Annotated in this window: 38 protein-coding genes (1 of these 38 running past the window's edge); 26 read left to right on the top strand and 12 right to left on the bottom strand. The window is 43.5% G+C overall.

The genetic code is table 11. The features are described from left to right. Positions 1-148: 148 nt before the first annotated feature. Positions 149-1,444, bottom strand: coding sequence for an acyltransferase family protein (locus tag GTH32_RS09655; RefSeq protein WP_163085137.1), 1,296 nt, complete (start codon positions 1,442-1,444; stop codon positions 149-151). 107 nt (positions 1,445-1,551) lie between these two features. Here GTH32_RS09655 and GTH32_RS19725 point away from each other — a divergent pair, with 107 nt between their 5' ends. Next, complete coding sequence (locus tag GTH32_RS19725) at positions 1,552-2,460, top strand: LytTR family transcriptional regulator DNA-binding domain-containing protein (protein ID WP_163085135.1); 909 nt, start codon at positions 1,552-1,554, stop codon at positions 2,458-2,460. A gap of 64 nt (positions 2,461-2,524) precedes the next feature. On the opposite strand, the gene secF is transcribed toward GTH32_RS19725, so the two are convergent. From secF to GTH32_RS09620, 6 genes are all read right to left on the bottom strand, one after another. Continuing rightward, positions 2,525-3,466 carry a protein translocase subunit SecF gene (secF, locus tag GTH32_RS09645; RefSeq protein ID WP_163085133.1) on the bottom strand — a complete coding sequence of 314 codons (942 nt, stop codon included), beginning with the start codon at positions 3,464-3,466 and terminating at the stop codon, positions 2,525-2,527. 10 nt (positions 3,467-3,476) lie between these two features. Continuing rightward, positions 3,477-5,321, bottom strand: a complete 1,845-nt coding sequence (secD, locus tag GTH32_RS09640; RefSeq protein ID WP_163085131.1) for a protein translocase subunit SecD — start codon at positions 5,319-5,321, stop codon at positions 3,477-3,479. Positions 5,322-5,375: 54 nt separating this feature from the next. Beyond that, the gene (yajC, locus tag GTH32_RS09635) at positions 5,376-5,711 is read right to left on the bottom strand and encodes a preprotein translocase subunit YajC (protein WP_163085129.1); all 336 of its coding nucleotides are present in this window, start codon (positions 5,709-5,711) and stop codon (positions 5,376-5,378) included. Between the two features lie 24 nt (positions 5,712-5,735). Next, positions 5,736-6,848 (bottom strand): tRNA guanosine(34) transglycosylase Tgt, encoded by a 1,113-nt coding sequence (gene tgt, locus GTH32_RS09630; RefSeq protein WP_163085127.1) that lies wholly within the window; start codon positions 6,846-6,848, stop codon positions 5,736-5,738. A 167-nt stretch (positions 6,849-7,015) separates the two neighbouring features. Then, positions 7,016-8,050 (bottom strand): tRNA preQ1(34) S-adenosylmethionine ribosyltransferase-isomerase QueA, encoded by a 1,035-nt coding sequence (gene queA / locus GTH32_RS09625; RefSeq protein WP_163085125.1) that lies wholly within the window; start codon positions 8,048-8,050, stop codon positions 7,016-7,018. 315 nt (positions 8,051-8,365) lie between these two features. Further along, on the bottom strand, positions 8,366-8,578 hold the full coding sequence (locus GTH32_RS09620) for a DUF6471 domain-containing protein (RefSeq protein ID WP_246223210.1): 213 nt from the start codon (positions 8,576-8,578) through the stop codon (positions 8,366-8,368). A 237-nt stretch (positions 8,579-8,815) separates the two neighbouring features. On the opposite strand from GTH32_RS09620, the gene GTH32_RS09615 reads away from it, so the two are divergent. The 9 genes from GTH32_RS09615 (at position 8,816) to GTH32_RS09575 (ending at position 15,377) form a co-directional block, all read left to right on the top strand. Beyond that, positions 8,816-9,205, top strand: a complete 390-nt coding sequence (locus tag GTH32_RS09615; RefSeq protein WP_163085121.1) for a DUF2170 family protein — start codon at positions 8,816-8,818, stop codon at positions 9,203-9,205. A gap of 23 nt (positions 9,206-9,228) precedes the next feature. After that, entirely contained in the window at positions 9,229-9,909 is a 681-nt protein-coding gene (locus GTH32_RS09610; protein ID WP_163085120.1) for a PspA/IM30 family protein, read from the top strand. 128 nt (positions 9,910-10,037) lie between these two features. After that, positions 10,038-11,063 (top strand): potassium channel family protein, encoded by a 1,026-nt coding sequence (locus GTH32_RS09605; RefSeq protein ID WP_163085168.1) that lies wholly within the window; start codon positions 10,038-10,040, stop codon positions 11,061-11,063. A 71-nt stretch (positions 11,064-11,134) separates the two neighbouring features. Next, positions 11,135-11,779, top strand: coding sequence for a YjfK family protein (locus GTH32_RS09600; RefSeq protein WP_163085118.1), 645 nt, complete (start codon positions 11,135-11,137; stop codon positions 11,777-11,779). A gap of 15 nt (positions 11,780-11,794) precedes the next feature. Further along, entirely contained in the window at positions 11,795-12,211 is a 417-nt protein-coding gene (locus GTH32_RS09595; RefSeq protein ID WP_163085116.1) for a DUF350 domain-containing protein, read from the top strand. A gap of 8 nt (positions 12,212-12,219) precedes the next feature. Continuing rightward, a complete protein-coding gene (locus tag GTH32_RS09590; RefSeq protein WP_163085114.1) occupies positions 12,220-12,873 on the top strand; it encodes a DUF1190 family protein in 654 nt (217 codons plus the stop codon). A 3-nt stretch (positions 12,874-12,876) separates the two neighbouring features. Beyond that, a complete protein-coding gene (locus tag GTH32_RS09585) occupies positions 12,877-14,043 on the top strand; it encodes a glutathionylspermidine synthase family protein (RefSeq protein WP_163085112.1) in 1,167 nt (388 codons plus the stop codon). A gap of 48 nt (positions 14,044-14,091) precedes the next feature. Further along, a complete protein-coding gene (locus tag GTH32_RS09580; protein ID WP_163085110.1) occupies positions 14,092-14,631 on the top strand; it encodes a rhomboid family intramembrane serine protease in 540 nt (179 codons plus the stop codon). 47 nt (positions 14,632-14,678) lie between these two features. After that, positions 14,679-15,377 (top strand): VC0807 family protein, encoded by a 699-nt coding sequence (locus tag GTH32_RS09575; protein ID WP_163085108.1) that lies wholly within the window; start codon positions 14,679-14,681, stop codon positions 15,375-15,377. Between the two features lie 67 nt (positions 15,378-15,444). Here the strand turns inward: GTH32_RS09575 and glsB are convergent, their stop codons facing one another. Both glsB and GTH32_RS09565 read right to left on the bottom strand, forming a co-directional pair. Then, the gene (glsB, locus tag GTH32_RS09570) at positions 15,445-16,353 is read right to left on the bottom strand and encodes a glutaminase B (protein ID WP_163085166.1); all 909 of its coding nucleotides are present in this window, start codon (positions 16,351-16,353) and stop codon (positions 15,445-15,447) included. Positions 16,354-16,367: 14 nt separating this feature from the next. Further along, positions 16,368-17,822 carry an alkaline phosphatase gene (locus GTH32_RS09565; protein ID WP_163085106.1) on the bottom strand — a complete coding sequence of 485 codons (1,455 nt, stop codon included), beginning with the start codon at positions 17,820-17,822 and terminating at the stop codon, positions 16,368-16,370. Between the two features lie 646 nt (positions 17,823-18,468). Between GTH32_RS09565 and GTH32_RS09560 the strand changes: the two genes are divergently transcribed. The 5 genes from GTH32_RS09560 to GTH32_RS09540 all read left to right on the top strand — a co-directional run bounded on the left by GTH32_RS09560 (position 18,469) and on the right by GTH32_RS09540 (position 26,504). After that, on the top strand, positions 18,469-20,064 hold the full coding sequence (locus tag GTH32_RS09560; protein ID WP_163085104.1) for an isocitrate lyase: 1,596 nt from the start codon (positions 18,469-18,471) through the stop codon (positions 20,062-20,064). 256 nt (positions 20,065-20,320) lie between these two features. Further along, entirely contained in the window at positions 20,321-21,265 is a 945-nt protein-coding gene (locus GTH32_RS09555; protein WP_163085102.1) for a LysR family transcriptional regulator, read from the top strand. A gap of 98 nt (positions 21,266-21,363) precedes the next feature. Beyond that, positions 21,364-23,547 carry a malate synthase G gene (locus GTH32_RS09550; RefSeq protein ID WP_163085101.1) on the top strand — a complete coding sequence of 728 codons (2,184 nt, stop codon included), beginning with the start codon at positions 21,364-21,366 and terminating at the stop codon, positions 23,545-23,547. A 257-nt stretch (positions 23,548-23,804) separates the two neighbouring features. Beyond that, positions 23,805-24,683 carry a patatin-like phospholipase family protein gene (locus GTH32_RS09545; protein WP_163085099.1) on the top strand — a complete coding sequence of 293 codons (879 nt, stop codon included), beginning with the start codon at positions 23,805-23,807 and terminating at the stop codon, positions 24,681-24,683. A 165-nt stretch (positions 24,684-24,848) separates the two neighbouring features. Continuing rightward, the gene (locus GTH32_RS09540; protein ID WP_203565437.1) at positions 24,849-26,504 is read left to right on the top strand and encodes an FAD-binding oxidoreductase; all 1,656 of its coding nucleotides are present in this window, start codon (positions 24,849-24,851) and stop codon (positions 26,502-26,504) included. 10 nt (positions 26,505-26,514) lie between these two features. On the opposite strand, the gene GTH32_RS09535 is transcribed toward GTH32_RS09540, so the two are convergent. Continuing rightward, positions 26,515-27,288, bottom strand: coding sequence for a S1 family peptidase (locus GTH32_RS09535; protein WP_246223206.1), 774 nt, complete (start codon positions 27,286-27,288; stop codon positions 26,515-26,517). Between the two features lie 180 nt (positions 27,289-27,468). Between GTH32_RS09535 and GTH32_RS09530 the strand changes: the two genes are divergently transcribed. The 3 genes from GTH32_RS09530 to GTH32_RS09520 are packed head-to-tail and all read left to right on the top strand — an operon-like array spanning position 27,469 to position 30,170. Further along, positions 27,469-28,278, top strand: coding sequence for a PEP-CTERM/exosortase system-associated acyltransferase (locus GTH32_RS09530; protein ID WP_246223205.1), 810 nt, complete (start codon positions 27,469-27,471; stop codon positions 28,276-28,278). Positions 28,279-28,292: 14 nt separating this feature from the next. Beyond that, complete coding sequence (locus tag GTH32_RS09525) at positions 28,293-29,042, top strand: YdcF family protein (RefSeq protein WP_163085095.1); 750 nt, start codon at positions 28,293-28,295, stop codon at positions 29,040-29,042. A 33-nt stretch (positions 29,043-29,075) separates the two neighbouring features. Beyond that, on the top strand, positions 29,076-30,170 hold the full coding sequence (locus tag GTH32_RS09520) for a GNAT family N-acetyltransferase (RefSeq protein WP_163085093.1): 1,095 nt from the start codon (positions 29,076-29,078) through the stop codon (positions 30,168-30,170). A 69-nt stretch (positions 30,171-30,239) separates the two neighbouring features. Here the strand turns inward: GTH32_RS09520 and GTH32_RS09515 are convergent, their stop codons facing one another. Beyond that, the gene (locus GTH32_RS09515; RefSeq protein ID WP_163085091.1) at positions 30,240-30,830 is read right to left on the bottom strand and encodes an acyltransferase; all 591 of its coding nucleotides are present in this window, start codon (positions 30,828-30,830) and stop codon (positions 30,240-30,242) included. Next, the gene (locus GTH32_RS09510; RefSeq protein ID WP_163085089.1) at positions 30,827-32,026 is read right to left on the bottom strand and encodes a TIGR03087 family PEP-CTERM/XrtA system glycosyltransferase; all 1,200 of its coding nucleotides are present in this window, start codon (positions 32,024-32,026) and stop codon (positions 30,827-30,829) included. The genes GTH32_RS09515 and GTH32_RS09510 overlap by 4 nt, the downstream gene beginning before the upstream one ends. A 338-nt stretch (positions 32,027-32,364) precedes the next feature. Between GTH32_RS09510 and GTH32_RS09505 the strand changes: the two genes are divergently transcribed. The 8 genes from GTH32_RS09505 to GTH32_RS09470 form a co-directional block, all read left to right on the top strand. Next, positions 32,365-33,330 (top strand): glycosyltransferase family 2 protein, encoded by a 966-nt coding sequence (locus GTH32_RS09505; RefSeq protein ID WP_203565436.1) that lies wholly within the window; start codon positions 32,365-32,367, stop codon positions 33,328-33,330. Positions 33,331-33,333: 3 nt separating this feature from the next. Beyond that, positions 33,334-34,443, top strand: a complete 1,110-nt coding sequence (locus tag GTH32_RS09500) for a glycosyltransferase (protein ID WP_163085087.1) — start codon at positions 33,334-33,336, stop codon at positions 34,441-34,443. 59 nt (positions 34,444-34,502) lie between these two features. Then, positions 34,503-35,564, top strand: a complete 1,062-nt coding sequence (locus tag GTH32_RS09495; RefSeq protein WP_163085085.1) for a GNAT family N-acetyltransferase — start codon at positions 34,503-34,505, stop codon at positions 35,562-35,564. A 135-nt stretch (positions 35,565-35,699) separates the two neighbouring features. Continuing rightward, the gene (locus tag GTH32_RS09490) at positions 35,700-37,043 is read left to right on the top strand and encodes a hypothetical protein (protein WP_163085084.1); all 1,344 of its coding nucleotides are present in this window, start codon (positions 35,700-35,702) and stop codon (positions 37,041-37,043) included. Between the two features lie 30 nt (positions 37,044-37,073). Continuing rightward, positions 37,074-38,972, top strand: a complete 1,899-nt coding sequence (gene asnB / locus GTH32_RS09485; RefSeq protein ID WP_163085082.1) for an asparagine synthase (glutamine-hydrolyzing) — start codon at positions 37,074-37,076, stop codon at positions 38,970-38,972. Next, positions 38,969-40,075, top strand: a complete 1,107-nt coding sequence (locus GTH32_RS09480; RefSeq protein WP_163085080.1) for a glycosyltransferase — start codon at positions 38,969-38,971, stop codon at positions 40,073-40,075. Before asnB ends, GTH32_RS09480 begins: the two co-directional genes overlap by 4 nt. After that, positions 40,053-41,438, top strand: coding sequence for a hypothetical protein (locus GTH32_RS09475; protein WP_163085078.1), 1,386 nt, complete (start codon positions 40,053-40,055; stop codon positions 41,436-41,438). The genes GTH32_RS09480 and GTH32_RS09475 overlap by 23 nt, the downstream gene beginning before the upstream one ends. A gap of 105 nt (positions 41,439-41,543) precedes the next feature. Further along, a protein-coding gene (locus GTH32_RS09470; RefSeq protein ID WP_163085076.1) for a glycosyltransferase crosses the window boundary here: on the top strand, positions 41,544-42,141 show its beginning. The gene runs 737 nt beyond the window's last position; the window shows 598 of its 1,335 coding nt (coding positions 1-598); its start codon is at positions 41,544-41,546; the stop codon falls past the right edge of the window.

Raw genomic sequence — 42,141 nt, 5'->3', positions numbered from 1 at the left:
TTCAACTTGGTCTACAACTGCCAGTTTAAAAGCGAGTGAATAATCACGTTGAGTTCTTTTGCTATTTGATTTCATTGCACTCTCCAAATTAAGTTTGAAAAGTGTCAACGCTATTTAGGATGGGTCACTTAAATGAAAAGCGGTGTAATTACACCGCTTTTTTTGTACCTGATAAAGGGCTAGCTTGTACTTGCGTGGCTAAAAACGGCTTGCTTTTGTTTACCTGCGCTCTTACTTTTAAGCCAAATAACACGCGACTTACCACGTTTGTTTTTGCCAATTCGTATGTAACTGCGCACCCTGCAAGGGTGAGTGATAAAATAACCACAAATTGCAGCCCAATAGGTAGCCCTATACTGTGCAATGAATATGCAGCAACCACGATTATCGTTTGATGCATCATGTAATAAGGGAGAATTCCGCCATTTAAATACCTCACCCAGCTATAGGGCTTACTTAAATAGCGTATACCAAACCCAAGGACGGCGGCCAGCCATGCCCAATGATTGACAACCACGACGTATCCGACAAAAATGCGAAACCACCAACTTTCCTCCATCCAAGTACCAACGGGGCCGAATACATCGTGTCTATCTGCGATGATCAGTAAGTACATTGTTAGCGCAACCACAAGGCTTATGTAGCGCCAACGCACGAATGCTAGCCAAAGAGTCGGACGTAAAATCACCACCGCTCCAACCAGCATTACCAGCATATACTTAGCGTGGCTATACCAATCGTTTAACAGGTCGTGCGTAGTTGGGTAGCGACTTTTAAGCATTAGCCAAACCACCAACATGGCTGTACACGTTAATACACTAAAAACAGCAAAATTAAGAGGCAATTTACCTACCTGTGCTAATAGTGGAAAAAGCACGATGAGTATAAGAGAATAAACCCATAAATAGGGTAAAAACCAAAGGTGATTCCAAGTTAAAAGACCAATATCGGACTGTCGCTCCTTTAGCCACTGTGTATTGGGGTTAATGTATTCTAAATAAAATTGGAAAAAACTCCTGTCTATTGTCCCATTAACCGTCCACTCTATATAAACTTGTGGCGCCACTATCACGAACATTCCAAATAACAGCGGTATTAACAGGCGCTGTGTTCGTTGACCAACGAGTACGAATGCATGTTTAAAGTAGCTTATTAAATTAACGCGTATTCGGGTTAGTAGTACGGTAAGTACCATTGAAGAAATTAAGAACAGCAAAGACATGCGCCATTGATTACTCAATATCATAATGTCTTGCAGCCACGCTTGGGGTTGCTCGCTTTTAATATGCCAACCCCACTCCAGCACATAGTACATTCCAATGTGATACAAAATTAGAATGCCAAAGGCGATAACCCGTAGCGCATCAAGGGCATGGTATCGCGTTTTAATTGCTTTGCTTTTGCCATGCTCTAGGCTCCCTGCTTTATTTAATGCTTGCGACATTGTTCTAGCTCCTATTAAATGAGGTAAAAATGCCATTTGATTTAACGTTCTTTGTGCGAGTTACACTAGCGTAGAGTGACGAATTTATAGGGTTTAAGGGGTAAGCGGTGGGTAGCAGGGACGAAAAATTTAGCCAATTTCTTCGCAATACAGAGCACTACCACCCTCGGGCAGCTTTTCTCTTATTAGTGCTCTATTTATTTTTAAATAACACCATTAATGCCGCTTCAGATTGGACAGAAATTACCCGCGACCCGTACAGCACCACCGAGATGTGGGAGCCCTACCTTTGGGAATACTCAAGTGCGCTGGCAACCGCTTTATTGTGTATCCCCCTGGTTTTTTTCATTCGTAAGCTAGATGCTTCTTCATGTGGGGCTAAAACGTGGCTTTTAGCGCACCTTTTGTTTGCCACTGTATTTTCAATCGCCCATGTCGCCTTAATGGTCACTTTCAGAGAAATTAGCTACCTCTTTTTTGCGAAAGAATATAATTTTGGCCCATTGTGGCGTGAATTTTTATACGAGTATCGTAAGGATATTTGGGGCTACGCCACCCTCATATCTCTTTACTATATTCTTTTATTTAGTTACCGAAGACTGATTGGCGAAGCGGCGATTATTAACGAGCATCAAGCGAGTGAGTTAAATAAGATAAGTGAGAGCACGACAGAACTCCCTGCCCACTTACTAGTAAAGAAACTAAACAAAGAGTTTCTGGTTAGATTATGTGATGTTTACTGGATAGAGGCCTCGGGTAATTATGTTAATTTACATACCTGTGACGCCACATTCCCGCTGCGCTACACGATGAAACAGTTTTGCGAACAAGCCTACACCAAAGGGTTTATTCGCACCCATCGCTCCTATGCAGTACAAAGTAACGTTATCGATAATATAACCTTTACCGACAGTGGCGATGGCACTGTAGTACTACGAAATGACATTAAAATCCCTATTTCAAGGCGTTACAAAGACGCACTGAAAGCACGGCTATCGCCCGTGATGGCTAAATAAAGCCCATAAAAAAAGCTAGTTCAAGAACTAGCTTTTTCGTTTTATTCGCTGTTTAGCTTTAACGCTAAGGCATAGGGTCTAAATCAGCGCCTTCTTTTTCTACCTGTGGCGGCATCAAGTCTTCTTTACTGATACCTAACGCCAACGCCACTGAACTTGCAATATAAATAGAAGAGTAGGTTCCTACAACCACACCAAACAACAAGGCTGTGGCAAAACCATGAATAAGCGCACCGCCCTTATAAAACAAGGCGACAAGCACCAATATGGTGGTTACCGAGGTGATAATCGTTCTATTCAATGTTTGCGTAAGCGAGATATTGATAATATCAATCGGCTCACCGTTACGAATTTTACGGAAGTTTTCACGAATACGGTCACACACAACGATGGTATCGTTAAGTGAGTAGCCTATAACCGCGAGCACAGCGGCAAGTACCGTTAAATCGAATTCTATTTGCAGTATGGAGAATAAACCAAGAGTAAGAATAACGTCGTGGGTAAGTGCTGAAACAGAGCCCAAAGCAAACCGCCATTCAAAGCGCATAGCTACGTAAACCAGTATGCAAATAAGTGCCACCAGCATCGCTAAACCGCCCTGCTCTGTTAACTCTTCACCTACGTTAGGGCCAACAAACTCAATACGGCGCATATCAACGGTAGTACCATCGCTACGCAGCGCTTCAAGTACCTGCTCACCAATAGTGGCGGCTTTTACACCGTCACGAGGTGAAATGCGTATAAGAACGTCTTGGCTGCTACCGAAGTTTTGCACGATTGCATCACCAAAATTGGCTTCGTTTAGCTTAGCGCGAATATCACCTAAGTTCGCCGCGTCTTCATAGCCCACTTCAATGAGGGTACCGCCTGTGAAATCGAGCCCCCAATTTAGGCTATTAACGCCAAGAGAAACAAACGAGCCAAGAATAAGTATTGTTGATAGCACCATCGCAGGAATGCGAAGGCGCATGAAATTGACGGTTTCGGATAACTTTAATAACTGCATAATGGGCTCCTTAAATCGCCAACTTCTTAATGCGCTTACCGCCCCACGTAGCGTTAACGATAACGCGCGTGACCAAAATAGCAGTAAACATTGAGGTTGCAATACCAATCATCAGCGTAATGGAGAAGCCTTTGATTGGACCTGTACCTACAGCAAACAAAATAAGACCAGCAATAAAGGTAGTAATGTTTGCATCTAAGATAGTTGAAAATGCGCTGTCGTAGCCTTGATGAATGGCTTGTTGTGGGCTTCGCCCATCCCGCAGTTCCTCTCGAATACGCTCGAAAATAAGCACATTCGCGTCAACCGCCATACCTACCGTTAATACGATACCTGCCATTCCCGGTAAGGTTAGGGTTGCCCCTGGTATCATTGACATAATACCAATAATCATCACCAGGTTCGTAATAAGCGCGATATTCGCTACAACGCCAAAGGCTTTATAGTAAATAAGCATAAAGACCAATACAGCAACCAAACCGTATACGATGGCCTGCATACCTAGCTCGATGTTTTCTTTACCTAGACTTGGTCCAACCGTACGCTCTTCAACAATTTGGATAGGAGCAATTAGCGCGCCGGCACGAAGTAACAAGGCTAAATCGCGAGCTTCTTTCGGTGAGTCTAAGCCGGTAATCTGGAATTTACTCCCGAGCTGCGCGCGAATGGTCGCAACTGAAATAACCTGCTCGTGTTTTTCGAAAATTAGCTTGCCATCAGCATTACGCTCGCCATTTGATTTATATTCGATAAACACCGTAGCCATTGGTTTTCCGATGTTGCCGCGGGTTGAACGTGACATCTTATTGCCACCTTCTGAATCAAGAGAAATATTGACGTTTGGTAAACCGTATTCATCTACACCGCTATTGGCATCAATAATATGACTGCCTGTTAGCATAATGCGTTTTTCGAGAAGTTGAGGAATACCCTGCTGGTCTTCAATGAGTTGCGAACCTGGAGGCACACGGCCGTTTATAGCGTCGCGCACATCGTTTCTCTGATCCACCATACGAAATTCTAACGTCGCTGTTGCATTCAGAATTTCTTTCGCTCTCGCGGTATCTTGAATACCCGGCAACTGCACCACTATACGCTCAGCACCTTGCTTTTGAACCAAAGGCTCTGCTACACCAAGTTGGTTTACACGATTACGAATAATGGTAATGTTTTGCTTTACTGCATTTTCGCGTATGGCTTGCAGCTTTGCTTCTGAAAACACCGCGCGAAGTATTAGGTCATCAACCTGCGTAAACGTAAGGTCGCGATTAGCATTGCGCAAAAAGAATTCCGCTTTATCAAGGGTCTCTTCATCTCTGAAGGTAATATCAATGTGGTTTTCTTTCTGGCTAACGCCACGGTAACGAATACCTTCTTCTCGCAATGAAGTACGGAAACTGCTCTCAGCATCTTCTAGCGACTTAGTAATAACTTCGGTCATGTCCACTTCCATTAAGAAGTGTACGCCACCGCGTAAGTCTAAGCCCAATTTCATTGGTGTCCCGCCTAAGCCTTCTAGCCACTCTGGCGTATCAGGCGCAAGGTTCATTGCAACAAAATAATCATCGCCTAATACCGCTTCTAACGCTTCTCGGGCCACAAGTTGAGTATCTGAATCTGAGACTCGCACAAGAATTTGTTCATCTTCGAACTCAATTCGTTTTGGCGTAATGTTTTTATCAGCCAAGGTTGCCTTTACTTGTTCAACCATCGACTCGGTGACCACCGCATCGCGGCCTGCGGAAATTTGTACCGCGTGATCTTCACCATAAATATTAGGAAGTGCGTAAAGGGCGCATAGTCCGATCACTATGATGGCACTTAACACCTTCCATATAGAGTTTTTATTTAGCACTGGATATTCCTTTCGTGCCTGAGCCGAGAAGGTCCCGGCCCCGGCGTTTGTCAATTACAGCGACTTCATTGTACCTTTTGGTAGCACAGCTGTTACCGACGACTTTTGTACTACAATGTTATTTGCATCGTTTAGAGCCATTTCGATGAAATCTTTCTCTTCTGATACCTTAGTAATACGCCCTACTAAACCACCTTGGGTAAGCACTTCATCACCCTTGCTTAATGACGAAACTAAGTTTTTGTGCTCTTTTACGCGTTTTGCTTGTGGACGATATAATAGAAAGTAAAAAATTAAACCGAATACGGCCAACATGATAAGCATTTCCATGCTACCGCCTTGCTGACCACCTGCCGATTGCGCGTACGCGTTTGATATAAATAGGCTCATAAATTTCCCCAGTAATTTTCGTTGTTATAGTGCCGGAACCGGCAACCCTTTTTGTTCATAGAAAGTGTTTACGAATTCATCGAGTGCATCTGCATCAATGGCATCACGAAGCCCTTGCATAACGCGCTGATAATAGCGAAGGTTGTGGATCGTGTTCAACCGCGCGCCAAGAATTTCGTTACACTTATCCAAGTGATGTAAATAGGAGCGAGAATAGTTTTTACAAGTGTAACAGTCACATTGTTCATCTAGCGGCGAAGTATCGTTGCGATGTTTGGCATTGCGAATTTTAACGATGCCTTCGGTAACAAATAAATGTCCGTTACGTGCATTTCGGGTAGGCATAACACAATCGAACATATCAATGCCTCTGCGTACCGATTCAACCAAGTCTTCAGGTTTACCTACGCCCATTAGGTAACGCGGCTTATCTTGTGGGATCTTAGGTGCGGTATGCTCGATTATGCGGATCATATCTTCTTTCGGTTCACCCACCGAAAGACCACCAATGGCGTAACCATCAAAGCCGATTGCTTCAAGCCCAGCAAGTGATACATCGCGAAGGCCTTCGTACATTCCACCTTGAATAATTCCAAATAGCGCCGCCGGGTTATCGCCATGTGCTTCTTTACTACGTTTTGCCCAACGTAGCGACATTTCCATAGACACACGCGCTTCCTGCTCGGTAGCGGGAAATGGCGTACACTCATCGAATATCATAACGATGTCGGAACCAAGATCGCGCTGAACTTCCATAGACTTCTCAGGCGTCAGCAGTATTTTTTCACCATTAATTGGCGAGCGAAAGGTTACACCTTCTTCGGTAATTTTCCGTAGATCACCGAGACTAAATACCTGGAAACCACCTGAATCGGTAAGAATAGGCTTATCCCAGTGCATAAAATCGTGCAGATCTCCGTGTTCGCGGATAACCCCTGTGCCAGGACGAAGCATTAGGTGAAAAGTATTTCCAAGACAAATGTGTGCACCACTGTCTTTTAGCTCTTCAGGTGTCATCCCTTTTACCGTGCCGTATGTTCCCACGGGCATAAAAGCCGGGGTCTCTACCACACCACGATCAAAAACCAAACGCCCGCGTCTGGCTTTACCATCGGTTTTTAACAACTCAAATTGCATGTAAAGCGTTCCCAAATATAGGCGCCCGAGGCGCTGGGTAAAATGTAAAATTGGCGGCGATTATACCAGTTATTGAGTGGAGATCATGCCCAATCGGCATCTTTATCCTTGAATCGCCCATAATATCTGTTGTACGACAAGCCTTAGTCTAGCTTCACTGATACTAACTATGCCTTTTCGATGTACATGCTATCGCCATAGCTGAAGAAGCGATAAGATTTATCGATGGCTTCGGCATAAGCCTGCATCACATTTTCTCTTCCTGCAAATGCGCTGATAAGCATCATAAGTGTGGACTCAGGAAGGTGAAAGTTGGTAAACATGGCATCAATTACTTTGAAATTAAATCCTGGGTAAATAAATATCTCAGTATCGGAATAAAAAGGCGCAATAATGGCCTCTTCGGTGGCTTGTGCCGCAGACTCTAACGAACGTACCGAGGTAGTGCCCACCGCAATAACCCGTTTACCCTTGGCTTTAGTAGCAAGCACTGCGTCTACCACCTCTTGCGGAACTTCTGCATATTCTGCGTGCATCTTATGTTCATGGATATTGTCTACGCGTACGGGTTGAAACGTACCCGCCCCCACATGTAACGTCACAAACGCTAAATTTACGCCTTTAGCTTTTAACGCTGCTAATATTTCATCGTCAAAATGTAGTCCTGCAGTAGGGGCGGCCACAGCACCTGGTTTTTCATTATAAACGGTTTGATAGCGTTCTTTATCTGTTTGCTCGTCGGGGCGGTCTATATATGGCGGCAAGGGCATATGACCGTATTTCTCAAGCATAAGTAGTACATTTTCCTGGTGCTCGAAACGCAATAGGAACAAAGCCCCCTCGCGCCCTTCTACAGTAACATTTACCTTATCTTCGAGAGTGAGTTTGGTGCCGGGTTTAGGGGCTTTACTGGCGCGCACGTGGGCAACAGCCGTATGCTCACCGGTAATGCGCTCAATAAGTACTTCAACCTGCCCACCGGTTTCCTTTTTACCAAGCAATCTGGCAGGGATAACACGAGTGTTGTTAAACACTAATAGGTCGCCCGAATCTACCAAATCAAGCATGTCGGTAAACATACTGTGTTTAGTTTCACCAGTTTTACCATTTAGCTGTAAAAGCCGACTAGCACTTCTATTTTCTGTGGGATATTTGGCGATGAGATGTTCAGGCAGCGTAAAGCTAAAATCAGATAGTTTCATATTTTACTTATTCGACAACATACGAGTTAACACAATAGATAGAAATATTATTTCGTATTTAATTTGCAAGACAGTGTATTTAAGACGAAAGACAAAACAGCGCATCATATAATCATGGGCTTCACCTAGCATATAGAACACCGAGTATTGCGGCTAATACTCACCTATGAACCGCAATACGGTGACACAACAAACAGTGATGGAAGCCGTAACCTTAAATGGTTAAGCTTTACCCCAGATAATGATGATGTTCTCCCTTAACATTCTTATCCTTAATACCCGACCTATGTTGGGTATTTTTTTATGCGGCGCATTTTACCCTTTTGTGTCGTCGAAATCAGTTAAGATTTCCTCAATTAATGCCGCATCGACAGGGCGCGCTTTCAGCACGTATAAAATTTGCATAAGTAAGTCAGCCCCCATTATTCCTTTGTTCACTTTATTTCTTAAGTTATCAGCACTTTGTTCAACACCAATATCGGCTAATCGTAAACTCAGCCCTTGATATTTAACGCCCCGCACCGACATTTCAGACTTAACCAGGCGAGCTACGGTTTGTCGCCATGCATTTTTAGCACTCAAAAAACACCCCAAATGTGACTTATAATTTACAAAAACACACTTTTTTACACATAAAAAGCATATTCGTTATTGACGATTATGGCAGATAGTGGCTACACTGCAAGTCAAGATTATTGGCGAATGCAAAAATACTGGGTACAGTAGCGTTCGACATTATCGCTTCAATATTAATAGGAGAACTGTATGAGTTGGGATCTAGGAAGCATCGAGAGCTTATTTAAAGATCACGATGACTTTGTGGTGACACGTGAAGAGAATTGCTTATTGATTGCAAATCAAGACGGCATAGATGCGTGGTTGGCAATAAGTGGTGAACAGATACTGGTAGAAAGTCTTTTGTTTGCTGCCGCTGAAGTTAAAGATAAACCCGCGCTCGATCATGAAATATTATCTAGCCATATGGTGTTTCCTCTTACAACTGTGGGCATCTCAACCATAGGTGACGAAGAGTACTACACCGCCTTTGGCGCACTAAGTGCGCAGTCAAAAGCGCAAAGTATTGTTATTGAAGTAGAGACCTTGTTTCAAAACGTTGCATCGTTCCTTGATGCGTATGAAACACACCTTAAGTAAAAATTTCTTCTAAGGAGAAGCGAATGTCAGTGTGGAAAAAATTAGTAACTGCAGTTAAAGGTGGTGCAACGGAGGCAGCACAATCGGTGGCCGATAGCCAGGCTATTCGTATACTCGAACAAGAGATACGTGAAGCTAAAGAAGAACTGCGCAAGTCAGATCATGCGCGTACGCAAATTTTAGCTAAGTGTAAATTATCACAGCAAAAAGTTGATAGCTTCAACGCGTCTATTGAAGAATATGAGGCCCATGCACGAAAAGCTATTGATAGCGATAGACAGCTGGCGCTAGATTGTGCACAAAAGGTGTCAGAGCTAAAAGATGAACGGGAACAAGAACAGACTTATCTTGACCAGTTTAAACAATCTGAACAACAACTTGCTCACAATATTCAACAAGCAAAGGCGAATTTACGTCGTCTTGAACAGCAGGTTGATATGGTGAAGGCCACGGAAAGTGTGCAAAAAGCACAAGTTGCGGTGTCATCACGTCATATGGGCGCAAACAGCAAAATGAAAACGGCTACAGAGTCGCTATCGCGCATTCAAGAAAAGCAAAAGATGCGTAATGCTGAGCTGCAAGCTGCCGAAGAACTCGCAAGCGATGAGTCAAGCAGTGACCTAGAAAAACGTCTCGCTGAGGCGGGGATTAAGGGCGGTAGTACCTCCGCTGATGATGAGCTTGCCCGTATTCTTGGCAAATAATACTACGCAAAACGGGAACCTCGAGGTTCCCGTTTTCATTACTATGTTTAAGATTAAAATATCCAGTGAGTAATAATACAGAGAAATCACCCTACCCTTTAGCGCCATGGATTAAAGTACGTAGGATCATGTTGCAGTATTTCGCTGAGTCGAGGTGGTACACCATATTGGGCGCTACTGGTTTTTATGCCATAAGCAGCTACTGGTTATTGTACGCAGCGAACGAGCAAGCCCTTGTCAATCAGGTGGACTTTATCTATTGGCTAGCTGTAACAGCGTCAACCGTAGGGTATGGCGATCTGTCGCCTCAAACATCTGCGGGTAAATTAATTGTTGCGCTTTATGTCATCCCCCTGGGCTTAAGTATATTTGCCATGGTCATTGGACGTATTGCGGCATGGGTTTCTGAACAATGGAAAAGAGGGCTAATGGGCATGACAGACCTACAACTAAATAACCACATTCTGGTCATTGGCTGGAATGAACAGCGCACCCTGTTACTGTTAGACTTACTGCTACAAGAACGGGAAGCCATGACAGTACGCCCAGATATCGTATTGTGTGTAAAGGCCGATATTAGCAATCCGCTGCCCGGAATAATCGAGTTTGTAAAAGTAGACTCCTTTAATAAGGACGAAGATATGGACCGCGCCTGTGTAAGCACCGCGCAGACCATATTAGTCGACAACCCCCAAGATGATGTGACGATGACCACAGCGCTGTATTGTTCAAAGCGCAATCCTAATGCCCATCAGGTCGCCTACTTTAACGATGATAGTCTTGTCGCGTTGCTTCAAGATCACTGCCCTAAAGTAGAATGCACCCCTAGTGTAGCAGTTGAAATGCTCGCTAAAGCGGCATTTGACCCAGGCTCAAGTGCGTTACATCACGACTTATTAAGCGTAGATGAAGGACAGGCTCAGTTTTCAGTAAAGGTTCCCTTAGATAGCCCAGATATTTCTGTGGCCAAGTTATTCTTGAACTTGAAAAAACGTCATGACGCTATATTTATTGGTTACGCGCCTAAGGGGCACGTGAAAGAAATGGTTGTCAATCCCCCGTTAGAGGCCACTCTACACCCTAGCGATACCCTATTTTACATTGCCAAGCGGCGTATAAATGACATCAATTGGCAATCACTAAACGCGGATTAAACCAAATAGTTTGTGTAGCCCGTTTAGATAGCACAATGTAGTACCCATACGAATGCCTAATGGAGCCTGTTATGTTCAGCAAGCTATTTAAAAAACGTGAACCGCAAAAACCAAAAACGCCTGAAATAATGGGGCTTTACTTAGGCGGCTCTTTTGAATTGGACGATTTGAAACTTTCCTTACTAGAGCCCTCTCTTGTTATTGACGGCGCGGCCCGCTCCCATCTGATTCAAGCTGTAGGTGAAGCCCCACTCGATACCGGCGGTACCCTTATGCGCTTTTATACCGATGATGACGCCTTTTTACAGGTCGTGTTAGACGGTGGGTTAAGTGAAAATAATATAACTGATGTAAAACTATGGCATTTTTATAATACCCAAACCATTGGCTCTCAGGCGCAATGGGATAAATGTGTCAATAACCTTATTAGTCAGCCTACATACGACCTAGAAGGGAATACGTATACACGTGTATGGGAAGCTATAGGCGAGGTTTCGCCGCCTGTGGCAGTAACCGAAACCACGTATGAAGAAGATGGTGACATAAGTAAAACCGACCAATTTATGATGCTCTACGAACGTGAGCTTGAAAATGATAGAGTAGAGTCACTATTAGTGGTGGGCGAAGAAAAGCAGGTAGGAAATAACCTTGATCGTTGCTTGGTTATTTCCACCGGCTTCGATATTCAACCTGCCGACATAACCATTAACGGCTAAATTTAAGGATTTTGTATGGAAACTATTATGCAGTCATTGGCTGGCCTGGATAATTTCGCATTGTACTTCGGGCTATCAATTATCTTTCTGTTCGTTTTCAAGCTTGTATACGCCATGGTAACGCCTCACGATGAGTGGAAGCTGGTAAAAGAAGAGAAAAACGTGGCTGCCGCTATCGGTTTTGCTGGCGCTATAGTCGGCTTTGCCATCGCATTAGGTAGTGCAGCCTCAAACTCGGTAGCGCTGGTAGATTTCATTATATGGGGGCTAGTGGCTATTATTGCGCAATCTTTGGCATTCGCCATTTTACGTTTTACCTTTATGCCCAAAATTGCACAACGTATTAGTGACAATGAAGTGTCGGCAGGCGTGATGCTAGCAGGTATATCGATTGCTGTAGGCTTATTAAACGCGGCCTGCATGACCTATTAGGGGGAGCTATGTCGAATAATACCGTAAAAGAATTATCTAACGAGGCCCAGCCACACACGCGCAAAAGAAGCACAATTAATGTGGCTAAAATGCGTAAATCTTTTGCCCTTAAGCCTCTGGCTGTGGGGGTTGCCGGGGTATTGCTAAGCGCCTGTAGCGATAACCGTCAAGATGCTAAAATTTATACATCGGTAGATGAGTGTAAGCAAGACTTTCCTAGCGCTGTTGAAAAGTGTGAAGCCGCCTACCAAACAGCGACCAGCGAAGCTATGCGCACGAGCCCTCGGTTTCGCTCTGAATACGATTGCGAACATGAATTTGGCCCAAACCAATGTCAGGCTGTAAATACAAATAATGGCAGTTTTTTTATGCCATTTATGGCGGGTTTTATGGTGAGTCAGCTTTTGTCACCTAACCGCTATTACTCACAGCCATTATATACTTCTTATTCGTATAACTCGCCGTTTCGCTCTCGGTGGGTAACCGCAGATGGACAAGTATTTAGTGGTGATATACGTAAACGCAACTATCGTGTTCGCCCCGACTCATTTAAACCTAAACCCACAGTAAACCGCACTATGAAGCGAGGTGGTTTTGGTAGCAGCGTGCGAGCGAAGTCATCATGGGGAAGCAGTTCTCGTAAAGGTAGCTGGGGCGGATAACCTATGTTTAGAATGCCATGCCAGCCAAGAAAAGGCTGGCAGCAGCTGGCTACCGAATTCGGTTTTCATTTTCATACCATGTATGGCGAGCCCTATTGGGATGAAAGTGCTTACTATCAATTTTCGTTACAGCAAATAGAAAACGATATTGAAGACCCTAGTGCAGAACTTCACCAAATGTGTTTGGCAATTGTCGATGAAGTGGTTAAAAGTGAAGAATTACTCGAAAAATTTTGTATCCCTAGCCACCACTGGGACCTTGTAAGAGATAGCTGGCATCGCAGGGATCCTAGCCTATACTCACGCCTTGATCTTGTTTACACGGGAAAAGGGCCTGCGAAGCTGCTTGAAAACAATGCGGATACGCCTACCAGTTTATACGAATCAGGTTTTTGGCAATGGTTATGGCTTGAACAGCAGGTTAACGCTGGTGTATTGCCCCGCAATAGCGATCAGTTCAATAGTCTTCAAGAAAAGCTCGTAAACCGATTTAAGGAAATCAGTTATCACTACGGCATTGGGCAAATGCATTTTGCCTGTTGCAAAGACACCGCAGAAGACCGAGGAACAGTACAATACCTGCAAGACTGCGCGAAAGAAGCGGGGCTCGCAGCAGACTTCGTATTCGTTGAAGATATTGGCATTGCCGATACCGGCGTTTTTACTGATTTAAGCGATAGACCAATCACCGATTGTTTTAAGCTATACCCGTGGGAATTTATGCTAAATGAAGAGTTTGGCGACTTGCTTAGTGGTGCTAACGTTAATTGGATAGAACCTTCGTGGAAGTCAATCTTGTCGAATAAGGCGTTGATGGTCTTACTATGGGCGCGTTTTCGCGACCACCCTAATTTATTGCCGGCCTATTTTGCAGGTGATGCGGGGGCTGACACGGCCACAGGTAAATGGATAAAGAAACCTATTTTCTCTCGCGAAGGCGCCAATATTTCACTTATTGATAATGGCCATGAAGCTACCCTTAGCCCTGGGCCCTACGGTGAAGAAGGTTACATCGTGCAAGCCCTCGCTCCTCTACCCGTTTTCGACGGTAATCATACCCTTATTGGTAGCTGGTTAGTTGACGATATGCCAGCGGGAATTTCCGTACGAGAAGATAATACTGCAATCACCCAAGATCTTTCCCGTTACCTACCGCATATTATCCTCTAACGGATAACCTTTTTATTAATATCGGGCTTTACGTAAGGATAAGCTGTTATGAAACCACTGTCATTTCAACTTCGCATGTTGCTTACTTTGGGGGCGTTTTTAATTCTATTGGAAGTAGTGAACCTACTCACAGGCAATAGTCTTAATCAGTTTGGCGTAGTACCTCGCTCTCTCGCCCACTTACCCTATATATTTACCGCCCCCTTCTTACACGGGTCTCCTTCTCATTTAATGGCAAATATATTCCCGCTGTTATTATTTATGTGGCTATCTATGCAATGGGGAAAGCGAACGTTTTTGCTCGCCACCGCTAGTGCGTTAATTGTCGGTGGTTTAGGGGTATGGTTATTTGCCAGGACCGCAGTACATATCGGCGCCAGTGGTATGGTATACGGGTATTTTGGCTTCTTAGTACTGGCCGGATTTAAGAGTAGAAAAATTAAGTACCTTATTATTTCGGTGGTTGTGGCAATAATATATGGCGGAATGATAATGGGCATCCTACCTACATCACGCTTTATTTCGTTTGAATACCACCTATTTGGCTTTCTAGGCGGATTAATTGCCGCTTGGTATTGGGCGCGCTGAGCGGTTAACGTATAATCGCAGACAACAATGAGTAAATGTAATCTATTATGACAACAACCCAAGCTCCACAAAAAAATCAGGGCTTTTTCGGCAATCTCGCCTTCAATATTATTATCCCTGTGGTATTAATGAGTTATGCCAGCTCCGAAGACTACTTAGGTCCCGCATGGAGTATTGTCGCCGCGCTTAGCTTCCCCATTGGTTACGGCTTATGGGATTTAAAGCAATCGGGCAAAGTTAATGGCTTTTCCATATTAGGTATTATTAGCGTTTTGCTTACCGGGGGCTTCAGCTTGCTAAAACTCCCTGCGGAATATATCGCAATTAAAGAAGCAGCTATTCCAGGTTTAATTGGCATTGCTGTTTTAGTTACGCAGTATTCTGATAAGCCACTGGTGAAAATGCTTATTCTTAATGACCAAATCATTAATTGGCCACGGTTAAATCAAGTACTCGATAGCCAGGGTAAGCAGACGGAGTTTAAAAAGAAAGTGGCAGTAAGCTCGTATATTGTGGCTTGCTCTTTTTTCCTGTCCTCGGCGCTGAATTACATTTTAGCCAAAGTGATTTTAGTTAGTGAACCGGGTACCACGGCCTATACAGAAGAATTAGGCCGTATGACTGCATTAAGCTACCCCGTCATCGTTATACCTAGCATGGTTTTACTGATAGCGGCCCTTTGGTATTTATTTTCTCAAATTAAGAAAATTACCGGCCAAGAGCTTGACGATTTTATAAACCAATAGCCCATTCTATAGGGTCATTGTTTCCTCTTTCCCAAGCAAACGTAGAGTAGTGTTTGACGACACTACTCTAATACACCGACCAACTAATACGCTTGCTTAGCGAGGTTAACGCAGCCACGCCTAATTGCGAGTTGCCCACGGTGTTTAACGCAGGGGAAAACACGCATATAGAAAAACGCCCCGGCACTACCGCAATAATTCCGCCGCCTACGCCACTTTTACCAGGCAACCCCACTTTAAACGCAAAACTTCCAGCTTCATCATACATACCACTGGTGGCCAATAACGCATTAACTTGGCGGTTTTGGCTAGGTGTAAGTACCTGCTCATTTGCACAGACAGAATAACCGCGATTAGCCAAAAAGTTGGTTGCCCGGGCTAAATCCACACAACTCATCTCAATAGCACAATTACTAAAGTAACTATGCAGCACATCATCAACTTCATTTTCAAAGTTATTGTACGCTTTCATTAAATAAGCCATGGCGGCATTTCTTGCTCGAAATTCAAATTCTGAATCTGAGACATCTCTATTAGCAATTATTTCATCGTTGCACGATAGTCGCTTTACAAAATCACGCATACCAATATGGGGCGAAGCGAAGCGCGACTCATTCATGTCGCTTACCACCAGCGCCCCTGCATTAATAAATGGGTTGCGAGGTATGCCTTGTTCGTATTCTAGTTGAACAAGAGAATTAAACGGTAAGCCTGAAGGTTCACATCCAACCCGGTCCCACATCGACTCTCCGTAATGGTTTATCGCCAAAACAAGGTTGAATACTTTGGAGATACTCTGAATAGAAAAGGGCACATTGGCATCGCCAATATGTGTGATATTGCCATGAATATCACACACCGCGATGCCAAATTGATACGGGTTGACGGTGGCAAGTGCAGGAATATAGTCTGCTACTTTGCCCTGCCCCAGCATAGGCTTTATCTCATCAAAGATACTTTTGAGCAGCATCTCCATGTTAGTACTTTCATCTACTGACAACGCCAATCATCCTTGAAGTCACAGTCGTTTGAACCGGCGCTGCCATCATTTAGCTCAACATTTATATCAACACTATCGCCATTGTGAGGCCTATTGTCGATAAAGCGAAAAATCTTTTTGGCAATGTCAGTATTGTCTATTTGACCCGTGAAGGCTTGTTTGCCCGCGCCAAAAGCGAACACTTCTACATCTACCCCTGTATGGCCGGAAGACGTCCAGCCCGTATTCGTTTTGCTATCAAGGAAGGCTTTTATAGCCCCATAGCGGGCTTCTTCGTCTAAGCTAGCTACTTTGGCGAAATGGGCCAATTCTTCGCTATTTAACTCGAAACCTAATGTTTGTGCCATGTACTGCCCAACGTCCTCCTGTTCACCTAACGCTTTTGCCATGGTTTCGGCAGAGGCCTTTAAGTTGCGAAGATACTCAGGAAACCAAAGGTAATCGCCATTAGCACCAATCGTTAATCCCCCGGTACTATGATCGGCCGTTAGAATAACTAAGGTGTCAGGATTTTCTTCTACATAGGTTCTTAGATAGTTAAGGGTTTGAGCGAGGTCGTGCATTTCAGCCATTGCAGAACCAATATCGTTAGCGTGTCCGGCCCAGTCTACTTGGCTTGCTTCAACTAATAAGAAAAAACCATTATCGTTTTCTAAATGCTTGATGGCGTGCTGTGTTAGATACTCCAAACGGTTTTTACGCTTATCGTCGAGTACTTTGGGTAAGGCTACAGGCGCAAATAAACCAATAACATTACTGCCGGTGGGAATACTCGCCAGACGATTGTAGCTATCCGCGTAGGCATAACCTGCGTCGATAAATTGCGCAAGCACATCTCGGTCTTCACGTTCAAAGTAGCTGGTTCCACCGCCTAACATAACATCAGCCACAAATTCACCATTAACTCTTACGTCATAAAAATCATCAGCGATGGCATTATAGTTTTTACGGCTTTCATTGTGAGCGATATAAGATGCCGGTGTGGCATGCACAATTTGTGAAGTAACGGCCAAGCCAGTACGCATTCCTTTTGCTTTGGCCCAATGCATAACAGATTGCAGAGGCTGTTTATCTACATCCACCCCTATAGCGCCATTATACGATTTTACCCCTGTAGCCAAGGCGGTTGCTGCGGCTGCTGAGTCGGTAACATAGCCAGAAACAGGCGCGGGATAGGTTGACGCATTGCCCACTAAAATATCGTCAAAAACAACTGTTTCAATTTCGGCCGTGGTTGCATCGTCAACATAGTTTCGATATGCCGTAGTATACGCAGGCCCCATACCATCGGACACCACCATAATGATATTTTTGGGTGCTGCCTTGCTCACCGCGACAGAGTGCTGTGCGTCAGTGACAGGGGATTCGCTAGTAGAGCTACATCCAACCGTAACGGCTATGGCTGAGCACAAAGCTAGCGTTTTACGAAATTTACATCTGATCATGAAAAACTTTCCTGCGTGTTTAATCAGTACCTGTAGGCGTAGGTACTATTATCAGTAATTAATATTAAGGGGTCGCGACTATTTAGATTGCAACACCGCGCTGAAATCAAAAACGCAACTGTACAACTTAAACAAACGGGGCCAACTCTAGGTGTGTTTAGTGTAAAACAGACGGCGGGCTACCACAAAAGTTTAAGGACTATTCACGCGATTGATAGGGTTTATACAAAATGAGGACCAGCAGAGGATGAAAATTACCACAGTGAGGCCTTCCTTGGGATTACATATTAAACTGTACCGCTAAGAAAGGTATTGCATGAAGTCTATCTCGACAAAATAACTATGCTATGCGGTAGTAGGCTTTCTTTCAGGCGTTTTCAACACGCTCCCTTCTAAAGCAAAAGGTAAATGTAGAACACATGGACCTTCTTAATCTCATAGTGGGCTTTTCAATTTGTTGGCAATAGGGAAACCGATGTAAGGACAAAATCGCACCTACACATTCACAGAGTGAATGACGGTAATGATAATAATATATTTTTATTATTATCCACCCCCTACTAGGATGAAATGGAACTTACACGAACGCCCTACAGCGTAATCGCAAACACGTTAAGAAAATTAATTATAGTCGGGAGAGACGCTCATGTCGCAATATCAACAAGACATCGATAACTTGGCCACCTTAAAAGCAGCACAAAAAGGTGCATGGGAAGGCATAAACCCAGAGTATGCCGCTCGCATGAAGGTTCAAAATCGCTTCAAAACAGGGTTAGACATTGCGCGTTACACTGCAGCTATTATGCGCAAAGATATGGCTGAGTACGATGCAGACTCGTCTCAATACACCCAATCACTTGGTTGCTGGCATGGTTTCGTTGGCCAACAAAAAATGCTATCGGTTAAAAAACACCAGGGCACAACCAGCAAAAGTTACCTCTATCTATCTGGCTGGATGGTAGCTGCATTACGTTCAGAGTTTGGCCCCCTGCCAGACCAATCTATGCATGAAAAAACCTCAGTATCTGCCCTAATTGAAGAGTTATACACGTTCCTTCGTCAGGCGGATGCGCGAGAACTAGGCGAGTTATTCCACAAACTAGATGATGCGAAAGCAAACGGTGGTGACGTAGCCGCAATTCAAGCTGAAATCGACAATTACGAAACTCATGTAGTACCTATTATTGCGGATATCGACGCAGGCTTTGGGAATGAGGAAGCTACCTACCTGCTAGCAAAACAAATGATTGAAGCAGGCGCCTGTTGTATCCAAATTGAAAACCAGGTGTCAGACGCTAAGCAATGTGGCCACCAAGACGGAAAGGTGACCGTACCTCACGAAGATTTCTTAGCTAAAATTAACGCCGTTCGCTATGCCTTCCTAGAGCTAGGCGTAGACGAAGGTGTTATTGTGGCGCGTACTGACTCACTTGGCGCAGGGCTTACCCAAAAAATTCCGGTATCAGCGAGCGAGGGCGACCTTGCAGCCCAATATAACACATTTCTCAAAACCACTGATGTAAACACTGCTGATGACCTTAACGAAGGTGACTTAGTGCTTAAACAAGGCGGTAAACTCGTGAAGCCAGAACGCCTACCCAACGGGTTATTTCGCTTCAAGGATAATACTGGTTTTGACCGTGTAGTACTAGATTGTGTTACTTCGCTACAACATGGCGCCGACTTACTGTGGATAGAAACAGAAAAGCCTCACGTAGGCCAGATTGCCGAAATGGTAAATGCAATACGTGAGCAGGTTCCGAATGCGAAGCTGGTGTACAACAACTCACCGTCGTTTAACTGGACGCTAAATTTCCGTCAACAAGTGTTCGATACTTGGGCTGAAGAGGGCAAAGATGTCTCTTCGTACGACCGCGCAAAACTTATGTCTGCCGATTATGACGACAGCGAGCTTGCAGCATTAGCTGATGAGAAAATTAAGAGTTTTCAAGCTGATGCGGCCCGTGAAGCAGGCATTTTCCATCACCTTATTACGTTGCCCACGTACCACACTGCCGCGCTGTCTACTGACAACCTAGCTAAAGGTTACTTTGGTGAAGAAGGTATGCTTGCCTATGTTCGCGGCGTACAGCGTCAAGAAATCCGCCAAGGTCTAGCCTGCGTTAAACACCAAGCAATGGCCGGTTCAGACCTAGGTGATACACACAAAGAGTACTTCTCTGGTGAAGGCGCGTTAAAAGCATCGGGTGAAGATAACACGATGAATCAGTTCGACGTTTAATACAAAGTATCCCAACCTTTCCTTTTAGGCACCCTCGGGTGCCTTTTTTTATTATTCAGTGAATTTATTTGGATAATACTTTCCTATACCTCTTAAAATAGTGGTGTCCATCGAAGAATAAAATAATAGCGAATTAAAAAACAGGTAGTTACACAACATTGCCCATCAAGCCTAAGACTAAAAGGTGATCTGACAAGCGCATAAAAACGCTTTACAATAGTCCTGTTTAATTGAATTTATAAAGAGCATTAGCATAATGAATATAGCAAAGGTCGATCTCAACTTACTGGTTTATTTAGATGTACTGCTACGCGAAGGAAGTGTGACCAAAGCTGCCAATCAATTGAGCATCACCCAACCGGCAATGAGTAATGGGTTAAAACGGCTAAGGGATCTATTTAAAGACCCCCTGCTTGTTCGAACCAGCGATGGCATGACCCCCACCAAACGCGCACTTGAGCTACAACCTATTATTCGTGATGTTTTAAGCCGCTTAGAAAACTCTATCCAGCCAGAAACTGACTTTGACCCGTTAACCAGCCATCGTACTTTTCGTATTATGACCAGTGATTATGCCGAGAGTACTCTTTTATTAGAGCTTGTAGGTAAGCTGGCCGTAATGGCCCCAAATATAACCTTAGATTTAATTACACCAAGCGATGTCACCTTTCACGATGTTGAACAAGGTAAGGTTGATATGGCTATCAATCGCTTTGAAGAGCTTCCGTTGTCGTTTCACCAAAAAGTAATCTGGTACGATACGTTTAGCTGTGTGATGAGTGCCGACCACCCTTTAGTAGCAAAGTGTGATTTAGAAAGTTACTTAAACGCACAACATATTTGGGTGAGTAAAACAGGCTTTGGTGTAGGAGTGGGCATCGACCCTAACGAAGTTCAAAAATTAGGTTGGGTAGACGCTGAGCTTACTAAAATTGGCAAACAACGTGCGATACGCGTATTTACTCGTCACTACCACGCTGCATTGCAAATTGCGAAAAACCAAAAGTTAATTGCGACACTGCCAAGCAAGGCGGCCAAGCTATTTAAAGATGATCCGGATGTCATTGTCAAAGAGCCTCCCTTTGATATCCCTCCTATCGCACTAAAAATGGCGTGGAGCGCGCTATTACATCACGACGCCGGACATATTTGGCTGCGCCGTTTGATTAGTGATGTGGCATCAGAAATGAATGGCGTCTAAGCCATTCATAGTAATGATGATAAACATAGAAACCATAAATTAAAAAATTACCTCGATACTCTCTACACTGAAACTACAAAACACGTATTGGGGTAGTTATGCAAAATTACATTACGCGAGGCCGGTTACAGGTTGCTGAACAGTTAGACACTTTTATTAATCAACAAGCGATGGTGAATACAGGCGTCTTACCTGAAACCTTTTGGCAGGGAGCGGAAGCCCTTTTCGCTGAATTCATTCCAAAAAACCGCGGGTTATTAGAAAAGCGTGAGCAATTACAACGCGCCATTGACGATTATCACAAAGCGGGTAATCCCGTATCTGGGCCTTCTTACAAAGCCTTTCTAAAAGAAATAGGGTACCTAGCCCCCCAACCTACCAACGTAAGTGCAGATACGACAAATGTAGATGCAGAAATTGCCAGCATGGCTGGACCTCAATTAGTAGTTCCAATTAATAATGCCCGCTATGCACTAAACGCCGTAAATGCCAGATGGGGGCGCTTATATGATGCGCTTTATGGCACCGATGTTATTAGCGATGAAGGTGGCGCAGAGGCGGGTAAAACTTACAATCCGGTGCGCGGCGCTAAAGTGGTAGAAAAAGCCAAGGCTTTTTTGGATGCAATAATACCGCTTAGCAAAGACAGTCATCAAAATGTGCATGAGTATCGTATTGACGGCGACACGTTAGCGGTAATGCTAGCGGACGGTACGTCGACGTGTTTGGCAAATAAAGCACAGTGGTTAGGCTACCAAGGCGAGGCGAACAAGCCTTCCACCTTATTGTTTGTTCACAACGGATTACACGTTGAAGTTCAAATAGATGAAAACCACCCTGTAGGAAAAACTGACCCAGCTCACGTAAAAGACGTTTACGTTGAAGCAGCGCTTACTACCATTATGGATTGTGAAGACTCGGTGGCAGCCGTGGACGCAGAAGACAAAACCTTGGTTTACAGTAACTGGTTAGGGCTAATGCAGGGCACGTTACGCCTTGAAATGAAAAAGGCTGGAAAAACTATCACCCGGGCCATGCACGCCGATAGAGAATATACCTCGTCTAATTCCAATGACACACAGAAAATAGTGTTACCTGCTCGAAGCTTAATGTTTGTGCGAAACGTGGGCCATTTAATGACAAATGACGCCATGCTTTTTGATGGTAAAGAAGTGCCAGAAGGAATTATGGACGGGCTAATTACGTCGTTAATAGGCAAGCACGACTTACTTGGCAATAGCGCATTTAAAAACAGTCGTGAAGGCAGCATCTATATAGTGAAGCCGAAAATGCATGGGCCAGAAGAAGTGGCTTTTTCAAATTCACTTTTTGCTGCTATAGAGAAGATTATTGATGTCCCCGAAAATACCATCAAGATGGGAATTATGGATGAAGAACGCCGAACCAGTGTTAACCTTCAGGCCTGTATAAACGAAGCTAAATCCCGCGTAGTATTTATTAATACCGGCTTTTTAGACAGAACAGGCGACGAAATTCATACCTCAATGTTAGCAGGTGCGTTCGCCGATAAAGCCACACTAAAAGCAATGCCTTGGATAAAAGCGTATGAAACCGCAAACGTCGCCGTGGGTTTACGCTGTGGTTTATCAGGGAAAGCGCAAATTGGTAAGGGAATGTGGCCGGTGCCTGATGAAATGAAAAACATGATGGAAGCGAAAGTTAGCCATCCAAAAGCAGGCGCGAACACGGCTTGGGTTCCCTCTCCTACTGCAGCCACTTTACATGCGCTGCACTACCATCAAGTCAATGTATTTGATGTTCAACAAAGCCTTGATGAAAATTTTGATGGGTTAAACGATATTCTAAGCATTCCCTTACTTGATAGTACTGACGGGTTATCGCCTGACATTATTAGCCGCGAATTAGATAATAATGTACAGGGGATCTTAGGCTATGTTGTTCGATGGGTACATCAAGGCGTGGGCTGCTCTAAAGTGCCTGATATTAATAATGTGGGCCTAATGGAAGATAGAGCAACCCTACGCATTTCCTCTCAGCATATTGCTAACTGGCTAGAACATGGCATCGTTAGCCCTGAGCAAGTTAACAGGTCTTTGCGAAAAATGGCAGTACTGGTTGATGAACAAAACGCTAGCGATAAAGAGTACATTCCAATGACACCTGATATAGAAAATTCCATTGGTTTTTTAGCGGCTAGTGACCTTATATTTAAAGGCAAGGAACAGCCAAGTGGTTATACAGAACCCTTACTTCATGCTCGTCGTCGCGAGATGAAAGCGAGATTAGCCGCAAAGGCATAATCACCTAATATAAGGTAATTAATTTACTCACATGCACACAAGCACCGCTAAACATAACAGTCTTTAGCGGTGCTTGTGTGCTGTTTTAGCGCTTCTCGCTTACCCACGCCTACTTACCTTAAAACGCTCACCGAACCTAGGCTGAGCGTTTTGAACGAAACCGCTCTCTTCTTCTGCTTAAAAAGCACTACTATTTGATAATTGGCGCAGCGCCTTCCATCGCCTATGCTCTAACTTATTCATTTGGAGCTTTCTTGATGCAGCTTGTACACCCGCCTGCTACCCCCACTAGTAACGCTATTGTGCCGATATTTTCAGGCGGCGGTACGCGCCTAAGCGCACATATCGGAATCATTAGTGCACTTCAGGATATGAATATTAGCTTTAAAACTTTAGTGGGCGTGTCAGGGGGCTCTATTGTGGCTTCCCTGTATGCTAAAGGCTTTCGCGTAGAGCAAATGCGCGAGCTTGCACTTCACACTGACTTTAGGCAATTCATGCAGTTTTCGCTTTTTCGCTTACTGCGCGAAGGCGGCTTATCGTCAGGAGACGTATTTGAACGATGGATAGATACTCAGCTCGAAGGCGCTACATTCTCCGATTTACAGCTTAATTTGAATATCCTAGCCACCGATGTAAATGGCGGAGGCCCTGTTTTATTTAACAAAGTACAGACGCCTCACATGAAAGTTTCACAAGCGGTACGCTACTCTATGTCCATCCCCCTTATTTTTTCCTTTAAACCTTTTAAGGAATATTTGCTGGTAGATGGTGCAGTATTATCAGAGGATGCGCTATTTGATAATTGGCAAGGCGATGGCACACCCTCCGTTTGTTTTCGCCTGCAAAGCGCTATGCAAAAACCAAAGGTAATTAAGCAAAAATTTCTAAAACTTCCGCAATACGTTAGCATGCTCATTCGCACTTTCATGATCGCTCTTTCTCGCGAATACGTTCACGCTAAATATTGGCATAATACGGTAGTGGTAAATACCGGCGATATATCGCCTATTGATTTCTCCCTTTCTTCCGACATTAAAAACACCCTGTTTGACCTGGGTTATTCCACCACCAAAAACTTCTTACCTAAAAAATGTGCATTTGTGAAGATAACCAACACACCTAAAGTGTCTTAAGGGCTGGTGCAGGTTATTCAGTTTTGTTTAGGCAGTGTTTTACACGTTTGGTTAGGCAACCTAATGCTGATAATCGCTTTCGACGCTGGTATAGTAGTTAGAGAGTTTCATATGAATAACAGTTATTTAGGTTTCACTAGGATGAGACGGTGAAGGGGTCCTTTAATGAGTAACGCTGGCATAAAACGCATACCTGAAATCATTGCTGAGCGGCTAGGCGATAGCGCGGATGTGATAGAAAATGTCGCAGATTCAAGTGGTACGGAAGGCTATTCGCAGAGCGTGGCATGTATTGTTAAGGCTAAAAATAAGGATGCCGTGAGCGCGCTCGTTTCCCTTGCCAATGAGCTCGCCGGATGCACTGCAAATGCGTTTAGCATTCACCCGATAAGTAGCGGTCAAAACTGGGGATACGGCAGTGCTACGCCAAACAAAAGTGACAAGGCCATCGTATTATTGTCGCTTATTCAATTAAATAAAATTACTTACCTAGATCCAGATTCTGGTTTGTGCACTCTTGAACCTGGGGTTACTCAACAACAGTTGTACGATTACTTAAACGAGAACCACCTTCCCTTTATGGTGCCTGTCACGGGGGCGGGCCCTACGTGCAGCATACTATCGAATGCGCTTGAGCGTGGTTATGGCATTACGCCTATTGCCGATCACTTCTCTGCTATAACGCAAATGGAGGGAGTACTGCCCACCGGAGATTACTATACCTCTTCGCTCGCCGCGATGGACCAATCCCAAAATAAGTTTGTAGATAAAGCCTTCAAGTGGAAGCAAGGGCCTTATCTGGATGGAATATTCACACAATCAGGGAATATGATTGTAACCCAAGCCACCCTTTGCTTAGCGCGCCAACCCGAGGGCTTCGACTCTTTCTATTTACGTTTTTATGGCGATACGGGTTTTCGGCGGGCACATGCGTGTATCCAAAAATTATTTCGCCAATTAGGTGGCGTTGTTGGGGGGATAAACCTTATGGATAAGACGCGAATGATGGCAATGCTTGCCGACAACCCTCAAGGCAAAGGCGTGCATAAGGTTATGACGGACCAACAAAAAGCGGCCCTAAGTTCAGCTCACGACATACCTGATTGGACAGTGGTAGGTACGCTATACGGTAGCAAGTCCATCGTGAAAGCGGCTGCAAAAGAGGTAAAAGTCCTCACTAACGGCTTGGCCGATAAATGCTTACGCTCTCATTCTACCAAGGTTTCTCTTGCACGGCGCGTATGTAAAGTAGCCCCTAAACGCGCTTTTCTACAATTAAAACAGCAACTCGACAGTTTGTCCGCCGCCACGGATATTATGCGAGGAAAGCCTAGTGAAGTCGCTCTATCGCTATCTTATTGGCGTAATCCCCATACTGCCGCCGATGCTAGCGCACACCTTAACCCTGCCAGAGATCGGTGTGGCTTGCTGTGGTATGCTCCCTTGATCCCTGCCAATCTTAGTGCGATGGAAGCATTTGTTGAAATGGTGAGAGACATTACCCCCCGTTACAACATAGAGCCCTTGATTACCTTTACACACACTTCGGCGCATAATATCGATAGTACTGTGCCCATTTTATTCGACTTATCAAACCCCACCGCCGTAGACGACGCTCACAATTGTTTGGCAGCGTTGTTTGAACAAGGGATTAAGCGAGGATATGTGCCCTACCGCCTTAATATTCGCCAACAAGAAGCGCTAGATAAAAACGCGGTATGCTGGCAAACTGCAGGCAAAATTGCTCACGCACTTGACCCCAATGGTGTACTTAGCCCCCACCGATATAACCCCTCGCGAGTGGCAAATACCAGGGGTTAGCCAATATTTTTTACATAGCCCCCACCCGTTTCATTAACCCGTGAACATGTTTTACCGGAATCGCGTAGCTAATTCCGGTAGGGGCGCTAATGGCCGATTCTTTACCCGCGGTAATAAACACTTTGTTTATTACTCCAATTACCTCACCTGTTGCCGGCAAATACAGTGGACTGCCTGAATTTCCAGGAAACGCGGTAGCATCTAATTGATAAATAAGATCTGCATTTTCAAGTCGCGCAAGCATATCCACAGTAAGTTGACTGGAACCGGCATTGGGCAGAGCGTCTGGGGTTATGGCAGCAATATACCCTCGGTGGGTAGCGGCATAAAGGCCTAACACAGGCCCGATAGGATAACCTGTCATAGCAATTTGGGCTCCCGGCGGACTAAATGTATCGTCATGCAGCTTTATTGGGGGTAATGATGCATCTATACGCAATATTGCCAAATCGTGTTTGATATCAATTGCTTCTATCGATGCCTTGAAAGTAGATACTTGCTTTCCTTCCCCATGTACCACTACATAATGCTCTACAACGGCGGGGTCGAGTACCTCACTAACCACATGATGATTGGTAATTATCCATTTTCCATCTCCTACCACGAACCCTGTGCCCCTAAGTTGATTACCGGGTTGATTAAGGGGGCTGTAAATACCAATTGCCACTACAGATTTTGAAACGTTAGACACAACTTGAGGAAACGATTTCTCGTCAGCCACGCTATAGTTACAGGTAATAAATGCCCAGCAAATTACCCAAGTCATAAAAGAGGTACGTATCAAGATAACTCCTAAAAATTTCAGCGAACCACAAGTCAGAACATTTAGTATATACTAAAGCTGTTATAAAACAGTGGCTAAAATTCACTCAACGCAATTAAGCTGCGGTTTAATACAAAGCACATCACAGCTGTAACTATTTATCCTGCGAGTGGTTCTATGTATGGAAAAACGAATAAACCTATGCTGGAACGTTTAGGTGGCCTAGTAGGCAAAAATAACAAGATTGGCAAAGCAATTTCAGACTATAGCCGTTACAAACAGGCGCACCAGGTTGCCAGCCATTTTTCTCAATATCTTCACCCAGGCATTGCTACAGCGGCTGAATTAAAAGCGCAAACCTATCGAATACGTCATACCGTATATTGTGAAGAGCTCAAGTTGGAAGCAGCCAACAATACGCGGCTAGAAACCGATGAATTCGACAGTTATTCGCTCCCTTGCTACATACAACATAGCGCCACCCAGACAATGGCCGGTACAGTGCGAATTGTCCACCCGCATTCAGCCCAGCAATTACTCCCGATAGAAAAATACTGTGTGCATGCTATAACCGATAACGCCTTACTGCCTGCTAACTTTGCCCGTGAAAAAGTATGCGAAGTATCAAGGCTTGCCATTCCCGAGCAATTTAGACGCCGAAGCATAGATAAATTTCAAGGTTCACAAACCGGTGAACTAAACCCCTATACGTTTTCTCAAACCGAGTTAAGATGTTTCCCTTTCATCGCAGTAGGGCTTTACTTAACGGCCGCGGCATTGGTTATTCAAAAGGACATTGAACATATCTATGTTATGGTAGAGCCGAGGTTAGCGAAAAATATGCGCTTAATCGGCATTAAGTTTCGCCAAATTGGGCCCGTCATCGACTATCACGGCCAGCGCGCAGCCCACTATATTGACCTAGAAACGCTGACCACTAAGCTCACTGGCGGGTTTGCAGTTATGCTTAACGATATTATCGCTGAGCTAGCACAAGCGGAAGGCAACTAAAGAATTTAAAATAAATGGACGTGTTAAAAAGTATAGCGGTAACCCTTACTTCACCCCTTATTTTTGCGCTAGCACTACTATTAAGCGGGTGGTTACTTAACATTGCTGCTAAGTATAAACTGGCGCGATTTTGCCGGGTAACCGCTCTTATCTGGCTGGCGGTCTTCTCTCAGCCCTATGTTAGCAACCTTTTGTTATATCCACTGGAATATAGTCGGGCCCCCCAAAACAATGCACCGCCTCCAAAGTACATTCATGTATTAGCCTGTTACTACAATACATTAGGCAATATGAGTGAAGTAAGCCGATGGTCTAACTGTTCAATAGAGCGAAATATTGAAGCCTTCAGACAATATATCGCATCACAGCAACGGGCAAAAATTATTGTAACTGGGGGTAATTTTCTAGCAAACAAAGACGTGTTTTATGCCAACAAAGCCGCCGATTTTTTTGTTTCTCTTGGGGTGCCCTTAGGTGACATTTTGACCCTTCCATCAGGAACAAACACGCAGGAAGAAGCGCAAGAAGTGCTACGCATCTATGATAATGGCCCTTTATTAGTAGTATCTTCGGCGACTCACATAAAACGATTAACGATGATTTATGCCCCGATAACGCAAAACGTGTCATTTCAAGCGGTGGACTATCATAGTGACGGTCGCCTTACTCCACATCTGACACTACCCAAGTTATGGGCATTAACTAACGCTCAGCATGCGTTTTACGAATATTTAGCGTTAGCCAAGTTTCACCTTACAAGCTAACCTTGCGGACATACCTAGGACCCCTGCTGCGCTATGAAAAAAAATAACAATACATCGCTCACAGCCCAACTTATTACCCCTACCGATAGCGCTCATGCATGCGCAATAGTAGATGCTGTTGAAATGCCCGACCTAAATACCCCCTTTTTAGCACCTACATGGCAGAAAAGTTGGATAAATAGCCTTCAACACCTGCCACAGATCGTTATATTTAGTGACCAAGATCGCCCTATTGGCTACGTGCTTTTAGGAAAGCATACCCCTATTTCTGGGCTACCGTTTTATATAGCGCTGGTTAATCAAACAGGGCAACAGGCGCAAGACCAAGTATGGATTGAATTTAATAATATTATCTGTAATAAAAAACACAGACGCGCCTGTATAGACGCCTTGTGCCGTTTGCTATTAAGTAACTTCGGCTGCCTCCGTATTACCATTTCTATGTGTGAAAATACCTCAGACTGGCTTGCTGTTTGCGAGACGAATAATATCGCCGTGACTCGACAACCCCATGCGGCCTATCGCACGCACTTACCCCCCACCCATGATTTTGATGCTTTTTATCAAGCATTTTCTTCAAATACCCGTTATCAATTACGCCGAGCTCGGCGAGAAGCAGAAAATAGATTGGGGGCTATTACCTTCACAGTGGCCTCCCCTTCTCAGCAGCAGGCGTTTTTAGCCGAATTGGCTAAATTCCACATTTTAAAATGGGGAAAAACCATAGAAGGCAGTGGCTTTAACAACCCTATGTTTATGGCTCACCACAAGGCCCTGACAACCAACAACCCTAATCATTGTTGTATAGTGAAACTTCAGGCCGGAAGTGAAATTCTAGGGTATAGCTATTATCTTATGCAGGATAATACGGTGTATTTTTACTGTTCAGGAGTAAATGAATTAGTGGCTGACAATAAGATAAAGCCTGGTTATCTTCTTCATCTGTATGCGATGCAGCACTTTGCCAAAGAGGGTTACCAAGTGTACGACTTTATGGCTGGCGACTTCAGGTACAAGCAAAGTTTAAGTAATGAGCGGTATACAATGGAGACTCTGACGCTTCATAACCCGGGCCAACCAGCAAAAGCGATAGAAAAGTTACGCAAGGTAATTAAGAAGCGTCGATAAAAAGCTCGTACATAAAAATGAGTAACCCTTTATGCACCGATGATGGAATACCCCATGCCAACGGTAGTTTTATTGCTGAGCGCCCCGGTATCTTACTACTTTCGCTGGGTTACCCACCGCTATTGCATTGGCAGGAATATCATCAACCACTACCGCCCCCGCAGCCACAACACTGCCATTACCAATATTAGCCATGACTACCGCCGTATTACCTATCCAGCAGTTATCGCCGATGGCAATTTTGGTAAAGGTGCCCCCTTGCGCCTTTATAGGCTTATCGATATCTGAAAAGTTATGCTGTTCTTTGCCACTTAACACGTGGACGCCGCTTCCTAGTAGCGTATTCTTTCCTATTGAACACATACCTAAATTGCATTGGGGGCCAATATACGCGCCTTTACCTAAGTCGGTATCGGTATGCGATAAAAGGGTTCCAAAACCCACCAACACGTTAGGCGCACAGGCATTAAGCACAAAACGATAGAACCCTGCTCGCAGATAACTTCCAAGCTTCCCCGGAAGTAACGACAATAGTTGACTAAACCCAGCGACTAGCTGATTTTTGTCTAGAACTAAACCGAAAAGGTGGAACATAAAAACCATTGGAAACATCACAACGGCACACCCAACAAACAACATCGACTTAACTGTTTTTTTCATAAACTTGCTAACAAATCCTCAAGGGGCTTAAGTTGCTGCTGCCAGCTATACTCACTTAAAATAGCGTCATAGGCACGTTGCGCGTGTTGTTCAGCTAACTCAGGCTTTGTCACGGCGTCGATGCACCTATCGACAAACCCGTCTACCTGATCGGCTATAAACAAGGTGTTGCTGTTAGCAAACCGAATGCCCTCCGCCCCCATAGACGTACTAATAATAGGAAGCTTGCATGCGGCAGCTTGAAGCACTTTGTTTTGCACGCCTCGAGCAATACGAAATGGCGCCACGAATGCAGCTGCACTGTGAAAATAGGGTAATATGTCGTCCACAAACCCTGTTACTTCAATGCCATCATGCTTGGTGAGTGCCTGTACTTGCGAGGAAGGGTTCATACCTGCAATGGTAAAGGTTGCATCGGGAATACGTGCTTTTATCTGCGGCCAGCATAAACTAACAAACCAACACACCGCATCAACATTGGGTTTATAATCCATAACCCCGGTAAAAAGAAAGTTGTTTTTGCTCACGCTTCCATTTTTTTTACGCGGGTAAAATGTGTCAAAGTCGAGCCCATTGCCAAGCACTTTCACGGGTTTCGAATCACTGACGGTACGGTGAAACAAAGTCACTTCTTCTTCGGCAATTAAAAAGGTTTGTAGAAATTCACGATTGATTTGCGATTCTAACTGTCTAATTTTTTTACTTTCACGGCGATATACCCATTTCATCGGTACAGACGCAGCTTGGGCATATTGTTGCCACTTACTTGAGTCTACGTCCATGAAATCCATCATTAAATGAGGGGTTGCATTCGTACTGTTGGAAGAATTAAGCACGTAATACCCCAGACTTGATGCCGAGAAGAGCATAACGTCCACCGCGCTGGTCATTCTTTCGTTAATCGCTTTGTGTAAAGCTTGACTATAAAACGCCCCCACGCTTAACGGCCAACCTTTAAGCAATGCCGTTAAATAGCGGCTTAATTTAGCTGGGAGGGGAAAGGTAGAAACAGAAATATTAAGCTTAGTCGATAGTGCATCAGCATCCTTCTCATCCTGCTGCGTTTCCTTCAGTGCTAACACTTCAACCTGATGACCTAATTGTACTAAGCGCTCAATTTGATGAAAGGTACGTAACTTCTCGCCTTTATTAGGGGGGTAAGGCACCCGCTGCGCAACTACGCATATGTTTAACATTTATGCTTTCCGAAACAGTAAGGTAACGTTTTATTCTCACTTTTAAATGATACTACGTGGAAGCTACTTCAAGGTCAAAAGAACGGGCTTTGCTTTTCTACTACACAAGCTACTCACAGATTGGCATACTAGCGTAAAGCAGTATTTTAGCAGCAGGCGTTTGTTTGCGTATTCACGCTTTGCACTTAATTTTAAATCCAGCACAGAGCACGTTACGGCACTAGTACATAGCTTACGTTATGTAAAGCAGACGCGTAATTAGCTTAGCAAAGTTACTGATCTTTTACGCTGTAAATAGACTAAAGATAACGCCAATAAATATAAAAATTAGGTAGACAATGAGCATACAAACCAGTTTTATTATTCCCCATAAGGGTCGCGAAGAAATGCTCATACAAACGCTTGAGAGTATTAGAAAGCAGAGCGTCCCCTGCACTACCTATGAAGTCATTATCGTCAGTCAAAATAAGGCGATATCGCAATCGCTTTCAGCATTCACTGAGTCATTAAATTTTTCAGTAATTTATAACGACGAAAGCAATACCATCTCTCATTCAAGAAACGTAGGGGCGGCAAATGCCAAAGGAGAATTTCTCGCATTTTTAGATGCAGATGTGGCACTAAGTGAGAATTGGTTAGCCGAAATGCAAGAGATTCTTAATGCAAGTTCACACATTGCATTGGTAAGCGCCATGCAAATTAATAGCAAAGATGCCCCGCCGCTAGAAAAAATACGAACAGCGCTAAGCAACGCAGAGCTAGACACCGAAGTGAGTTTTTTGCCTGGTAGGAACTTATTTTTACGCAAATCAACCTTCAATCGTGCAGGAAAATTCCCTGAACACCTTTTAACCTGTGAAGACTATTATTTTACTGATAAAGTAAATGAAATTGGGGATTTACACTACACGTCCAAAGCCCAGTATGTGCATATTGGAGAAGATAAATCGTTTATACCCATGTGGAAAAAAGAAATTTGGCGAGGGCAATCCAATTTAGCGTCGTTAAAAGGCCGACATATTCCTTTAAGAGAATGGCCGAGCTTTATCGTTCCGTTTGCAGTAACCCTTAGTATAGTAGCCGCAACGGTCGCATTACTTTTGGCACACACAGCGGTAGCGCTGGCGCTATTTATTTTAGCTGCGCTGCCGCTGAGCGCCTATATTTTGCGATTGAAGAAACTAACTGGCCATGGCGTAAGCGTAGGCTATTGCGCTTGCTTCTATCTTCTTTATTTTCCTGCTAGGGCTATAGGTACATTACTAGGAGTACGCGGCGCGGTTGGTTCCAGCACGCATAGTTAAATTATGAAAGTATTGCAATTTATATGTTCAACTGGCTTTTATGGCGCTGAACGGTGGGTGTTGGCTTTATCAAAACACCTTCCGCCGCATGTGCAAAGTGAACTTGTGGTGACACTAGAACCAGGAACAGAAGAACTTGAGTTGGTAAAGCAATTTTCTTCACTAGGAAAGGTGCATCAAATCCCTATGAATGGCAGGTTTGATTTGACTGCAATTAAAAAGCTTGCCGACGTGATCAAAAAAAATAATATCGACGTTATACATACCCACGGATACAAATCAGACATTTTAGGTGTTATGGCTGCGAAAAAAGCAGGGATCCCTTGTGTAGTGACACCCCACGGTTTCGAGAACGCTGCAGATATTAAGCTTCGCTTATTCATTTGGCTAGGGTGTCAAGCGATGCGGTTTACTGACAAAGTGGTGCCGCTTTCAAAACAATTGATGAACGATGTTGAAAAATTCAATATTCCAAAACATAAACTAGAATACATTCAAAACGGCGTAGACCTCTCTGAAGTTGAAGAAGTAAGGTTAACCAAAGCCAGCGAGCATAAAAAAATTAAAACCATTGGCTTTGTTGGCCAAATGATAAGTCGAAAGAATATTACCGCCCTGTTAGCCTGTTTTGATGAGTTGTTTAGTATACGTCAAGATATTGAACTGGTTTTACTCGGCGACGGTGAAGAACGACCTTCGCTTGAAAAATATGCGAGCACGCTAAAAAGTAGCCAAAATATAAGGTTTCTGGGTTTTCGTAACGATCGCCTCCAGCTACTGAGAGATTTCGACCTGTTTGTTATGACGTCTACACTAGAGGGCATCCCACGCTGTTTAATGGAAGCCTGTGCAATGGAAATTCCCGTATCGGCTTACGATATTGCGGGTATAGACCAACTAATTACGCACAATGAGTCGGGGTTACTGGCACCGCTTCATGACCGCGAACAACTATTACAAGATTGGCAGAGCCTATTAACTGATGAAGCTCGAGCCCAACAATTAGCCGCAAATGCGAAAGCCTTTGTCGAAAGACACTTTTCTGCACAGCGTATGGCAAATGAATACTTGGATTTATTTGAACGGCTTACACAAGGTAACCAGGGCGGGTAATATTGCGTGGTAAGCGATGATAGCGCGCCTTCGCAGGTTATGGCCAAAGGAATTTAAACATGGTAGAACTAACGGTAAATGTTGCCACCATAGCCGACAAATTACGTTGGGACGAATACGTAGATAACCATCCTGACAGTACTCCCTATCATAGATTTGCCTGGCAAGAAGCTGTGCAATCGGCTTACGGACATTCTATGGCAGGTGTTATTGCAACTAACTCGGTTAATAAGCAAGTATGTGGGGTATTTCCCGCTGTACTAATGAAGTCGCCTTTTTCTCATAAGCACCTATGCGCACTTCCTTATTGTGATCTGGGGCATGGATTAGCAGATGCGCCTGAAGTCATCAAACAAATGCAGCAACGCTTGAGTGATATAGGTAAAAATTCAGGTAGTCGAATATTAGAAGTGCGTAAACATACGACGGCTCCTTACGACCTTTCTGCGTTAGCGGGGCAAAAAGTGAGAATGGTGCTGCCCCTACCTAGTTCTGGTGAACTTCTGCTTCAGTCATTTAAGTCAAAACTTAGAAGTCAGATAAAGAAAGCACAAAAAAATGGGCTGACTGTCCGATTAGGAAATACACAGAATTCAATCAATGAATTTTACGATGTCTACGCCCAAAACATGCGGGATCTTGGGTCACCTGTTCATGCGAAGCGATGGTTCGAAGAAATCGTTGATGGTTATGACAAGAACGCTATTATTAGTGTGGTTTTTCACGATGAAAAGCCTATAGGAGCGGGCATAGTGCTTTGTAACAAGCAAACAGCAAGTATTCCTTGGGCCTCGACACTTCGCGAATTTAACCGCCTTGCACCCAATATGCTACTTTACTGGTCTTTACTTGAACATTGCGCTAATAATGGCATAGAACATTTTGATTTTGGTCGCTCAACGTTCAATGAAGGGACCTATCGATTTAAAAAGCAGTGGGGAGCTGAACCTCAGTTATTGATATGGGATAGGTTTGATCTCGAAGGGAAGCAACTTAAACAACCCTCACAGGTTCAGAAAAATAGTAGACTAAGGCCCTTCGTAGAAAAAGTATGGTGTAAACTCCCTTTAGCATTAACGGTTCGGGTAGGAGGGTTTATCCGCCCCTACATTAGTCTTTAAACTATCAGTTAACATAGTTCACGTGAAAAATAGATGTACTTAATTTCACGCTATCTATTGGTAAATTCGGTCCCTAAAATTAATAATTAACTATAGAACATAAATTAGGCAATAGTGTTTTAAAGGAGAATACCCGTGAACAAGTTACTTGTATTGGAGTTTAATGAACTATGCCCTAGTTTATTAGAGCGTTTTATGGAAGAAGGGCACTTACCGAATTTTAAAAAGCTGAGGGAGGAGTCGGTCCTACATTTAACAAAAACTGACGCTTCTGGCGAAGATCTTAACCCTTGGGTTCAATGGGTAGACATTCATACGGGAGTTGAACGGCAAGAACATGAGATTCAAAAGCTCAATGAAGGTCACAAATATACAGGCAAATTTACTTGGGATGTATTATCCGAAAATATTGATTGTAAAAATTGGATATGCGGAAGCATGAATAGCGCTCACTCCGATGCTTTTAAAGGCGTTTTCCTTCCTGATCCTTGGAATAGCCACACGGATATCAAGAACAATAAGCAACTTGAGACATATCACGCATATATAGCGTCGGCAGTGCAAAATTACAGTCGTGGAAACTCTACTTCATCTTTAAGTTTTATAAAGAGTATACTCAAGCAAGGCGTAAAACCCACGACAATAATTAAGCTGGCACACCAATTACTTAGAGAAAAAATTGCCCCTGCTAACAAATGGCGCAGAGCCATGTTACTGGATCTCATTCAATTTGATGTTTTCAAATACCACTTTGTCAAAGAGTCTCCTGATTTCTCGACGTTTTTTTCAAATACAGTAGCCCATTATCAGCACCATTATTGGAAAGATTTTGAACCTGAAAAATTTGGATTGAACAGTTCGCCTCAAGCTGAGAATAAGGATTCAATCCTTATTGGTTATAAAAACACTGATCATATTTTAGGAATGATCTTAAAGTTGCTGCCAAATGATTATCCAATAATGTTTATAACTGCACTAAGCCAAGAACCTTATTTAGATGTAGAACGACATTATTATAATATTAAAGACCCTATATCTTTGAAAAATGAGTTCGGGATATCTGAAGAGTTTAAGTTTCACCAAGTAATGGCTGAACAGTTCCAATTAGAGTTTAATAATGAAGCCGACTGCGTTAGTGTTGAAGACAAACTCAGTCAATTTTATATGGATTCCGAAAAATACTTTAATGTTGGCTCTACAAAACTCTTCTTAATAACAAGAGAAGAAAATCTGCTATTTGTGCAATGCCGCTGCAATAAGAACATTGATGATGCAGCTACCTACCTTAGCGAACATGATGATACGAAAAGAAACTTTAATAATATTTTTTATCGTATGAATGAGACTAAAGCAGGAAAACATAATCAGGTCGGCATTTATTGGAAAAGAAATGTCATTAGCCCAACGAATAAAGATTCGGAAAACACGGTTAAACCTTCTCAGATACACAGTGATATTTTAGCGCACTACGGTATTTGACGAGACGCCAAGTAGTTAGAAGGACGATTTATGTGCGGCATAGCGGGTTTTAGCCTCTTTCATCATCAGGAAGGTACGAATACTGAACTTAACGCCATGGGGCAGGCTATTTTTCATCGTGGTCCTGACGCGGGTGGCACTTACTTAGATGAACATGTCGGTTTATGCCACCGTAGGTTAAGTATTCTTGATTTGTCAGAAGCGGGTAACCAACCCATGTTTTCTGCAGATGAGTCATTGGTCATCGTATTCAATGGAGAAATCTATAATTTCCTTGAATTACGTGAAGAACTCATCAAAGAAGGCGTTCGTTTCAGCAGCCATACAGATACCGAAGTAATTTTAGCGCTATATGCACGCGATGGAGTTAAATGCCTAGATAGACTTAACGGTATGTTTGCGTTTGCGCTGTGGGATATAAAGCGTCAGGAGTTATTTATTGCCCGAGACCGCTTAGGTAAAAAACCCCTTTATTATTTCTCTCATGAAGGCAGATTTGTGTTTGGTTCTGAAATAAAAGCCATTCTTGCTTTGCCTGATATCCCTCGCGATATACGTCTTGATGCGGTATACGACTTTTTTGCCTATCAGTACGTGCCGGATCCTAAAAGTATTTTCACCCATATTCATAAGCTTCCACCCGCTCATTATATGCTGTTAAACAGCGATGGCTTTTCAATTCATGAATACTGGGATATCAGCTTCAAACATAGCGCATCTGGCGATGAGAAAAGCCATCAAGACACGCTTAAAGTACTATTAGAACAAGCGACTAAACAACGCATGGTGAGTGATGTGCCTCTAGGCGCGTTTCTAAGTGGCGGCGTGGATAGTTCTGGTGTCGTTGCAATGATGGCACAAGCTAGCGAATCCCCAGTCAAAACCTGCACTATTGGTTTTGACGATGAAGCTTTTAATGAAGCTGATTGTGCTAGGGAAATTGCCGAAAAATATCAAACTGAACATCATGAATATACGGTGCACCAAAACGTTGCTGAACGATTGGAATATATAGCCCGTTTTTTCGATGAACCCTTCGCTGACCCCTCGTTAGTGCCAACATTTTTTGTATCAGAATTAGCACGAAAAGAAGTCACTGTAGCACTGGCTGGGGATGGTGGAGATGAACTATTCGCAGGCTACGAAAAATACACGACTGACAACATTGAAAATAAACTTCGAAGCAAATTCCCTAGTGCTATCCGAAAGTCTGTTTTCCCTTCCCTCGCAAAGCTTGCAGGTAAGATACCCGGACATGTTGGACGCAAGGCGAAGTCGCTATTAACCAGCCTTTCCCACGACCCTGCAATGGGTTTCTATATCACTAATAGCATGATGACTGATGAAGCGTGGGAAAAGCTTGTAAGGCCAGAAGTAGCACAGCAGTTAGATAACTATCATCCTAGTCATTACACCATAGAAATGTATAACAAAGCCGATGGCCCCGATCACTTAAGTAAAATTTTATATACCGATATAAAAACCTATATGACAGGAGATATATTGGTGAAAGTAGATCGTATGAGTATGGCTAATTCATTAGAGGTGCGGGCGCCGATTTTAGATTATCAAGTGGCTGAGTTCGCCGCTACGCTCCCTTCCGAGGAAAAGTACCGAAACGGCGAGAAGAAATATTTGTTAAAAGAAGTCTTTAAACCCTTCATTCCCGACACTTTGCTTTATAGAAAGAAAATGGGGTTTAGCACCCCATTAGACGACTGGTTTAGAAATGAATTAAAAGATATGGCTGTTACCAATGTATTGCGAAGCTCGGCAGGGTTAAAAGAGTTTTTCCGCCAAAGCGAAATTGAAAAGCTGTGGAATGAGCATCAACAAAATAGCGCCAATCACGGTATCTTGCTTTGGAGCATGTTAATGTTCCAGCTTTGGTACAACAATTATGCAGTGCAACAGGCTGAATGCGAATGAACATACTTCATGTAACTTTCGATATGCGCATCGGCGGCACCGAAATGGTGATAAAAAACCTCATAGAAGGCAACACCGATCCCTCAAAGCATATGTCTATATTTTGTATCGAATCGCCGTTAGGCCCTTGGGGAGAGCAGCTCAAAAAGAAAGGTGTGCCTATTTCAACTAAAGCGCGAACGCCAGGTTTTGACGTGAGCATAATTACGGCAATAAGAAAGCACATTAAACACCATAAAATAGATGTTGTTCACTGCCACCAATACACGCCATGGGTTTACGGAACAATGGCGGCGCTATTTACGTCTGCTAAGGTGGTTTTTACCGAACACGGCCGCTTTTACCCCGACTCCACAACGTGGAAACGGAAACTCGTTAACCCCTTATTATCTCGTTGCACCCATGCAGTAACAGCCATCTCTGACGCTACAAAACAAGCAGTAGCCAAATTTGAACATATCCCCATAAATAAAATTCAAACTATTTATAATGGCATCAAACCCTTAAGTGCAGTTACAACTAAAACAACTGCGCTAAGAACAGAGCTCACCCTCCCCCCTGAAGCAAATGTAATAGGCACAGTAGCGCGCTTAGACCCAATAAAAAACCACGTTATGTTACTACGTGCATTTTCGATAATCTGTGAGCGAATTCCACAAACATATTTAGTTATAGTGGGTGATGGTGAAATGCGACAGACACTTGAATTACTTACCGAAGAATTAAATATTGGTAACTTTGTTAGGTTTGTAGGGTACAAAACCAATCCCACCGACTATATCAACCTTTTCGATGTGTTTGTGCTATCTTCATTAAGTGAAGGGACGTCGATGACCCTACTAGAGGCCATGTCATTATCGAAACCGTGCGTGGTAACTGACGCTGGAGGAAACCCCGAAATAGTCAAACACAAGGTATCTGGAATGGTAGTGGAAAATGACAACGCTGACGCCTTCGCAAACGCTATTGTCGCGCTACTAGAAGACCCACAGCAGCAGGCAATAATGGCAACACAAGCCAGGCAAATTTTCGATGAAAAGTTTGACGTAAAATGCATGAACGCGGCATACAGGGAACTTTATGAAAATATTAGCGCGTCTTAGTTTATTGATTGCACTTTGTTGGATAATACTGCCTACAGCCTTGGCATCTGATAGTCGAAATTCAGCTAAATCACAATGTCTCGAATTATTATCGAAGACATCGTTAACTGAATTTACGCCAGCTCTGAAGCGACATGCCGCAAATGAGCAACAGCATTGTGATTGGGCTTTTGCGCTTGATGCATTGATTGACCTACCACGGGTAACAACTGATGTTTTGTCTTATGCAGGCGGCTTTCGAGTGTCATTGGGCCAATTTGGGAATTCACAGTCTGCTTCCTTTAACTATTCATACGGTGTGTTTACCTATGATCCAAAGCGAAATTCCGTTTATGTTATCGGTAATCAAAAAACTAGCCCAATTGCCGAATTCACCGTGCCTGATATTATAAAAACTTCGGATATTAGTAAATTTGCAATAGCTGAAAACCCGCGCCAATTATTCACTGAATTTTATAATACCGACCGCGTAGACACGGGAATTAATAACTACTTCAGGCCCACAGGTTTGGCTAAGATTGACAACGCGCTAATGCTTAATTATATCAACTGGTATGATGCAAGTGGTAGAGAGACAGATACCAGTATTATATTCTGGAATTCTAAAGATCTTTCTAATAGCAAAGTTTTCGGTCCTTATCAGCTTGAAGGCGCAGCGCATGCGGCAGGCTGGATAAGTGAAATCCCAGAGGAATTACAGTCGCTTTTAGGAGGTACGCACCTCGCTGGTTCTCAGCCGTTTGCGTCTATCATTTCTCGTCTTTCTGTGGGCCCAACAGCATTCTCTTTTGATGCGCGAGAGGACGTAATTTATGCTCCTTCAGGTAAGATCCCCACTACGCCACTTCTAGACTTTTCATTAAAACAAATATTACGGGATAAAAACACATATCCAATCGTAACGGATGTAAATAATATTTTATACAATCGCGATGGAAGGAATAAATTATGGACTATCCTATCAAACGCCGCGTATGGCTTTATCATACCTAACACACGCACCTACCTAACGATTGGTTTTTCAGGTGGCCATGAATCGGGTATCGGTTATAAAATTATTCAGAATAATGGCAACGAATGTGGAGGGCAATGTGCTAAGGACGCTAGTGATACCTACCCATATTATTGGGCATGGGACGTAAGCGACCTCGTAAAAGTAAAACTAGGACTGATGGCGCCCCACGATGTTGAACCTTATGACTACGGTCTATTTCCCCTGCCCGAAAGTATCGAAAGCGTCGCAATTACAAGCGGCTCTTTCGACAAATACAATGACCGCCTTTTCATCTCAATAAGAAATGGAGATAACTTGCACGCGTATAACCGAGCCCCATTGTTTTTAGTTTACAAAGTACACCAATAAATATTTACGCCGATGTACGATGAGATCCTAGGGGCTATTTACCTCGGTGGACGTTTTGCATCAAAAAAGTAAAATAACGAATTAAACAAACTAGAAGTATAAAACATGCACGCCAAAATATATGAAATAAAAAGCAAGTTAACAGAGTTTGTTAAATATGATATTCCACTACTTCAATTTCCCATTGTTCTATTACTGGCCGCGCAAATAGCTTTCCTCTATCGAACAAAAAAAATACTACGTGCAATTGAACTAGCGTCAAAAGTTCACAGAAGTGGGTGGTGGGGATCGGAAAAAATCATTCTAAAGATTGTTCAAAATACGTTATTTAAAGGTAAAAATACGATTGAAAATAGGGAACTATTTATTGAGCAATTGGTTGATTCACTTGAGCCCAAGCCTAATACAAAGAAATTTTTTGCTGATCCACAGCTGCTTTTCGATGGCGTTTGTTTGTTTTTGAAACGCTACAATAAAGGGCAAAAAGGTGTACTGCTCATAAAATACAGCTATTACTTTCCCCTTCTTTTTAAATTTTACGACATGAATGCACTTTCAGAGCACTACCATATCGTTCTCGAGCCAAGTTGGGCCGGGACCTGTGAGCCTGGCATTTTAGCTTACGCAACCCTTAATGCGCCTGTATTCGTTATGGCGTATGAAGCGCGAGATACTAAGTTTTTAAACGATATCGAAACAAACC

The organism is Alteromonas profundi (assembly GCF_010500865.1).
In the GTDB taxonomy this organism is placed as follows: Bacteria; Pseudomonadota; Gammaproteobacteria; order Enterobacterales; family Alteromonadaceae; genus Alteromonas; species Alteromonas profundi.
Note: the sequence above shows the minus strand (reverse complement) of the source record. Positions and strands in the feature narration are given on the sequence as shown.

Bases quoted from the DNA above. Each gene is read 5' to 3' on its own strand.
- GTH32_RS09505 (WP_203565436.1), top strand. From the start codon at position 32,365: ATGAGCATACAAACCAGTTTTATTATTCCCCATAAGGGTCGCGAAGAA.
- queA (WP_163085125.1), bottom strand. From the start codon at position 8,050: ATGAAACTATCTGATTTTAGCTTTACGCTGCCTGAACATCTCATCGCC.
- GTH32_RS09560 (WP_163085104.1), top strand. From the start codon at position 18,469: ATGTCGCAATATCAACAAGACATCGATAACTTGGCCACCTTAAAAGCA.
- GTH32_RS09555 (WP_163085102.1), top strand. From the start codon at position 20,321: ATGAATATAGCAAAGGTCGATCTCAACTTACTGGTTTATTTAGATGTA.
- GTH32_RS09480 (WP_163085080.1), top strand. From the start codon at position 38,969: ATGAACATACTTCATGTAACTTTCGATATGCGCATCGGCGGCACCGAA.
- GTH32_RS09510 (WP_163085089.1), bottom strand. From the start codon at position 32,026: ATGTTAAACATATGCGTAGTTGCGCAGCGGGTGCCTTACCCCCCTAAT.
- GTH32_RS09500 (WP_163085087.1), top strand. From the start codon at position 33,334: ATGAAAGTATTGCAATTTATATGTTCAACTGGCTTTTATGGCGCTGAA.
- GTH32_RS09605 (WP_163085168.1), top strand. From the start codon at position 10,038: ATGTTGCAGTATTTCGCTGAGTCGAGGTGGTACACCATATTGGGCGCT.
- asnB (WP_163085082.1), top strand. From the start codon at position 37,074: ATGTGCGGCATAGCGGGTTTTAGCCTCTTTCATCATCAGGAAGGTACG.
- GTH32_RS09655 (WP_163085137.1), bottom strand. From the start codon at position 1,444: ATGTCGCAAGCATTAAATAAAGCAGGGAGCCTAGAGCATGGCAAAAGC.
- GTH32_RS09620 (WP_246223210.1), bottom strand. From the start codon at position 8,578: ATGTCGGTGCGGGGCGTTAAATATCAAGGGCTGAGTTTACGATTAGCC.
- GTH32_RS09530 (WP_246223205.1), top strand. From the start codon at position 27,469: ATGCTGGAACGTTTAGGTGGCCTAGTAGGCAAAAATAACAAGATTGGC.
- GTH32_RS09580 (WP_163085110.1), top strand. From the start codon at position 14,092: ATGAAACCACTGTCATTTCAACTTCGCATGTTGCTTACTTTGGGGGCG.
- GTH32_RS09590 (WP_163085114.1), top strand. From the start codon at position 12,220: ATGTCGAATAATACCGTAAAAGAATTATCTAACGAGGCCCAGCCACAC.
- GTH32_RS09525 (WP_163085095.1), top strand. From the start codon at position 28,293: ATGGACGTGTTAAAAAGTATAGCGGTAACCCTTACTTCACCCCTTATT.
- GTH32_RS09475 (WP_163085078.1), top strand. From the start codon at position 40,053: ATGAAAATATTAGCGCGTCTTAGTTTATTGATTGCACTTTGTTGGATA.
- GTH32_RS09585 (WP_163085112.1), top strand. From the start codon at position 12,877: ATGTTTAGAATGCCATGCCAGCCAAGAAAAGGCTGGCAGCAGCTGGCT.
- GTH32_RS09550 (WP_163085101.1), top strand. From the start codon at position 21,364: ATGCAAAATTACATTACGCGAGGCCGGTTACAGGTTGCTGAACAGTTA.
- GTH32_RS09575 (WP_163085108.1), top strand. From the start codon at position 14,679: ATGACAACAACCCAAGCTCCACAAAAAAATCAGGGCTTTTTCGGCAAT.
- GTH32_RS09595 (WP_163085116.1), top strand. From the start codon at position 11,795: ATGGAAACTATTATGCAGTCATTGGCTGGCCTGGATAATTTCGCATTG.
- secF (WP_163085133.1), bottom strand. From the start codon at position 3,466: ATGCAGTTATTAAAGTTATCCGAAACCGTCAATTTCATGCGCCTTCGC.
- GTH32_RS09610 (WP_163085120.1), top strand. From the start codon at position 9,229: ATGTCAGTGTGGAAAAAATTAGTAACTGCAGTTAAAGGTGGTGCAACG.
- GTH32_RS09600 (WP_163085118.1), top strand. From the start codon at position 11,135: ATGTTCAGCAAGCTATTTAAAAAACGTGAACCGCAAAAACCAAAAACG.
- yajC (WP_163085129.1), bottom strand. From the start codon at position 5,711: ATGAGCCTATTTATATCAAACGCGTACGCGCAATCGGCAGGTGGTCAG.
- GTH32_RS09495 (WP_163085085.1), top strand. From the start codon at position 34,503: ATGGTAGAACTAACGGTAAATGTTGCCACCATAGCCGACAAATTACGT.
- GTH32_RS09615 (WP_163085121.1), top strand. From the start codon at position 8,816: ATGAGTTGGGATCTAGGAAGCATCGAGAGCTTATTTAAAGATCACGAT.
- GTH32_RS09545 (WP_163085099.1), top strand. From the start codon at position 23,805: ATGCAGCTTGTACACCCGCCTGCTACCCCCACTAGTAACGCTATTGTG.
- glsB (WP_163085166.1), bottom strand. From the start codon at position 16,353: ATGGAGATGCTGCTCAAAAGTATCTTTGATGAGATAAAGCCTATGCTG.
- GTH32_RS09520 (WP_163085093.1), top strand. From the start codon at position 29,076: ATGAAAAAAAATAACAATACATCGCTCACAGCCCAACTTATTACCCCT.
- GTH32_RS09515 (WP_163085091.1), bottom strand. From the start codon at position 30,830: ATGAAAAAAACAGTTAAGTCGATGTTGTTTGTTGGGTGTGCCGTTGTG.
- GTH32_RS09565 (WP_163085106.1), bottom strand. From the start codon at position 17,822: ATGATCAGATGTAAATTTCGTAAAACGCTAGCTTTGTGCTCAGCCATA.
- tgt (WP_163085127.1), bottom strand. From the start codon at position 6,848: ATGCAATTTGAGTTGTTAAAAACCGATGGTAAAGCCAGACGCGGGCGT.
- GTH32_RS09540 (WP_203565437.1), top strand. From the start codon at position 24,849: ATGAGTAACGCTGGCATAAAACGCATACCTGAAATCATTGCTGAGCGG.